This window comes from Vibrio sp. 10N.261.51.F11, from assembly GCF_041471665.1.
GTDB lineage: Bacteria > Pseudomonadota > Gammaproteobacteria > Enterobacterales > Vibrionaceae > Vibrio > Vibrio crassostreae_C.
In genome coordinates this window covers 57,672-115,342 of the sequence record NZ_JBFROW010000017.1, presented here as the reverse complement: position 1 = coordinate 115,342, position 57,671 = coordinate 57,672, and the positions used below count along the sequence as shown (strand labels likewise).

General features: G+C 44.7%; 47 protein-coding genes (1 of these 47 only partly in view). 16 read left to right on the top strand and 31 right to left on the bottom strand.

All coding sequences use genetic code 11. The features are described 5' to 3' along the window. The 5 genes from nhaA to AB4351_RS06245 all read right to left on the bottom strand — a co-directional run. A protein-coding gene (gene nhaA / locus AB4351_RS06265; protein ID WP_372074202.1) for a Na+/H+ antiporter NhaA crosses the window boundary here: on the bottom strand, positions 1-552 show its beginning. It extends 612 nt beyond the left edge of the window; only the first 552 of its 1,164 coding nucleotides appear in the window; it begins with the start codon at positions 550-552; the stop codon falls past the left edge of the window. A gap of 275 nt (positions 553-827) precedes the next feature. After that, positions 828-1,976 carry a lipocalin-like domain-containing protein gene (locus tag AB4351_RS06260; protein ID WP_017070605.1) on the bottom strand — a complete coding sequence of 383 codons (1,149 nt, stop codon included), beginning with the start codon at positions 1,974-1,976 and terminating at the stop codon, positions 828-830. Continuing rightward, entirely contained in the window at positions 1,966-4,419 is a 2,454-nt protein-coding gene (locus AB4351_RS06255) for an ABC transporter permease (RefSeq protein WP_137001714.1), read from the bottom strand. Before AB4351_RS06255 ends, AB4351_RS06260 begins: the two co-directional genes overlap by 11 nt. Further along, the gene (locus tag AB4351_RS06250; RefSeq protein ID WP_017060385.1) at positions 4,400-5,071 is read right to left on the bottom strand and encodes an ABC transporter ATP-binding protein; all 672 of its coding nucleotides are present in this window, start codon (positions 5,069-5,071) and stop codon (positions 4,400-4,402) included. The genes AB4351_RS06255 and AB4351_RS06250 overlap by 20 nt, the downstream gene beginning before the upstream one ends. A gap of 122 nt (positions 5,072-5,193) precedes the next feature. Next, positions 5,194-6,567, bottom strand: a complete 1,374-nt coding sequence (locus AB4351_RS06245) for an MATE family efflux transporter (protein ID WP_017060384.1) — start codon at positions 6,565-6,567, stop codon at positions 5,194-5,196. A gap of 98 nt (positions 6,568-6,665) precedes the next feature. Between AB4351_RS06245 and AB4351_RS06240 the strand changes: the two genes are divergently transcribed. Then, positions 6,666-8,096: a DUF2867 domain-containing protein gene (locus AB4351_RS06240; protein ID WP_017065397.1), complete on the top strand. Its 1,431-nt coding sequence runs from the start codon at positions 6,666-6,668 to the stop codon at positions 8,094-8,096. Between the two features lie 125 nt (positions 8,097-8,221). Here AB4351_RS06240 and AB4351_RS06235 read toward each other — a convergent pair whose 3' ends face one another. The 3 genes from AB4351_RS06235 to rsuA all read right to left on the bottom strand — a co-directional run bounded on the left by AB4351_RS06235 (position 8,222) and on the right by rsuA (position 10,994). Then, entirely contained in the window at positions 8,222-8,881 is a 660-nt protein-coding gene (locus AB4351_RS06235) for a DUF2913 family protein (protein ID WP_017060382.1), read from the bottom strand. Then, on the bottom strand, positions 8,881-10,098 hold the full coding sequence (locus AB4351_RS06230; protein ID WP_372125372.1) for a Bcr/CflA family multidrug efflux MFS transporter: 1,218 nt from the start codon (positions 10,096-10,098) through the stop codon (positions 8,881-8,883). The genes AB4351_RS06235 and AB4351_RS06230 overlap by 1 nt, the downstream gene beginning before the upstream one ends. A gap of 200 nt (positions 10,099-10,298) precedes the next feature. Beyond that, a complete protein-coding gene (rsuA, locus tag AB4351_RS06225; RefSeq protein ID WP_017060380.1) occupies positions 10,299-10,994 on the bottom strand; it encodes a 16S rRNA pseudouridine(516) synthase RsuA in 696 nt (231 codons plus the stop codon). Between the two features lie 97 nt (positions 10,995-11,091). Here rsuA and AB4351_RS06220 point away from each other — a divergent pair, with 97 nt between their 5' ends. The 4 genes from AB4351_RS06220 to AB4351_RS06205 all read left to right on the top strand — a co-directional run bounded on the left by AB4351_RS06220 (position 11,092) and on the right by AB4351_RS06205 (position 15,585). Then, positions 11,092-12,834, top strand: a complete 1,743-nt coding sequence (locus AB4351_RS06220; protein ID WP_017066075.1) for a DEAD/DEAH box helicase — start codon at positions 11,092-11,094, stop codon at positions 12,832-12,834. Positions 12,835-13,014: 180 nt separating this feature from the next. After that, a complete protein-coding gene (locus tag AB4351_RS06215; RefSeq protein WP_017066076.1) occupies positions 13,015-13,413 on the top strand; it encodes a PepSY domain-containing protein in 399 nt (132 codons plus the stop codon). Positions 13,414-13,474: 61 nt separating this feature from the next. Continuing rightward, on the top strand, positions 13,475-14,134 hold the full coding sequence (locus AB4351_RS06210; RefSeq protein WP_017060377.1) for a response regulator transcription factor: 660 nt from the start codon (positions 13,475-13,477) through the stop codon (positions 14,132-14,134). Between the two features lie 104 nt (positions 14,135-14,238). Beyond that, complete coding sequence (locus AB4351_RS06205; protein ID WP_017068035.1) at positions 14,239-15,585, top strand: ATP-binding protein; 1,347 nt, start codon at positions 14,239-14,241, stop codon at positions 15,583-15,585. A 77-nt stretch (positions 15,586-15,662) separates the two neighbouring features. On the opposite strand, the gene AB4351_RS06200 is transcribed toward AB4351_RS06205, so the two are convergent. Both AB4351_RS06200 and AB4351_RS06195 read right to left on the bottom strand, forming a co-directional pair. Continuing rightward, positions 15,663-16,970, bottom strand: coding sequence for an LssY C-terminal domain-containing protein (locus AB4351_RS06200; RefSeq protein ID WP_017070602.1), 1,308 nt, complete (start codon positions 16,968-16,970; stop codon positions 15,663-15,665). Between the two features lie 14 nt (positions 16,971-16,984). Continuing rightward, positions 16,985-17,713, bottom strand: coding sequence for a glycosyltransferase family 2 protein (locus AB4351_RS06195; RefSeq protein WP_372125370.1), 729 nt, complete (start codon positions 17,711-17,713; stop codon positions 16,985-16,987). A 367-nt stretch (positions 17,714-18,080) separates the two neighbouring features. Here AB4351_RS06195 and rplY point away from each other — a divergent pair, with 367 nt between their 5' ends. Further along, complete coding sequence (gene rplY, locus AB4351_RS06190) at positions 18,081-18,359, top strand: 50S ribosomal protein L25 (RefSeq protein ID WP_017060373.1); 279 nt, start codon at positions 18,081-18,083, stop codon at positions 18,357-18,359. 168 nt (positions 18,360-18,527) lie between these two features. Here rplY and AB4351_RS06185 read toward each other — a convergent pair whose 3' ends face one another. The 7 genes from AB4351_RS06185 to AB4351_RS06155 form a co-directional block, all read right to left on the bottom strand. Further along, positions 18,528-18,920 carry an NUDIX hydrolase gene (locus AB4351_RS06185; protein ID WP_372125369.1) on the bottom strand — a complete coding sequence of 131 codons (393 nt, stop codon included), beginning with the start codon at positions 18,918-18,920 and terminating at the stop codon, positions 18,528-18,530. A 61-nt stretch (positions 18,921-18,981) separates the two neighbouring features. After that, a complete protein-coding gene (locus AB4351_RS06180; protein ID WP_372125367.1) occupies positions 18,982-19,743 on the bottom strand; it encodes a nucleotidyltransferase domain-containing protein in 762 nt (253 codons plus the stop codon). A gap of 14 nt (positions 19,744-19,757) precedes the next feature. Then, complete coding sequence (locus AB4351_RS06175; protein WP_102320615.1) at positions 19,758-20,294, bottom strand: GNAT family N-acetyltransferase; 537 nt, start codon at positions 20,292-20,294, stop codon at positions 19,758-19,760. Positions 20,295-20,344: 50 nt separating this feature from the next. Further along, positions 20,345-20,740, bottom strand: a complete 396-nt coding sequence (locus AB4351_RS06170) for a DUF3465 domain-containing protein (protein ID WP_102320616.1) — start codon at positions 20,738-20,740, stop codon at positions 20,345-20,347. Between the two features lie 58 nt (positions 20,741-20,798). Then, positions 20,799-21,050 (bottom strand): TIGR03643 family protein, encoded by a 252-nt coding sequence (locus tag AB4351_RS06165; RefSeq protein WP_017091136.1) that lies wholly within the window; start codon positions 21,048-21,050, stop codon positions 20,799-20,801. A 123-nt stretch (positions 21,051-21,173) separates the two neighbouring features. After that, entirely contained in the window at positions 21,174-21,986 is an 813-nt protein-coding gene (locus AB4351_RS06160; RefSeq protein ID WP_017065382.1) for a hypothetical protein, read from the bottom strand. Between the two features lie 218 nt (positions 21,987-22,204). Continuing rightward, positions 22,205-22,630, bottom strand: a complete 426-nt coding sequence (locus AB4351_RS06155; protein WP_372125363.1) for a hypothetical protein — start codon at positions 22,628-22,630, stop codon at positions 22,205-22,207. Positions 22,631-23,158: 528 nt separating this feature from the next. On the opposite strand from AB4351_RS06155, the gene AB4351_RS06150 reads away from it, so the two are divergent. Both AB4351_RS06150 and AB4351_RS06145 read left to right on the top strand, forming a co-directional pair. Further along, positions 23,159-23,350, top strand: a complete 192-nt coding sequence (locus AB4351_RS06150; RefSeq protein ID WP_017065380.1) for a hypothetical protein — start codon at positions 23,159-23,161, stop codon at positions 23,348-23,350. Positions 23,351-23,556: 206 nt separating this feature from the next. Further along, the gene (locus tag AB4351_RS06145) at positions 23,557-23,976 is read left to right on the top strand and encodes a BLUF domain-containing protein (RefSeq protein ID WP_017067227.1); all 420 of its coding nucleotides are present in this window, start codon (positions 23,557-23,559) and stop codon (positions 23,974-23,976) included. Between the two features lie 106 nt (positions 23,977-24,082). Here AB4351_RS06145 and AB4351_RS06140 read toward each other — a convergent pair whose 3' ends face one another. The 3 genes from AB4351_RS06140 to AB4351_RS06130 form a co-directional block, all read right to left on the bottom strand. Continuing rightward, the gene (locus tag AB4351_RS06140; protein WP_372125361.1) at positions 24,083-25,033 is read right to left on the bottom strand and encodes an OmpA family protein; all 951 of its coding nucleotides are present in this window, start codon (positions 25,031-25,033) and stop codon (positions 24,083-24,085) included. A gap of 62 nt (positions 25,034-25,095) precedes the next feature. Next, a complete protein-coding gene (locus AB4351_RS06135; protein ID WP_372125360.1) occupies positions 25,096-28,611 on the bottom strand; it encodes a hypothetical protein in 3,516 nt (1,171 codons plus the stop codon). Positions 28,612-28,638: 27 nt separating this feature from the next. Further along, positions 28,639-39,033, bottom strand: coding sequence for a hypothetical protein (locus AB4351_RS06130; RefSeq protein WP_372125390.1), 10,395 nt, complete (start codon positions 39,031-39,033; stop codon positions 28,639-28,641). Positions 39,034-39,339: 306 nt separating this feature from the next. On the opposite strand from AB4351_RS06130, the gene AB4351_RS06125 reads away from it, so the two are divergent. Then, on the top strand, positions 39,340-41,199 hold the full coding sequence (locus AB4351_RS06125; protein ID WP_372111051.1) for a helix-turn-helix domain-containing protein: 1,860 nt from the start codon (positions 39,340-39,342) through the stop codon (positions 41,197-41,199). 28 nt (positions 41,200-41,227) lie between these two features. Here AB4351_RS06125 and AB4351_RS06120 read toward each other — a convergent pair whose 3' ends face one another. Next, complete coding sequence (locus tag AB4351_RS06120; protein WP_372125358.1) at positions 41,228-42,094, bottom strand: LysR family transcriptional regulator; 867 nt, start codon at positions 42,092-42,094, stop codon at positions 41,228-41,230. Positions 42,095-42,235: 141 nt separating this feature from the next. Here AB4351_RS06120 and AB4351_RS06115 point away from each other — a divergent pair, with 141 nt between their 5' ends. Then, positions 42,236-42,610 (top strand): nuclear transport factor 2 family protein, encoded by a 375-nt coding sequence (locus AB4351_RS06115; RefSeq protein ID WP_017060338.1) that lies wholly within the window; start codon positions 42,236-42,238, stop codon positions 42,608-42,610. Between the two features lie 204 nt (positions 42,611-42,814). On the opposite strand, the gene proX is transcribed toward AB4351_RS06115, so the two are convergent. From proX to proV, 3 genes are read right to left on the bottom strand one after another with little or no spacing between them, the layout of a single operon-like run. Then, a complete protein-coding gene (gene proX / locus AB4351_RS06110) occupies positions 42,815-43,822 on the bottom strand; it encodes a glycine betaine/L-proline ABC transporter substrate-binding protein ProX (RefSeq protein ID WP_017065955.1) in 1,008 nt (335 codons plus the stop codon). Then, complete coding sequence (gene proW / locus AB4351_RS06105) at positions 43,815-44,909, bottom strand: glycine betaine/L-proline ABC transporter permease ProW (RefSeq protein WP_102321520.1); 1,095 nt, start codon at positions 44,907-44,909, stop codon at positions 43,815-43,817. The genes proX and proW overlap by 8 nt, the downstream gene beginning before the upstream one ends. A 3-nt stretch (positions 44,910-44,912) precedes the next feature. Next, on the bottom strand, positions 44,913-46,100 hold the full coding sequence (proV, locus tag AB4351_RS06100) for a glycine betaine/L-proline ABC transporter ATP-binding protein ProV (protein ID WP_017067805.1): 1,188 nt from the start codon (positions 46,098-46,100) through the stop codon (positions 44,913-44,915). A 640-nt stretch (positions 46,101-46,740) separates the two neighbouring features. On the opposite strand from proV, the gene AB4351_RS06095 reads away from it, so the two are divergent. Further along, positions 46,741-47,478, top strand: a complete 738-nt coding sequence (locus AB4351_RS06095; RefSeq protein WP_372125357.1) for an HAD-IIB family hydrolase — start codon at positions 46,741-46,743, stop codon at positions 47,476-47,478. A gap of 29 nt (positions 47,479-47,507) precedes the next feature. Here the strand turns inward: AB4351_RS06095 and AB4351_RS06090 are convergent, their stop codons facing one another. From AB4351_RS06090 to AB4351_RS06080, 3 genes are all read right to left on the bottom strand, one after another. Then, positions 47,508-47,720, bottom strand: a complete 213-nt coding sequence (locus AB4351_RS06090; RefSeq protein ID WP_017071930.1) for a TIGR02450 family Trp-rich protein — start codon at positions 47,718-47,720, stop codon at positions 47,508-47,510. Between the two features lie 141 nt (positions 47,721-47,861). Next, complete coding sequence (locus AB4351_RS06085) at positions 47,862-50,309, bottom strand: molybdopterin guanine dinucleotide-containing S/N-oxide reductase (RefSeq protein ID WP_372125354.1); 2,448 nt, start codon at positions 50,307-50,309, stop codon at positions 47,862-47,864. A gap of 22 nt (positions 50,310-50,331) precedes the next feature. After that, the gene (locus AB4351_RS06080; protein ID WP_017060332.1) at positions 50,332-51,426 is read right to left on the bottom strand and encodes a NapC/NirT family cytochrome c; all 1,095 of its coding nucleotides are present in this window, start codon (positions 51,424-51,426) and stop codon (positions 50,332-50,334) included. Between the two features lie 307 nt (positions 51,427-51,733). On the opposite strand from AB4351_RS06080, the gene AB4351_RS06075 reads away from it, so the two are divergent. Beyond that, on the top strand, positions 51,734-52,009 hold the full coding sequence (locus tag AB4351_RS06075) for a nitrogenase-stabilizing/protective protein NifW (RefSeq protein WP_017060331.1): 276 nt from the start codon (positions 51,734-51,736) through the stop codon (positions 52,007-52,009). A gap of 135 nt (positions 52,010-52,144) precedes the next feature. Then, positions 52,145-53,269: a M14-type cytosolic carboxypeptidase gene (locus AB4351_RS06070; RefSeq protein ID WP_372103058.1), complete on the top strand. Its 1,125-nt coding sequence runs from the start codon at positions 52,145-52,147 to the stop codon at positions 53,267-53,269. Positions 53,270-53,412: 143 nt separating this feature from the next. On the opposite strand, the gene AB4351_RS06065 is transcribed toward AB4351_RS06070, so the two are convergent. Together AB4351_RS06065 and AB4351_RS06060 are read right to left on the bottom strand one after the other, a co-directional pair. Then, positions 53,413-53,769, bottom strand: a complete 357-nt coding sequence (locus AB4351_RS06065; RefSeq protein ID WP_017060329.1) for a hypothetical protein — start codon at positions 53,767-53,769, stop codon at positions 53,413-53,415. Positions 53,770-54,121: 352 nt separating this feature from the next. Continuing rightward, positions 54,122-54,658 carry a LysE family translocator gene (locus tag AB4351_RS06060; RefSeq protein WP_372125352.1) on the bottom strand — a complete coding sequence of 179 codons (537 nt, stop codon included), beginning with the start codon at positions 54,656-54,658 and terminating at the stop codon, positions 54,122-54,124. A gap of 214 nt (positions 54,659-54,872) precedes the next feature. Between AB4351_RS06060 and AB4351_RS06055 the strand changes: the two genes are divergently transcribed. From AB4351_RS06055 to AB4351_RS06045, 3 genes are all read left to right on the top strand, one after another. Further along, the gene (locus AB4351_RS06055) at positions 54,873-56,111 is read left to right on the top strand and encodes a DEAD/DEAH box helicase (protein ID WP_372125350.1); all 1,239 of its coding nucleotides are present in this window, start codon (positions 54,873-54,875) and stop codon (positions 56,109-56,111) included. Between the two features lie 253 nt (positions 56,112-56,364). Continuing rightward, positions 56,365-56,586 (top strand): hypothetical protein, encoded by a 222-nt coding sequence (locus AB4351_RS06050; RefSeq protein ID WP_017057116.1) that lies wholly within the window; start codon positions 56,365-56,367, stop codon positions 56,584-56,586. Between the two features lie 127 nt (positions 56,587-56,713). Continuing rightward, the gene (locus tag AB4351_RS06045) at positions 56,714-57,016 is read left to right on the top strand and encodes a thiamine-binding protein (protein ID WP_017065764.1); all 303 of its coding nucleotides are present in this window, start codon (positions 56,714-56,716) and stop codon (positions 57,014-57,016) included. 57 nt (positions 57,017-57,073) lie between these two features. Here the strand turns inward: AB4351_RS06045 and AB4351_RS06040 are convergent, their stop codons facing one another. Both AB4351_RS06040 and AB4351_RS06035 read right to left on the bottom strand, forming a co-directional pair. Then, positions 57,074-57,241 (bottom strand): hypothetical protein, encoded by a 168-nt coding sequence (locus AB4351_RS06040; RefSeq protein ID WP_017060325.1) that lies wholly within the window; start codon positions 57,239-57,241, stop codon positions 57,074-57,076. A gap of 109 nt (positions 57,242-57,350) precedes the next feature. Next, on the bottom strand, positions 57,351-57,614 hold the full coding sequence (locus tag AB4351_RS06035) for a DUF1289 domain-containing protein (protein WP_017060324.1): 264 nt from the start codon (positions 57,612-57,614) through the stop codon (positions 57,351-57,353). Positions 57,615-57,671 lie beyond the last annotated feature (57 nt).

Here is a 57,671-nt window from a genome sequence, read left to right as displayed (position 1 = left end):
ACCAGTTGCGATGAAACCAACCGTTAACGCAAGCGTTGATAGGTCGCCTGAGTAGAACAGTGCAATGATAACAACAACGCCAAGGTCATCGATAATTGCTAAAGCCAATAGGAACACCTTCAAGCTAACCGGTACACGGTTACCAAGAAGAGCCATAATACCCAATGCGAATGCGATATCAGTCGCTGCTGGGATAGCCCAACCTTGAAGCGCTTCAGGGTTACTTGAATTAAATAGCACGTAAATAAGTGCAGGAGCTAGCATACCACCCACAGCTGCGATAGCTGGGAAGATTGCTGTCTCTTTAGACTTTAATGCGCCTTCTAAAAGTTCGCGCTTAACTTCTAAGCCGATTAGAAGGAAGAAGACAGCCATTAAGCCATCGTTAATCCAGTGAGACACAGACATACCAAGAACGTAACTGTGAAGTACACCTTGGTACATTTCGTTCAGTGGTGAGTTTGCTACAAACATTGCGATCGCCGCAGCGATGACTAGTATGATGCCGCCAGCAGATTCCATTTTAAAGAAGTCACGGATGACGTCGGTCATGATTTCGCCCTTATATTTATTATTTAAATAAACGAATAACAAAGAATAACCACGAGTTTATATCCAAGTTTAATTGATAGATAATCACTTCTTCGGATGTTTAACTTCGGTTTTTCCTACAAATACTAAACAATACGTCGTATATTCCATAATGTTGTTATGCACCATGAATTAAGTATAGATGAGATCATCGAACCTGTATGCACAATTCATTGGGGGACGCTAAAAGGCGCAGGCATAAAAAAAGGCTATCAAATTATAGCCTTAGGTGTTTTTTAGTAGCCAGTTAACTGCATAAAGCCTGTCGCTTCATGGCTCCCGCTCGCCTTAATCGGCCCTTCCCAATATGGTATGACAAATGGAAGCCACATATCCCTGCGTATAATACGCGTTGTGAGGTTGATATCATGCTTAGGGACGTTAATGATCCACTGTAAAGGCATCCGTCTTCCATTCATCAACGTTGTATTTTGCAATGGTTGAATGGAAATGTCGGATTCCGTTAATTGGTAAACTTTGCCTGAGCGCGTTGCTAATGTCCCGAATATGTAAGGCAACTGTTGGTTATGACGATAGCGGTTAATGCTCAGCGCTGTGCCGTCATCGAGGTTAAATACAAACCAATCCCAACCTTGTTGGCCCACTCCAAGTAAGCCACTGCCCCACTCTTTATGTACCCACGCAGTTCCTTCCACTTCCTTGGTAACGCCGTCTAGGTTCAACACACCGCTCAACGATAAAAATGGAGCGCTGAAGTTATAAGACGCGACAGGTAATAAGTCGTGCTTTTTCTGATAACCGTTATCGCCGTTGAGCACATAGGGCCCTTTTGCAATGGTGTCGAGTTCTAGTCCAAACGTATCAGTTTGCACTTGAAGGCGCCCGGGGAATGGGGTGTTGCCGAGTGCACGCCAGTTCCAGTTATCAATCCAAAGTCTGAATGGACGATTAGTCATTCCCGCTTGGCCAATACCGCCACGAGCCATGCGCTGTTCTTTCCATACTTTGGACTTAGAAGAGACCACCACATTTGAGATATAGACTTGAGGGCTTTGCCACCCCGGTGTTTCACGTTCGTCCGTTGCGATACGAAAAAAACTCCACTGAACCGAATAGTCTTTACCATCATCACCTTTCAAAGACGCGAAGTAATGCCACCACTCGTGCTGAAACTCTGGGTGGAACTTAAAATCTTGTGGTAGCGAAACATTACGGTCTGGCAAAACAGGTTCGAACACATTGAAGTGTTCATTAACCAATATTGAGTTAACTTCATTCACGCCCTTTTCACCAGGATCGATGAAATAGGAGTAATAACCCCAAACACTTAAAAAGATGCCGAAGAAACTGATTAATAGCAGAGAAGACAGGATTCGTTGTCTTAACTTATTTGAGGTATTCCGTAAAAACATACTAAAGCGCATCCCTCAGTGATTTCATCGGAGTGTTCCGAATCATTCTCATCACTGGTAAAGCACCAGCTAGCATCAATGCTGCCATGGCCCATGCAAATGTCTGCAAATAGTCCCAAGGAATCACTTGTAACTCAAGTGACCACCCAAAAGACTGCTTTATCACGATATCAACAATTAGGCTCGCTAGCGCTAATCCGAGCGGAATCGCAATTAAGGAGGAAATAAGCCCAAACACAAACAACTGCAAACTACCTGTCAGGATCAGTTCTTTCGCCGAGACACCCAAACAGCGCTGCAAGGAAATATGCCTTTGGCGAGACACTTCTCCCGCAACCGTCGCAAAGAAAATACCGAAGACGGCGATAACCAAGGTGATGTTACCTAATGTATCTGCAATCGCGAACGTCCTATCGAACACCCGCATCGCTTGACTGTGGATGTTGTTGTTATCGAAAACGCGCTCGGAGCCAAGCCTGAATACGCTTTCTAATCGGCTGCGAAGCCCTAATGAATTCACATCGTCTTTGAGTATTACCCCAAGGCCGACATTACCCCGCCCTGCAAAGCCATACAGCCAGTTTCGATGCGACATCATGACTTGATGGTAAGGATTACCGTAATCGTAATAAACACCGACAACCTGCCAACCAGAGCCGAGACTATCATAGAGGTCAATGTAGTCGCCAGGGCGAATCCCCAGCTTGAGAGACATCGATTCACTGATCAACACACCTTTAGAGTGATGTAAGTGATACCAGTAATTCGGAATACCTAATTTGATCGTCAGCGCTTCTAGCTCACCTTCAGAAGGCCCCGTACTGACCACCTGAATACTACCGACTGGAGACGCCACATCTTTCTCCCAACGCCACCAAACCGAATCCACTTCAGGTTGGTCAGATAACCAATTACTCATACGAGCAGCGGCATTGTTGGTTGGGTAGATATACAGATCGGCAGCCAAACGCTGTGTTAGCCATTTATCAGTGGTATCTCTAAAGCTACCGACCATGGTTTCTACACCAATATTGGCTGTTAAGGCTAACATAAACGCCATCGTCGCCACGCCACGGTAGCTCATACTGGAAGCTGCATCAGCAAAGAACCAGCGAGCACGAACCCAGCGCAACGAATAAGAGAGGCTGTTAAATAACTTCCACATCAAAAACGGGGTAAATAGCGCCACACTGATCAGCATTAGCGCGATAATCGCAAAACCCGTTTCTTGAGTCTGAGGGGCTTGATACACAGCAACAGCAGCAACCAAGAAGCCACAGCCAATCAACGCTTGCCAAGTGAACTCGGTACCCGCAAAACGCATCAAAGACAAACGAGAAGACAGACGAATCGGTTGAGACTTAAGTAAACGAACCAGTGGCCACGCACACGCTAAGAAAGCACCAATCAATGCCATCAGTAAGCTGTAACCACTCCAACGCCAATTCCAGTCGATCGTTAAGCCGACGTTAGCGTCGTATAAATCGCCCAAGCTTGAAGATACGGCAGGTAACAATTGGTTTGCTAGCATCACGCCAAATACATTGCCGCAGATCCAGCTCAGTAAAACCAATAGCAGTAACTCTAAACAGAGCGCTTTAGTCAGTTGCCAACCAGACACACCCGTTTGTCTTAAAATCCCGACTAACGGTTGACGCTGAATAAAAGAAAGCGACATTGCTTGATAGAAAATGAACAAGCCAACCACAAACGACAGCATACCCATCGCTTTTAGGTTTAAGTGGAACGCACTGGTCAGCGACTCAAGCTCTGCCTTAGAGCTACGAGAGATCGTCAAACCATTAGGTAACATATTTTTAAGACGTTCAAACTTCTCAGTGGGCATGTCTGAACAAGCAATCACTGAAAGCCCAGCACTGCGTTTAAGCATTCGGAGCAAGGAGATATCAGCAATCAACCTTGTACCATTAATCATATTATTTTGATCAACAACCACAGGACCAAGTTCAGAACCATCCATCAAAGGGATGTAATCACCGTTGTGCCATTCCATGTGTTCAGCAAGATCATCACTGACAAGGATTGGATATGGTGGCTTCATGAGGTTCAAAGCGGTGAGATCTTTTAACGCTATACCAGGTTGTAGCTGAAGCATAGAAACAGGATCTATACCGACAACCATGAAGTTTGCGCCATTTTCATCAGTGATACGATGGTGATCAAGAGGAGAACACTGTTGAAAACCTTCACGGCGAAGTTGGATATAAAAGCCTTGCGGGATTTTATTGGCGTTGTGTTTTGGTCGAATACGGTAAGGAAGAGGATTCGAAAAGAGTTTTTCGCCATGCGCATAGCTTTGCTTGGCGTGTTGGTTGATAGCAGTAACACCAACCAAAAGTGATACGCCGAGGGTTAAACCAAGCCATACCAAAATAATCTGCAGTGGGTAACGTCGATAGTGACCGAGTAGTGCCTTAACTACGGGCCATAACATGCAGTTGCCCTCCTTGCAGACGGATCCTACCATCCATATGCAGAGCTACTTTTTCACTGTGTGTTACCAACAGCAACGTACATTCTAATTGACGAGCCAAAGAGGTCAGCAAACGCATTACCGCTTCTGCATTACGCTCATCTAAACTACCGGTCGGCTCATCGGCCAGCAATATTTTTGGTTCCATATACAGCGCACGCGCAATGGCCGCACGTTGTTGTTGGCCACCAGACGCTTCTTCAGGGTAACGGCCAAGTAAAGGCATAAGATCTAAAGCAGAGAGAATCTGTCTCCAGAGACCTTTGTCTTCAGGTAAGCCTTTTAACTGGCGGCAAAAACGGATGTTATCGGCAATATTTAACGTTGGCAGTAAGTTGAATTGCTGAAAAATATGGCCAATGTTGTTTCTGCGATAAGCGGTGCGGTCACGCTCGGTTGAGTCGTGCATATTGAAGTGAGGAAAAGCGATTTCACCTGAGTCCGCTAGGTCTAAGCCCGCGATAAGATTCAGTAAAGTACTTTTACCTGAACCGCTTTCTCCCATTAATGCCAGCTGGTCACCTTGGTTTAATGTTAATTCAGCACCTTGCAAAACAGGGTGAAACTCCCCCCCATCGACATAGCCTTTACATAGGTCTGACAGCTTTAACATTAAACAGCTCGCATTAGTTAGAATTTGGAAGGAGAATCTACACTAATTCCCTGTTAGGAGGAAGTATTTTGAAAGATAGATCACACGCCAACGATAAAGTGATGCGATTGGTGCGCCCTACTTCAACTTCCTATCAAGTTTTTAATCCATTTTCTTGTTTTCATGCGATAGAGCGACCCGCCCCACTTGAGGACTTCTTCCGTTAGGAAAAGCAGATATACCCACTCAGGTGGAAACTTAAAATAGATAGCCGCGATGGCTGCCAATGGGATACCGATCACCCACTGAGCAATCAAATCTTGATAGAGGCAGAACTTCACATCACCACCCGCTCTCAACACCCCAACGATCACAGTCAATGGCACCGAGCGAATGACAATACCCACACAGAGGATCAGAATGAACTTCTCTGAGAGGGCTCTGGTTTCTTCCGTCAGTGCGCTAAAGGCATTAAGTATTGGCGTTTGAACGAAATAGAGAAAAACGGCTACAACAATACTAGTTAAGAAACACAAAATTGTTAAGCCAAGCGCTTGATAGTAAACCGCTTCATTGTTTTTCGCACCAAGTTGATTACCCACCAAAACAGCTGCCGCATTCGAAAGGCCAATCAATAAACTCAATGAGATAGATTCAACCGGCGTCATGACCGATAGCGCAGCCAGACCTTGAACGCCCGATTGCCCCATGATCGCGTGGTAAGCAAACAAACCACCCGCCCATGCTAAGAAGTTAAACGTGGTCGGCAGAGACAGCTTCAAGAAGCGAACCACCTTATCAATCGAAGCTGCCGCTTTAATATCGCAAAACTTAAATGCTAATAAATGCTTAGAGAAATAGAGATAACCAAACAAAGTCGCGACTTCAATCGCGCCACTCAGTACCGTCGCAATCGCCGCACCTTTGATTCCAAGCGCAGGAAAGCCTAAGTTACCGAAGATCAGCACCCAGTTTAAGAACACGTTAGACAGGATGCCGATACCGCTGAAAAATGTACTTAGCCCGGGTTTGTGCATCGCTCTCAAACCCACAGCCATACTGCTGACACACGATACCGCTAGCATGCTAAATGACGTAATTACGATGTATTCAACGCCTAAGTTGATGACCTCTTGAGAGTCGGTCGTCACGCCCATGATTTGTGCAGGAAATGAAACGAAAAACGCGATAGTCAGTAAAGCAAACAGTGTCGACACCAGCCACGTCAGCGCAGTGCTTTCTCTCACACCTTGTCTGTTACCCGCGCCCCAATATTGAGCAGTAAGAAGAGCACCGCCCGTGGTAACACCCACCAGCATAATGGTCGTCACGAACATCGCTCGGCTCGCCACACCCACAGCTGCGATGTCTGCTTCGCCAAGTTGGCCCAACATCAATACATCCACCAAGCCTCGGCTTGAAAACATAATGCTCTGCAAGGTGATAGGCAGTGCAATCGCAATAAGCCTGCGAACAAAATCACCTCGTGTGTGATGAATAATTGAAGAGAGCAACATAGAGAGATACCTAAACGGAACGTATTGATGAATAAAGATAAATATCGCGCTATTATATCAATGTTCGGTTTTTAACCACAGATATAAATGGAGTAACAATGAAGAAAGTACTGGTTTTAGGCGCTTCTGGATATGTTGGTTCGCAACTCCTCCCTCTCCTGCTTGAGCAAGGCTATCAAGTCACGGCAGCAGCAAGGCATATCGACTATTTAAAGGCACGGACCGAGCCTCACGAAAGCTTATCGCTTGAGTATCTTGATCTGGCCGATCAAGCTGCGACACAAGCCTTAGTCCCCGACTTTGATCTTATCTTCTTTCTCGTCCATGGCATGGCGGAAGGCCACGACTTTATCGATTATGAGCTGAACTTAGCCCGTAACTTTGTTTCTGCTCTTGGGCCAAAGAATCAACACGTCATCTACCTGAGTTCTTTACAGCCTCAGACTGGTGATTCAGAGCACCTTCAAGCGAGAAAGAAAACCGGCGAATTGCTTCGTAAAGGGCCTGTACCCGTTACCGAACTTCAAGCTGGCGTGATCATTGGCCCAGGATCTGCGGCATTCGAGATCATGCGAGATTTCGTGTACAACTTGCCGATTATGATTGCGCCAAAATGGGTTGACTCTAAAGCCAACCCGATTGCTTTGCAGAACCTGAACCACTATTTACTAAAACTCGCACAAGACACGCCTAGCGAAAGCCAAACCTTTGAGGTTGGCGGGCCGGATATTGTCTCTTACCGAAACCAATTTGCTCATATTGCTAAAACCGCCGATCGTCCACTCAAACTATGGGCGACATCGCTACTGACACCAAAGATTGCTTCATATTGGTTAGGTGTGGTGACTTCTGTACCGTCTAACATAGGTAGAGCACTACTTGCAGGCTTAAAGCACGACTTCATCGCCAGTTCGACCATCATTAGAGAAAAGTACCCTCAGAAGCTTATCTCGTTCGAAAATATGGTTGAGCAAGCGATTCATGCTGAAGGAAACTTTGTCAAAAGCAATGTATGGGGCTTTGATAAAACCGCATTCAAACGCTGGCAAGCTGGGTATGGCTATTACCCGAAGAAAACAGGCGCAAGTATCACCTCAAGCGCTTCATTGGAATCGCTTTGGCATGTTGCTCAGCAAATCGGAAGCCCGAAGCAAGGTTACTTCTTTGCTAACACTTTATGGCGCACACGCGAATGGTTGGATGTTCTTTTCGGTGGCGGTGTACCGGTTCGACAAATGCCAGAAGGGCCCAACCTAAAAGTCGGTGACAAAATCGATTCATGGAAGGTCATTCGCTGTGAAGAGAATCAGTTTTTATCCCTGCTTTTCGGTATGAAAGGCCCCGGTTTAGGGCGACTCGAGATTACCGTCTCTGACCACGGTGACTCTCGCGAGCTGAACATTTCAGCGTGGTGGCACCCTAAAGGCTTTCTAGGGTTACTGTATTGGTTTGCTATGATGCCAGCCCACCTGTTTATTTTTAAAGGCATGGTGAAGGCAATTGAGAAGCAGGCTAAAGAACAGGATTAAAAGCAGATGCGAGATTCGGGTAACGGGATGCGAAAAGACTTAACAGCAAGTTAGCGACACGCGCTATGAGAGACAAAAAAGAGCGGATAATTCCGCTCTTCGTATCTCTCATCTCGAATCCGCTATTAGCCGATAACGCTAATTGGGATCTCAGCCAGTTGGTTGCCTTGGTTAGCAGGGTAAACGATGTATTCACCGTGATACTTCACCGCAGACTTATAGTCCGTTACTTTGTGAAGCATGAAGCCCGCTTCCATCGCCGCTTGGATGAACTCAGCATGGTTGCCACGAACAAACCAGTTCATTGGCTTAACCATCAACTCCCCGTCGAAAGAGTCGTCACACTGTTTACCGCATAAAGCAAAAGAGTGCTCGCCATCGGTGAAGAATTGAATCTTGCCGCCAGTCGTTAGCTCGTCTTCACTCGATACGCTCCAACCCATCTCGTACATTTTGTCCATGAACGCTTCAACATCACTGTCTTTTAGCGTTTTAGGCTCTTCGCCTTCAGGGAAAAAACGTCCGTAAAACGCAGAAATACGTTTAAAGGTAAAAGTTAAATCAGAGTTGTTGCCTTTTGAGCGACCCTGTTTCTGCCAGCGAACTAAGTCAGGCACAATCACGCGATCATAAGCTTGAGATTTAATCGCTTTTGTTACCCAACGAACAAGATAAAGGTTGTTCGCTATAGGCGCGTCGATCGCTTTGCCAGACTTATGCAGAGCATATAGCTCGCCCAGCGCATCGTTCACTAACTTCTGAATTTCAATATAGTATTTTGACATTATGCCTTCTTTCCTAATGTCCAATATAGTAATGCTGACAGTATTGCACATGCTGCCATCACCATAGCCATTGGCCCTGCAGTGTCACTTGGTAGCATTGCAACAATTGCTCCCACCACAGAACCAGTACCAAATCTTAATGTGCCCGCAAGCGAAGATGCTGTGCCTGCCATATTCGGGTATCCGCTTAAAAGTAGCGCCATTGAGTTACTACCAATGGTAGACAGTGTGCCGATAAACAGCATCACGAATGGCACAATACCCCACAAACCGATATCTAACATCCAACCGACTAACAGACCTAAGCCCGCAAACAGTTGAATGGTTAAACCGACTCTGAGCATAGCGTGAGAGCCCACTTTCTTAACGACTCGACCGTTGATGCTCGTCATCAAGATCATAGCAACAATATTCAAGCCGAACAGGTAGCCAAACAGATCAGGGCGAACGCCATAGATATCGATGTAAACGAATGAACCTGCCGTTAAGAACGCAAACATCCCTGAAAATGAGAATGCACCAGAGAAAATCAGGCCCATCGCCGTTGGGTTCTTACACAGTCGAGCATAGTTACGAATCGTTGTTTTAAAGCGCAATGGTTGTCGGTTTTCTGCAGGAAGCGTTTCTGGGATCTTCATCGATACCGCCAGAATCACGATCACCGCAAAAATAGCCAGAACCCAGAAAATTGAACGCCAACCGAACCACAACGCTAAGTAACCGCCAATCATCGGAGCAACCAATGGCGCAACTGTCATCACCAAAGTAACGAAAGACATGGTTCTTGCGAAATCTTCACGATCGAACATATCTCTTACCACCGCTTGGATGATAACGGCCGCCGCAGCACCAGCAAAACCTTGAGCGGTACGGATGTAAGTCAGCGCTTCAATGCCATGAGTTGTCGCACTCACCATAGAAGCGATAGCAAACAAGAACACACCAATAAGCAGTACAGGCTTGCGACCATAGCTATCCGCCAACGGGCCATGCAGCAACTGCCCCAGCGCGAAACCTGCGGTATAGGCTGTTAGCGTGATTTGTACCTCACCCGCCGTCACACCAAGATCTTTAGCAATGGTCGGCATCGCTGGCAGATACATATCAATGGCTAGCGGAGTAAGTGCACCAATCGCACCTAGAATCAAAAACAGCACTAAGCCTAATTGAGGTGTTTCTAGTTGGGAGCTTTGGCTCTGTGAGGTCGATGTTTGCATGGTTCTCCGAATGTTCAACTGATAGAGCTAGGGACTAGCGTGAGTACGCGAGTCAAAGATTGGCTGAGACTTTCCTAGTACCAGTCAACATCATCAGCCGACGCTATCCATGGTCGGCTTTACAACGAAAGGGCTATTTCCAGAAAAAGTGGTCTCTTGTTAAGAACAATTTCTTGTTAAGAGCAACTTCTAGCTAAGGACTACTTCCAGATTGAATCGACTTCTTCTTGCGTTAGGTAACGGTATTCACCTAACTCTAAAGATTCGTCCATCTCAATTTCGCCAATACGTTCACGGTGTAGTGCTTCTACCTTGTTACCAAGAGCAGCAAACATACGTTTAACTTGGTGGTATTTGCCTTCGTGAATCGTTAGCAGCACTTCACGCTCTGCACGAACTTCTAGGTGTGCAGGAAGTGTTAGGCCATCTTCGCTCTTAAGCTGGATGCCCTCTTTGAATTTTTCAACGTAATCGTCTTCAACAGGTTCAACCAACCACACACGGTACGTCTTCTCGCACTTGTGCTTTGGCGAAGTGATACGGTGAGACCACTTACCATCGTCTGTAATCAACACAAGACCTGTTGTATCAATATCTAGACGACCAGCAAAGTGCAGCTTGTCCATTTTGATTTCATCAAGTAATTCAAACGCGATACGATTTGCGCCATCTTCATGCGAACAAACAAAGCCTTCAGGCTTATAAAGCATGATGTAACGTGGGCCGTGAACATTCAGTTCATTGCCTTGCCATTCGACAACGCACTCTTCAGTTACCTTGAGTGAACCGCTTTTTTGAATGACATCATTTACTGTCACTGCCTTGGATTTTAATAAGTGTGTTGCTTCTCTTCGAGTGACGCCTAATGCATCGCACAGAAATTTATCTAAACGCATGAATACCTCAACTAATCTAAGTCGGGTATTATAGTCACCTTTGCTCAATTAGTTGAGCTATTTCACACTATTTGTTTTCCTTCTTACAAGACGCGATATGTATACACTCCGCCCGTACCAAGCTGATTCTGTAAAATCAGTGATTCATTACTTCAGAAAACACCAAACTCCGGCAGTGCTCGTGCTTCCGACAGGTGCAGGAAAAAGCCTTGTGATTGCAGAGTTAGCAAGGCTTGCGAAAGGTCGAGTGTTGGTGCTTGCTCACGTAAAAGAGTTGGTTGAACAGAACCATGAAAAGTATGAAGGTTACGGGCTGAAAGGCTCGATTTTCTCTGCGGGTTTAGGACGCAAAGAGACCGACCAACAAGTCGTGTTTGCTTCGGTGCAATCTGTGGTGCGAAATCTCGATTCATTCTCTAACCAATTTTCGCTGTTGGTTATCGACGAATGCCACCGTGTTCCCGATGAAAAGACCAGTAGTTATCAGAAAGTCATCACTCACTTACGCGAGAATAATTCGGGCATCAAGGTGCTTGGATTAACAGCGACCCCATATCGTCTTGGGATGGGTTGGATTTATCAATACCACACTCGCGGTCAAGTGCGTTCAGATGAGCCACGTTTCTTCCGCGACTGTATCTTTGAGCTGCCGATTCGTTACCTGCTCGATGAAGGTTTCTTAACTCCTGCACGCATGATTGATGCACCCGTGTTGAGCTATGACTTTTCGCAGTTAAAGCCCGCGAGCACTGGTCGCTACAAAGAAGCAGAACTCGACATGGTGATCGAGCAATCGAAACGAGCGACCCCACAGATTGTCGATCAGATTATTCACCTAGCCCAAGATAAACTAGGCATCATGGTATTCGCTGCGACCGTTCGACACGCGCAAGAGATCCTCGGCTTATTGCCAGAAGGTGAAGCTTCAATTGTGATTGGTGATACACCAACTCTCGAACGTGACCAAATTATCAGCGACTTCAAAGAACGTAAAATCAAGTTTTTGGTTAACGTATCGGTATTAACCACAGGTTTTGATGCGCCACACGTCGATTTAATCGCGATTTTGCGCCCGACAGAATCCATCAGTTTGTATCAACAAATCGTTGGCCGTGGCTTACGCCTATCTCCGGGTAAAAAAGAGTGTTTGGTGCTCGACTATGCGGGCAACAGTTACGACCTCTACCAACCTGAGGTTGGCGACCCTAAACCCGATTCAGACAGTGAAATCATCACCATCCCTTGCCCTGCGTGCGGCTTCAATAATAACTTTTGGGGCAAGCTAGACAGCAATGGCTTCTTGCTTGAGCACTTTGGGCGCAAATGCCAAGGCTACTTTACCGATGAAGACACGGGCGAGCGCGAGCACTGTAATTATCGCTTCCGAGCGAAATATTGCGGTGAATGTGGTGCTGATAATGACATTGCTGCGCGCATTTGTCATGAGTGCGATGCAACCTTAGTCGACCCAGACAAAAAGCTAAAAGAAGCACTGAACCTAAAAGATGCCTTGGTATTTGAATGCTTGGAAATGGACCTCAACGTGCTTAAAGACGAGAAAGGTAAATCACAACTTAAGGTCACCTATCGCGGAGAAAACCAAGCGCAAGTGCATGAGTTTTGGTCATTAACCAGCAAAAAGCAGAAGCAGAACTTCAAAGACCAGTTTGTTCGCCCTCACCTTGCAGACAGACATCGCCCTTTCGAAGAAGCCTCACCGACGAAAGTGGTTGCTCACCAACATAGATTCCGCCCACCTCAATTCGTGATTGCCCGTAAAGTCGGACGCTTTTGGAAAATGAGAGACAAGATATTCGAAGACGAACTACAGCAGCGTTAAGGTTAAGAATAAAAGTAAGTCTTACGTTCTTAACACTCGGCAATTAATCTTATGTATTAAAGCCTGCGCCATTTAAGCGTTAAGTTTTTCGGTATCAAATTCTCATTATTAATCAGGTTCACTTTCTGTTCAGAATTACTTTTTTATACTGAACGCTATCAACCTTCTCTAGGATTCGCTATGTTTAGTAAAGCTATGATTTCTTTGTTTTCTATAAGCTTAGGCTTATTTGTTTCTGCTGGCGCATGGGCTGACTCACATCATAATGGTCATGAATTAGTGCAGGACGTTCATAAAGCAGGAACCAGCATCGAATTTGAAGAAGATCAAGACGAAGTCTATGAAGCCGTACGAGAAGGCTACATTCGCCCTTTCTCAGAAATGTATGCGGCGGTTGAAAACGATCTTCATGGCAGAATCATTAAAGTAGAACTAGAAGAAGATGACGACATTTGGGTGTATGAACTAAAAATCAATTACCAAAACAACATCATCAAAGTCGAATACAACGCTGAGACGTTAGAAATGCTTATGATCAAAGGCCGCAACTTTAAAGACGCAATTAAACACGGCGACTAGTTACGTACGACGAAGAGCTAAGCACGACGAACAGTCATTAGAAGAAATTAGAAGAACAATTATGAAAATTTTAGTCGTTGAAGATGAGCCTCGTTTGGGCCAACAAATTATTGAAACACTTGAGGGGGCCGACTGGGTTCCAGAGCTCTCTCAAGATGGCATCGACGCACTCTACCGTGCAACGTCAGAAGAATGGGACGCGATTGTCCTCGATTTAGGTTTACCTAAGCTTGACGGCCTAACGGTATTAAAAGGCATTCGAGACGAAAACATCAACACGCCAGTGATTATCTTAAGTGCTCGTGACACGCTAACTCAACGTGTTGAGGGCTTGAACGCCGGTGCTGATGACTACCTAACTAAGCCATTTGAGATGGTCGAGCTGATTGCCCGTATCCGAGCTCAACTGCGCCGAGCATCAGGCAGTGCTGCTCCGATACTTCAAATCGGTGATCTAAGCCTAGACACACGCAGTTCTAAAGTGTTGTGGCAAGGTCAAGCAGTTAGCCTCACGGCGCTGGAATATAAAGTTGTCGCGTACTTCATGCATAACCAAAACAAGGTTATCTCGCGCACTGAGTTGGTTGAGCATATCTACAAGCAAGACTTCGACCGAGACTCAAACACGGTTGAAGTGTTCATCGGTCGTATTCGTAAGAAAATCGCACCAAAGATCATCAAAACCGTTCGTGGCCTTGGCTACCAACTGAATGCTGAATAGCTCAGTCGTCAATCACGCCAAGAGCAACCATTAATTAAGTGGACAGCCTGTTCTGATCATCGCAATACGATAAGTTACGATGAGCAAAGGCAGGTTGGAAATGCATGAATCTAAAGAAACGAACACTTAAAAACATCAGTTTAAAAAGCCGCTTGCTCCTTGCTGCGGCTTTTTGGCTAGGTGCGATGATATTAGCGGCTGGTGTCGGGATTCCGAAACTGGTTAACGACTACCTCGTCGATGACATGAAGCAGCAGCTTGGCTTAACCATGGATGAGTTAACCGCCAATATCGAAACCAATGACAGTGGTAACCTGATCATGGCAGAGCGTCTGTCTGATCCTAGGTTCAACCAGCCCTACAGTGGTATTTATTGGCGCGCCGCTACCCAAGAGCAGATCATTCGATCTCGCTCGCTATGGGATAAAGACCTCACCATCAAGCGTTCACCGATTCACACATCAGTCAAAGGGCCAGAGAAAGAAAAGCTGATTTACATCGAGCAAGATATCTACCTGCCTGAACTGAGCGACCCTGTCACGATCACCATTGGTATTGATGAAGATCCATTAGAATCCACACTGACAGAGCTTACTGGTCAAGTCTGGTTGATCCTAATGTTGCTGTTTGTTGGCGTGCTGATGTTGATCGGTATTCAAGTCAGTTGGTCGTTATTACCGCTCAGCAAGATGCAACGCGAACTGGTAATGCTAAGAAACGGCGAGCAACAAGGGTTAAGCGATAACTACCCGAAAGAGGTTTCTCCATTAGTCTCTGACCTCAATGCCCTGCTCTTTCACTATCAAGAGTTATTAGAACGAGCTCGTAACCACGCGGGTAACTTATCTCATGCGTTGAAAACACCGCTTTCAGTTCTAAAAAATGAGATAGAGCGACTTCCAGAGGATGACAAGGCACTGCTGCAACAGCCCATTCATCAGATTCAAAGCCAAATTGATTATCACCTTGGCCGCGCTCGTATGGCAGGTGCAATGAACATTCTTTCGGTGAAGTCTTCACCTTGTGAGCGTGTCGAAGCTATCTCAATGGCGTTTGATAAAGTCTACGCTGCCAATGAAGTCACCATGATTAACGAGCTAGACTCTGAGATTGAAGTGGCAGTAGAAAAAACCGACCTTGATGAAATGGTCGGCAACCTACTCGAGAACAGTTACAAGTGGGCGGGCAGCATTATTCGCGTCCATGCAAATGAACTCGACGATGGCAACATAGAGTTGGTGATTGAAGATGATGGCCAAGGCATTCCTGAAGAGAAGCTTGAGCAAGTGACCAAACGTGGCGTCCGACTTGATGAAACCACACCAGGAACAGGCTTAGGGCTTAATATCGTAAATGAAATGGCACACAGTTACCGAGGCAGCCTAACGCTCAGCAAGAGCTCAATGGGCGGCTTAAAAGCTTCTCTGGTGCTTAAAGTAAGTAAAGGCTGAACAAGCTAAGTAAAAGTTAAACACAATAAGCCCTAACGTAATGCTAGGGCTTAATTCTATCGACCTTATATACAACTCTATATATCGTTAACAGCAACATCCAAAGTTTGTGAATTATCACTAAGGGTCGTTGCTCCAATCGTTAATACCCGGCCATCAGTGTAATAGTCATGATCGTCATTGATCACTTCCACCGTTGCTAATGGGTACTTGTCTAACTCGATGTCTGGTAGTAACGTTCGTATCTGATTAGCAAGCCGATCTCGCTCTTCATCAACATTAGGGTCAATGTTATGAAGCACGGTCACAATGCCTGAGTAAGGCGTGACTTTAAGGCCATCATCATAGCTAATTGCGCCTAACCACTGAGGCTGGTTAGTTTTAATATCAACACCTGCACGCCACCAACGAATATGGCTGCGCTTCATCAGGTTACCCGGCAATTGAAAAGCCATATCTTGCGGCTTGTCTCGCCAATATAAATCAGACACTGGCGGCGTTTTTTCTCTAAGCAATGCGAGATAACCAACCCATTCAATCTCATTTCGAGAGAAGGTTTGATTCTCTATCCAGCCTAATTGCTTCATTAAGTCTCTTGGGGTTGCTCCAACATAAATTACGTTGATCGCTTGCGCCGAGTAGAACGAAGATTTACCGGGGAACGCTTTATAGGTAACCGAGTTCCAGTCGACTTTGTTTATTTGAGCCGTCTCTGGTTGATTCTGAAAGTCATCCGCTTTCCAGAAAAAGTGAGCGTAGTTCGCAAACAATACCCACGCCAACAACAGCGCACTAGACTTAAGTACTAAGCATCGCCACTTCATTCGGTAACCGATAATGGTGAAGACTAATACCGCGAACACACCAACGATCAAGCTATTATGCTCCGAGATAAATATCTTAAGGCTATTAAGCCACGGGAAGTTTTCAACGCCGTGCGCCAGTAACATGCCCCAAGCAATGAACTGCCCTCCACCAAGGGCCAAACCGATAAACGCCAACACACTAAAATTACGCCACGGTACACGATGCGAGCCAGCTATAAATGGCACAACCCAAGCGATAGGCCCTAATAAACGAGCAAAAAGAATGATGTATGTGCCTTTGCGAGCAACCAGATAGCGGCAGCGCGCAATTAATCTTTTGGTTTTAGGGCGAAACTTAATGAGCCTTCGTTGCACCTTAACACCGTATTTATAACCAATGAAATAACTGAGTTGATCACCAAGCAAACCACCTAGCATCACCAAAACCAACGCCATCCATGCACCTGAATACAGTTGAAAGCCCGCTGCGATAAAGAACGGCTCTCCCGGTACAAATAGGTTTGGGCCAATGAGAGCATCACCCAATGCTCCCAGAAACAACCCTAGTCCATCAAACATAACAACCTCAACGCTTACTGTTCTTTGTAGTGACCAAACTTGTAGTTCATCTCGTTATTACGCATTTCTCCTTTAAAGAAGCGTCTTACATTGGCTTTAAGATAAGTAGAGCCTGTCTTCACAACGCCATCTTGGTCTAAGCGACGTGGGTCAAAACCAAAAGTCATATTTAGGAATCTAAATCGCCATGTTTTGCTCGCACGTTTTACGTAGTCACAATCTTCACACAGGACGATCTCTTCATCAAAACCGCCGATCTCATCATGCGCCCGTTTAGTCGAGAAAATACATGCGCCAATCGCCGTCGGGAAAAAGAACTGAGTAGTAAACAAGCCTGCGTTAAATAGCCCGTAACCAAACTTGTGTACAAGCGGCAAACCTTTCGAGCTCATGTACACACCCGCCACTTCAAGCTTCTTCTCTTCTAGTTCATAAAGCGCTTTCGCAAGGAAGTTTCGAGGCAAGCTCACGTCAGCATCTAAGAAAAGGATTCGGTTGTATTGCGCCAATGAAGCACCCGTGTTTCGGCCAAGGCTCACACCACGGTTTTCCATGTGATGCACCGTTAATTTTGGCAACGCGTTTTCATAAGCTTGCGCCACTTCTCTGGTGTTATCTTCACTGTTCGAGTCGACAACAATCACTTCAAACTCTTGGTGGGTTTGCACGCTCAACTCTTCCATTAAGCGGCTAATGCGTTTCTCTTCGTTTAGCGTAATTACGACAAGGCTTACCGGTTTCATATTTTCACCTATTCATTCTGCTGTTTAATTAACACTAAGATTAACGAACTAAGACTTAACCAAGTCTTAGGCAAACATTCATTTTCCGTTCATTAACTTGATGATTTAGCAGTGATATAAATAGATAAGGATTGCGATGTAAAAGGGAGTAAAATGCGCTAAACAAGCGTTAGCGAACGTTTTATCTCCAAACGAACCCATTATCGAAGGAAATTCACTTTGAGATGGGCTTCTGACTTGCTCATATTGGAATGTGATGTTAGTATCCGCGCTCGCTTAAGCATGAACTTTTATGTTTAAGCATTACCACACACTCAAGGTCGCATTGAGGTGTGAAGTTAATTTTTACTAATTTGAGAGTAAAACTATGAAATTTGAAGCAGTAGTACGTACTGAACTAGGTAAAGGTGCGAGCCGCCGCCTACGTCACGCTGGTAAATTCCCAGCTGTAATCTACGGTGGCGAAGCTGAAGCTGTAGCTATCGAACTTGTTCACGCTGACGTGATCAACCAAATGGACAAGCCTGAATTCTACGAAGCAATCACTCTACTGATTGACGGCGCAGAAGTTAAGGTTAAGCCACAAGACGTTCAACGTCACGCGTTCAAGCCAAAAGTTGAGCACATGGACTTCATCCGCATCTAATTCCCTACCAAGGAATAAGATTGGATTAATCCAGCCTTCTGCATAGAAAAGATAATCGATCTTACCAGTCGAGAAATCTAGAAATTCGAAACCCCGATGCTACCAACATCGGGGTTTCACCGTTTTTGAGCCCTCAAAAAACGTCCAAAACATCTTATCGAATCCAAACTAAAGATACCTACCCACGCGCTCTACTTCTTTCAAAGCAATACCATCGGCTGCTATACCAACAGGAGCTGAACCTTGTGAATACCACTTAACATCATCAGTCTCTTGAGCGGTGATATCTCCTTTCCAGTCACTCACGATAAAATAATGAATCAACTGAAGTTCCTTCGTAGGATGGTAAAGCGAACACAAGTATTGGTAATCAATCGGAACAACATTAAGCTCTTCATCAAGTTCACGAAACAGCGCCTGAACCTGGTTTTCACCGTGTTCAATATGGCCGCCAGGTATAGTGATTAAACCGGGATCGGTCTCCCTAGACTCACTACGCTTTTCTAGTAATACCTGCGATTCCTTCAGCATGATAAAAGAAACACACTCGTGGACATCCATCTAATTTTCCTAAAGCCGTTACAAAGGTAGTTAAGTTTGTTGTTCTAGCTTGTGTTAATGCTTAATTTACAACAAGCTTTTTACTCAGCCTTTCATACAATTCAAAAGCTTCTGTTTTAGATATCAAATTTCCGAGAGCGTATTGATGAGCTAGCTCAATATCGTCGCTTTGATTGGAGTAATAGCGCTTGGCGACTGCAGCGCACTGGCTCAGATTGGTGTACCAACTGCCGTCTTGCTCAGCCACAAAATAATACGCCGCTCGCACTAACTTTTTACCAATTACCTTAACGATATCCGCATCAGTCATTGTTTTGAAACTCGAGGGCATTTGCTCAAGAAAAGTAGACAAGTCACCATTGAGAGCTTGAGCGATTTCAATGCTTGGTTTGTATAGTGGGAACTCATTAGATAAATCATTCCCCCAAACACAACAGCAGCAATGCTTGATCCAAAAGTGCCAGTGATACTTTTCCGTGGGTTGCAGAACATCCCGCAGGAAGCCAGGATCGATATCAAGCTTGGTCACTTGCGGATAGGTTTGGGGTATGGTGCCGGAAAGTAGGTTAAATACTTCCTTTTCTCTCTGACCAACAGGCGTAGCGAGTACGATAGAAACATCCAAATCAGAGCGACCAACAATGGCCGTTCCTCTAGGCACGCTTCCATACAAGTAGATACCATCAACTTGACTTGGAAGTTCTCTTAGCAACGAATCAACGACTGCTGACACCACTTCTTGAAATTCAGGCGCAATGTTCTTTGGCGAATAAAGATTTTGAATGAACCCTTCTCGATCGAGCCCTCTATCTAGCTTCTGCATACCACTTTCCATCACTAAGCCTTTTTCCAATCAGAACGTAGAACCGCCAACACAACTGTATCCCACCATTGACCTTTGAAGAATCGATGATCTTTAAAACACGCTTCTTGTTTCATTCCTAGTGACTTACATAATTTAATCGCAGCCAAGTTCTTGCTGATGGTTTCAGCGTAGATACGGTGTATGCCTAACTCTGAGAAACCAAAATCAGCGAGGGCTTCAGAAGCTTCTATAGAAAGCCCTTTTCCCTGAATTTCCCTTGAGAAAGCACAGCCCATTGAAGCTTGTTTATCGCGTTCAAGACGTAAACAAACGGTTCCAATAAACTTCCCCGAATCTTTGCTTTCAACCGCTAGCTGATAGGACTGGCGTGGTACTTCCAAAGCCTGTGCAACAAACAACTGGGTTAGCTCTCGATATTTGTTAGGTTCACAATCACTTTCATCATAGAAACGCTGATACTTAGCGTCTTGAGACATCGCAACAAAGGCACACTCGTCTTCGAGACTCATATCTCGAAGAATCAACCTGTCAGTTTCCAGCTTAAACATCAAAATTCCTTTTTATCTTATAGCCTTGAAAGGAAAAGTCTCGGAGGTGTTTACTCGTATACTTTCCCGTTATGCTTCAACCAACCATGAGTGTGATGATTACGAGGGTCTTTGTGCGTCCAGTGCATTACGCCACCTTTCTTGTTCCATTCATATTCACCATAAAATTCAACTCGATCGCCCTTTGCCAGTCCCTGAACACGAGGCGCTAAGTCAATATTATGTGCGACTAACAAGGTTTGTCCGCTATCGAGTCGCAAAATGAATTTCTGATGTCGAGAGCCTTTATTATCATCAGGAAGTACTCGATACACCGTACCCGATCCGCGCACCTGAACGTCGCTTTGGTGATTTTCGTAAGCTTGCTTAAGTCGCGTATCATTCGCTTGAACATGACTGATGCCGAAGCTAAGCAGCACTATAAGTAGAGCGAAAAATTGTTTCATTCCTTTCATTTCCCATATCTGTGTGTTGATTTGGGATACTGGTTGGGCATCCCCTCTTTTAACAATGCTTGTACTGAGTTGGACAATAACCTCTCGAAACGTCCGAACTGCGTAGTTTTACATGCTTGGTCGAGCGCCCAGAAACACGTGAGCGCCACAGCTTAAAACTGCCAAGCTTGAGATGGCTACGCATAAAACGAATCACTTGCGATTCATTTAAACCAAATTGGTGCTCTATTGCCTCAAATGGCGTTCGGTCTTCCCACGCCATTTCAATAATTCTTGATTCATTCTCTTTGGATAACATCATACATATTCTTCCTTAATAAACTGGGAGAAATACGCTCGTTCCAAATTTAAAGATCACAGGACAAACACTTTGAATTGAACGCGTTATAACGTTCGATAAAACAACAGGCTACCAACTAGGCAATCATGGGGTTAAATAAGCTTGTGCGAACTCTCTAAGCACTCTCGCATTATTGTGGTATTTGCTATCCCCGCACTTTGTGCCATCTACTCTGATGTCCGGGCTGGAATAAGCAGGTATAACATCTCGCTCATAAGACATCACTGTTCCTCTATCAGCACAAATTGTACCGAAGGAATATTGAGGAGCTCTTGGATACGTTCCAGAAATGTAACTTTCTATACTATCAAAATCTTTCAATAACGTTTTATAGTCATGATTAGCACCACTTAAATGGCCAATTTCATGCTCCATTAAGTAATCAGGGCAGTTTATCGCTAAAGAAAAAAAGTAGGATACCGAAGAAGACATACCACAATAATCAGACTCAAAGCTAAAATTATAATTAGAAAATACTATCCCAGTAAAAATGGGGACGCCGTCTTCTGTTGTTTCTGGAATCGGTTCTTCCATCGAGAGTTTTAATAACCTCTCTGCTGCGCCCAAATCTTGAAACCAAAGGCTGTCGATTTCAGACGTATAAGTCACCTTAGTGACTTTTCTCGTCATAGGGACGCAGGAGTTTTTTAACACCAGATTCGAATAGCTTTCCCATGTCGCTATTTTAGAGGCTATAAATGCTTTGGAATATTCATCTAACACCGATTCATCAACATAAAGGTGGATTTCTGTATTCAAAACCTCGCTCTGTACACAAGTAGGAAACTCGATGCTTTGAGCATTGGAGAGTCGACTATTGCTCAACACTATAATCAAAACACAACCAACTAACTGGATGAGCCTTTTAAAAGAACTCTCACTGACTCGTGTATTCATTTCCACCCTCTCCCTATATTCAAAACCACAAAGAGCATCAAAAACGCCGTGACTTAAGATTCATATCAACCCCCATTACACATATAAGCATTGGCCTCTCAAAGTAACCTGCACTACCTGTGTTTTTCAGAAAATAAAAAGCTCGCCATACAATGACGAGCCTTGTTGATTATGGGAGCTTAACGCTTATAAGACCTTAACCTTAACAGATCTAGCCACTAAGACAGCTGATCGCGTAAAGCCAATTCAACGTTTTTCAATACTTTGAACTCTTCTCGAGTACAACCGCGCGCCACGGAAACCCAATGGTCGCCAGTTTCATCGACCCCTTTAAACTCTGCACGCAACTCATATCGTCGCCATGTAACAAACGCCAAAATAAAGGTCAGTGCAAGCATTGGTAAACCGAACTGAGGAACAAATGCCCAAGTCGCCGCCGAGAGGACTAAAGCCAACGAAACGATATTGATTGCGTTTTCTTTAAGACCCAATTGACGAATTTCTAACTGTTTGATTTTACGTAAGCTATACACATCTTTTTTAACTCGGAGTTCATCAGAACCCACCAGAAAGTCTGATGCTTTGTATGACCTACGAAGTCGCACTAAATTCGCTAACCTGTTGCGTGTTTGGTTCTTATTCATCGCCTTTCTCCATGTTATTTAAAGGTTAGTAAAAACTAATATAATCATGAAGTTAATGAACGAATGCTTGTTTTATAAATCAAGCCAATATTAAAATCAAGCCTATGCAATTAATAACAATTATAACAACACCACTTAGCATATAAAATTCAAATAAAAAGAAGGCTTATTGAGGAGTCTACTCATCGTAAATCGATGTACTTTAGTTAAGTGAGATATAGGCCGATAATATTTCCAATAACCGACCAAACATACCAAACGGCGGGCATAATTCCTCCTGCTTTGTAACCACTTATTTCAACGCGATTTTTGCGACAAACTTCGTGTTCAAGGAATGCTGAACAGTGGTCACATAACGCTCCACTTGTCATAGGTCGCATAACTCCCTTGCCCACTATCCATCCGGCTTTTAAATACCTGAATCACTCAATTGAACATATCAATATAGCTTATCGATTAAGCAATTGATCTCATAATGTAGAGTCTGTACGCTTACACTATGCACACGGTTACCTAATGAAGATCACGATGAACGAACTACTGACATGCGGTATGGAACAGAAACAACGAACAACGGTGACGAGTTTATTCGCAAGAAATGGATTTAAGATCGCAACGACTGACTTTGATGATGTGACTTTCGAACGTGAAAATGTGTTGGTCAACGTTCGATTTGATTCCTCTTCTAACGTTGAATCGATTTCAACTCTAAACAACTAACGAGCTCACAAGCAGGTCGCTAAAATAATTGAATGGCCAACATTCGAGTCATTTTAGCGTATCTTGCAACCTGCCCTTTTCTACTTCATCCCCACCCTCTTCTCTTCCAAAAGCCACCGAGTGACAATTAAATCAATAACTCGCAATTCCATGATCTTGGCTTATATTTATTAATACCCTTTGAAAAAAAATTCGAAATGATGCCTATGTTCCTAACTCGGTTAATTTATGTCAGTACGCTCTGTGAAAGTTGCGATTCTCAGGCTTTGAACGACATTCTTCAGATTTCACACGACCGCAATAAGCAAAGCCATTTAACAGGCCTTCTAAGCCACAATGATAAGTATTTCCTGCAATGTATTGAAGGTTCGAGAACCGCAGTGAACCATACTTACAATCATATCTTGAATGACACGCGACACAAAAACGTCATGATTTTATATTTCAAAGAGATCGATTGTAGGCAGTTTGGTGATTGGTCTATGGGTGATATTCCACAATCTAGCCTAACTGAACTGGTTAATTTACAGTTTTCAACATCAGACCAGTTCAACCCGTATGAGATGTCAGGAGAAAGTGCCTACCGAATGCTTCTGGAATTGAAACAGAATTTGCCATCAGAATAGCTCTTCGACCCAACTTAATCCGTAGAGCAAGCAACAAAAAGCCCCAACGTATGGGGCTTTTTGCGTTTTATTGTAAAGGCAACTATTCGTTATTCTTCGGTGAACTCTAATCGCTCTCGCTGCTCACCGCTTCTTGTTCACTGCCAGCAAGAGCTTGCTGTTCGGCGGTAATATCAGATTCTTTGAACACAATGAACGCGCGGCGGTTTAATGCATCGGCTTTTTCAGAGCGTTCATTAATCGCAGGCTGCAACTTACCAAATGACTTCACTTCCCAGATAAACTGCTTAGGATCGAGTTTGGTTTTGAGGTATTCAACCACCGTTTCTGCGCGGCGCTCTGCCAGCTTTTCATTGTAAGAAAGTGAACCCGATTGGTCGGTGTGCCCTGCCACCATTATGCTGCCTTGCAGGCCGCTCAACTTCGTTGTGAAGTCATCTAACTGAGTTAGATCTTCTTGCTTGAGTACTGACTTATCGAAATCGAAGTGTGGCGTCATTGCCATATAAACTTTACGTTCTGGTTTTGGTGGCTCACAGAAAGGCATCTCTTCGTACTTCTGAGCTTCTTCAAACACAATAAATGCACGGCGGTTCTCCGCTCGGTCTTTATCTGTCTTACCAAACAGAAGAGGTTGAGTCTCACCAAGATGTTTCACTTCCCAGTCATATTGCGTTGGGTCTAGTTGCCCTTTCAAATAATCTGCGACCGATTTGGCACGGCGCTGTGAAAGACGTTCGTTGTATTCCAGAGAACCTTTGTAATCAGTATGGCCGACAATCGTGATACGCCCTTTGAGGCCTCTGATCTCTTTAACAAAGGTATCCAAGTTGATCTTATCGAGGTCGCGTAATTGGTATTTATCAAACGCAAAATGCTCTGCGATGGCGATGTGCACCTCACGCTCTGGCGCCAAACACTCGCTGATTAAAAACTTAGACACATCGATGCCTGCGAACTTGTCTCGGTTCTCCTGGCTCACATAGGTGTCGGTTGCACAGCCGGACAGCAGCAAAGTACTCATCACTGCGCTTATTAGGAAAATAATTGTTTTCATCTTACTCTTTACTGTCACTTTGAATTCTCAACTCTTAACTTTCAACCCACTTTGGGGCATGCTTAGATCTTACCGACTAAGTTAATAAACACGCCGGATGCGTCGTAGTCGTCATCATTGGTTAAGTCACTATCAAACGCAGAGAAGTTATAACCAATCCCCATTTTGAAGTTCTCGCCGATGTGCTTGTTCACCGAAACTAACGCACCGTGTTCTAGCTCATCGTTGAGTGTGTCTGTTTTCCAGTGGTATTCACCCGTCACATCCCACTCTTTCATCACACGGTAAGAAGCGCTTAATCCGTATAGGTCGATATCGCTTTTAACCAGCTCATTCGAACCAGATGCTCGTTCAAAAGCTTGCTGTTTGTCTTTATGGGCGTACTTAGTACCGATATCCCAGTGTTGGTCAATCGAATAGATCGCCTCAACTTCAATGATCTGACTGGTTTCGTCTTGATAATCCACATCGCGATCCAGTTGATCGAAATCTGCAATATACGTGTAGCGGCTCAGTAAGTTGAGTCGATCGTTGTAGATCGGACGATACGCAAGGCCGCCAGTGGCTTCAGTAAATTGCGCCATGGTTTCGCCCGTGGTTTCGCTCTCCGTGATGGAGTAGTTGTACTTGCCGAACAATGTGTACTCTTCCGTTAAGTGATGCGTGTAACGGTTGGTCGTCACGATTTGTTGCAGCTCTCGCTGAGCGATGTCAGGGTCGTCTTCACTCTTATCCACTCGATATTCAAATTTGTGGCTTAGGGTGATGTCATCTAGGTCAATTGAAGCATTGAAGCTAATAGATTCACGCTCTGTGGTGATGTTCTCGTCATCTTTAATTTCCCCAAGCTGATAACCGATCCCCATCTCGACATCTTCCGTCACGTCGTAACCAAAGCCGTACGAGTCGATACGGCCATGACCGTCGTTTTCATCAACAAACTGGTTCTCTTGGTAAAAATCGACACTGCTGGTGAGATCTGCACGCTGACCAACAATCACGTTGTTTTGACCTTCGTAGTTATCATCTACATAAGTTACGTAGGTTGAGTGGTCATCGGATACATCGTAAGTCACAGTCGCTTCTGCTACTTGGCCTCGGTCGCCATCGGTGTATTCGCCACCAAGAGACAAGTCTTCCAACACTTGGAATTCAGCGCCAATCGACGCGCTGTCGTTTTCATCATAGTCATCCGACTGGTCGACGGTCTTTTGCCCTTTGACGTAAACGCTGTTCTCACTGTCCCACATGTATTCCAAACGCACACCCGCTAAGGTGGCATCACTGTGCTCGTCGTTTTGGTTAAGCTCTTCAGTTTGTTGCCCTGCCGCCGAAACCTTAATGTGCTCGGTGATTTTGACTTGAGTCTCGATCTCAATCGTTTCAGTATCTGTTTCTAGATTACCATCGACATCGCGCTCTTCATTGGTCGAGAAACGAGATAGCACCGCCAAGCGATCAGTTGCTTGTAAACGAAGTTCAGCACCGTATGCCTCTTGCTCTAAATCATCGCTGCTGCTTGCGTAGCTGTATCCCGCGTCTTTGTCTCGGTACCAAAGCTTAAGGTCATTGCCAACGGCACCAAAGATGGTTGGAGCAAGATCGTAAAGGCTAGTCACAGCCGTTATTTGGATACTGTCACCCTCGCGATCTTCTAACGTATCGCCAATGGGCGTAAAGGTTAAACCACCATCGGTAGAGACGAAATTCGACTCGGTTTGCCTGCCTTCACTGTGTGCAAACTCAGCCTTAATGTAGGTACCTTCTGTTGCACGCAACGTTAAGTCCGTACCGTAAGACTCGTAGTCTTGGTTGTCCTTTTCTTGAGTCGCATACGTCACGCCAACACCAACGTAATCGTTGATCCAACCTTTAGCACGACCACCGTAAGACATCGCATCTAATGAATCTGAACCTTGTGGGACGTACTCATAGTCGACAACCAGAAAGTTTTCGTAGTCGTCTCCGTTTTCAATCACGCTGCCAAAGCTGTCGGATAGGATGTTGTCGAGTGGCTTGGTCAAAATAATTCGACCTTGGTACGGGTCAAAGTCATAGTCGACGCCCGGCTCAAGTGGGATTTCATTCTGCACTAGGCCAGATTCATCTTTTACTTTGACGTAAACTTTGTCACTTCCCGGTACCGCTTCACCATGACGAAGGAAGTACAGAGAGCCGCCTGTACCCAAGAACTCATCGTGTGCATACAACGAATCTGCTTCTGCGGTAAAACCGACCATGTTCAGACGATCTTCACCGTATTGTGTAGTATCGCGAGTGCGATAATCAGCTTTGAAACCATAGAGGCTACGGTTGTAATCGTTGTTCTCAGTGCCTGTTAAACCCGTGTTGTAGTTACCCCACAAGTATTGAGACTTATCGTATTCCACATTGAGGTAAACCTTGCCCTTGGTGTTGACCACTTTTTCGATGTTTGAGCTGTCACCATAGTTACCGTAATAAAGCTCATCGTCGTCTTCGAGGATATCGAACACATCCGAATCGTCTGAGGCGAACGGATGTTTGAACATGTCTTTGATTTCACTTTCTCGCGTATCAAAGTGAGTTGTTACACGAAGTTTGTCGCCAAATTTACCCTGACCAAAGTACGCTAAACGACCTTGGTTATAGATGTCATTTTGATACTGGTCATCGACACTTAATGCATCGCTATTACCAGACACATTATTCTTACCAACATAAAGATCAGCCAAACCGGTTTGTGCGTAGTACGTATCTGGAATACGAACGTACAGCTTGTAACGACGTTCATCACCGTTATCAAACACAACCTTGGTAGGGAAAATGTAGGAGTCTGTAGGTAAGTACTGCTCTGCGTATAAGTTGCCGTCTTCGACATCAAATTCATCTTCACCGATGATAACTTTATCAACGCCTTTCAAACCGGTACCAATGAACTTGGCTAAACCCGCATTGGTCGGGATGTTATGACGCATCAACTTAGCTTGGCCGTAGCTTTTATCTTTACTCTCTTCATCGTCGTTATCGTTTCGATCGATCTCGACTTTAGAGTCCGGCTTGACTAAGTCAGTCACACCAACGGTGGTCACATCCATGTTGCCATCTTTGTCCCACGCTTTTAGGCGGAACATCAGCTGCTCACCGACCTCAAACTGATAATCAACATCAATTTGACCATCCCAATTGATGTCAGAGTCGTTCGCCAGTTTGTCGCCTTCAAGCACAGCGATTGGCTCAGACAAGCCAAAGTCACCCACTCGGTACACTTCCAACTGGTACCTTTTGATGTAGTAACCATAGTTAGTCGTGATGGTGAAACCGACACTGTCTCGCAGTGCGCCCTGCTCGACTTCCAACTCATCGCTGACACTGACATCTAATACTGGGTCAAAGCGAGTGATGTCACGGCTTGCCCAAATAGCGCCTTGTTCTAGGTAAATACGCGAACTATCTTGATCTTGGTTCGGCTTAGTGATTTCAATGCCAGTCGTCTCAGAACCGAGTTTTTCAAGCTTACCTGTGTCTTTCGCTACCGCCATCACAGGAATGGCCGTTAACACACACGTCGCTAAACGAGACTTACTAAATACTTTCATACAATTTCCAGATACGGTTCCAATGGCTTACTTCTGTTCACTTTGTTGGTCTTTACGATGAACGCTAAAGTTGAACTTGGTGAGCTTGTTCGGGGTAATTCGCAACACTTTCGGGTTTTCGCTTACTACTTCCATGGAGGTGGAGAGCGAATCAGTGTCCAACTTCACTAGGAAGTTCTTACCTTTCTTATTGAGTACCCATTGGTCGGGCACGTGGTAACGACCGTACTGGTCTGTGTAAATAACGATTCCCTCAACCGTCATCAACTTAACGCCCGGAATACCATCTTCGTAGATACCTTTGTTCTCGATAACGATTTCCCACAGGTAATCCTCGCCATCGCGATATAGGTTTCTGGTTACATTGAGGTTTTCCGCACTCAGTCCCTTTTTCTTGTCCGATTCATGCTTAAACTGAATCTGACCTTGTGCGTCGAACTCGATGCGAGAGCCCGCATCGGTCGTGACGTAGAAATCAAAGCTCTGCTGTGTGCGAGTTTTAAATTGAATAACCACTTTGCTGGTTTCTGGCAGCGTTCGGTTCACTGAATGTCCCCAAAGATCACCAAGATCCAAGCCTTGCTCAAGTGCAGTGGTTATCGCACCATCTTGAATAGCAACGTCTTGACCATCACGAATGATGTGCGTCGAATCAGCGATGTAGCCTTGCGTTGCTAAGTTCGCAGTTAGCTCAACATCAAACGCGGTTGCATCGGCTTGGAATCCATCTTTGTTGTGATCTTCAAAAACTTTACCGATGATCGATGAGGTATCGAACACCTTGTCCGGCTCTACGGTTACTTTGGCGGTGTCTTCATTAGAAACAGCCGTGCCATCAACCTTTGCTACTGCGGTGTTGATGTAATCACCAAACGTTGCTCCTACCGAGACACGCAATAAGTAACGAATACGCAGCTTCTCGCCCGGATCAAAGTTCAACGATGTGAACATTAACTTGCCCGTGTCTGATGGCTCTTGAGAGATAACCTGATCGTCTTCTGTACCAAACTCACCATCAATGCCGCTTAGCACAACTTCTGATGTATCCACGATGTATTTCAGACCACCTGGGTAACGGTCTTCCACCGTCACGTTCTTAAAGTAAGATTCATTGTTGTTCTCAACGATGATCTCGTACTCAACCGCATCGCCAACTTGCGCGGTATCTTGCAGCGCAGACTTGGTCAGCTCCAACTCCCCAGAGTTATCAGGAATCTTCTTGATGTGAGTAGTTACACTGTCGCTGGTTTCAGTACCGTCAGATTCAGTCGCCGTGAAGGTATTGGTAATGTCATCATCCAAGCCCTTACCTAGCGTGCCCACCACTTCAAACGCGTAAGCATTTCGTTTGTTGGATTTCAGGTTAACGGTGGTGTCTAAGTCTTTATTCGACGGGAAAGAATTACGCTGAATAACCGCGCCCGAGTCGTCGACTTCCACACCTTCAATTGTCCAATCGATAAAGACTTTATTACCTGTGCTGTTTTGTAGCTCACTGATCTCATCGGTTAGACGAACATTGGCCGCGTTACCTTGACCATTGTTAGTCACGGCTAAGTAATAAGTGACACTGTCGTCATCTTCGGTGTATTCAGGTTTATCTGAACGTTTTTCAACAACCAGATCAGCACCCACTGGCGGTAAATCCAAAGCCGATACTTGGTCTGCCACTGCCTGCATCGAGGTTTCAGACGCCAACATGCCCTTAGAACGAGCGCGCATCGCTGGGCTGCCAGTTAAGTCGAGGTAGTAACCAAGCACATCGATGTTAGTCAGCATGTCTTCATTGACCGTCAATGTGAACGTGTAATCAATCTTGCCGCCCGGCGCGATGTCGACCAAGGTGAACAGGTCTTTGTCGTCATCAAAGGTGCCAGGTTGAGTTTCAGCCCCTTCTGATGTTGCCGTTAGTGTCCATTCATCAAACGCATTACTAAAATTACCATCAATATGATCACCCATGGATTCAGAGAACTGGGTGTAAAGCGCGACATCTTTGGCTATACCTCGGCCTATGTTTTGCACCACTAAGTGATACTCAACCTGCTCTCCCGGCACGTAATACGGGGCATCGGTAAACAGCTCAGCTTGAACCACAGCCGCAACTGTTTGAACTGGAGGACTGATAACATCGCCGCCATCTACTTGCGCAGTATTAATGATGTGTCCGGTCGCGGTATCGACTACGGTGCCTTTTGAGCGGAACACAACTGTGCCGTGCGGTGCAATATCCACACTGTACTCAATCGGGCTAATTTGCTCCGTCGTCGTTCCTACCGTGGTTGACTCAACAACCAAAGAAGTGGTTCCAGCAACAAAAGCAGGCCCAGTGGTACCATCGTAATAGCCCACCTCTATCGTGCTCATGTCATCAACAACACTTAAGTCACTGATGTAGTTGTTCGAGGTGTTTTCTATGGTGATCAAGAACTCCAGCTCACCACCCGGTTCATACTCTGTTTGGACATTGGTTTTGGTCGCAACAAACTCAGAGTCTTTCGGTGTAATCGTAACGGTAGAGTCTTGTGGGGCACCGTTGTAAGTGATGGTTGCCGTATTGCTGATATCACCAATCGCTGTCGTGCGAATTAACGCCTTAACATGGAAAGTCACAGTGCTCTGTGGCGCAACATCCATACTCACATCGATGTCTTCACTCAAGTCGAACGTCTTGGGAGTGACAACAGAGCGATCATCCGAGGCGTCAAAGCTCACTTCCCATAGTAGGAATGCCGACTCTTGTTTATCCGCGGTCGTGTCGACTTGAATGTCACTGATGATGTCTTGAAGTTGAACACCAGATGCAAACGCATCAGAGCTGTTGGTTACGGTGATGTCGTAGTTAATCAGCTTGGTTACTTCATACGATGGCGTATCAACCGTCTTCTTGACCGAAACCGTCGCCAACACTGGTGTACTGGTAGCACTGTCATCAAATGTTGTGCCGTCAAAGGTCGCTGATGCGATGTTAGTAATATCGCCTGTCGCCAACGGATTAGTCGCAACTTGAATAGTGAAAACAATACTGTCTTGAGGCGCAATATCGAGCGTCTCATGAAGGTCTTCACCACGGGTTGCATCCGGTACTGGGGTTTCACCGGTTGTCGATACCGCCGATATTTGGATTGAAGCAGGGTCAAAAGCTTGTTCAGTCGTACCACCTGCAATCGTGGTTTCAACCGACTTCAGCGCATCTTCAATAGCAACATCTTCAGCCCAACCTAAGCCGTTATTCTTAACGGTCACGGTGTACTGAAGTGTTTCTCCCGGAAGGTACTCTGCTTTATCGACATCTTTAGTGATCTCAACTTGCGCATCTTCTGGAATGTAGGTCGCGTCTGCAGAGTGCTCACCGTCGTCGCTATCAACTTTAACGACGTTAGTGATCTCGCCTTTGGCCTTATCATTAACAGTGTTGGTCACGACAAATGAATAACTGTCACCCGGGTGAATGCTGTAAGTCGCACTATAACCCTGTGCGTTATTAACCACATCTTTGCGAGCGTTCAGGGCTGGATCGCCACTGCCATCAAGCTGTTCGTCGCTAATGATCCAATTACCTGTCAACGCTTGCTCTTGATCTGGGCTGTTAGCCACCTCTGTCATGATGGTATCGATGCGATCCGTCAGGACTTGATCGACAAGGTAACCTTCACCTGTGTTAGCCACGGTGATCTTGTATGAGATAGGTTGACCCGGTTGATACTTAGCATCAGGTTCTGCAATTGGCGTCGTTTCTTTGGTTAGAACCAATTGACCCGACTTCGGAGTGATAAAGCCTTCTCGTAAGCGAGCGATCTTCGAATCGTCCAAACCATGTCGTAGATAAGCCGTATTGGTAAAGCGCCCAATCGCATCATCACGAACCTTGCCTTGAACGTGAATACGGACAGCTGTGTACTTATCACCACCACCCGTCCCGGCATCGTCTCGCCCAGCCATCTTGATCGATTCAACAGGTAAATCGATGTCTGGACTGTTTTGACCAACTAGCTTATCAAGCTCAGAGAAGTCATTAGCGTCAGGGTTTGACGGCGCCGAGTTATAAAGCACATCGTAATCAACCGTCCATTCTGTCAGTGCCGTTTTCATTGAGCCATCGACAGTCTCGACTTCAAAGCCGCTGATGATGTCTCGAATAGAAAACAGGCCAGAATCCACATCGTCATTGGTGATGTCGATGTAGTAATTCACTGTTCCTCCCGGCACGTACTCAGGCGTATCCGTCCATTTATCAATTAGGATATTCGAGCGACCCGGATCAAGTACGATGTCGTTGGTGTTATCACCGTTCACTTGCGCCGTGTTGGTAATAGTGCCTGTCGCTGAAGTCGACACGGTGCCTTTCACATCAAACACAATACGCTCGCCAGGACGAAGATCGACAGTTGCATTCAATGGGACGCTACCGTTGTAGTTACCTTGCACGTCATAAGTGCCTGCAGGTTCAACCGCAATAGCCGTTGTCCAGCTAGAGAACGCATCATCACCATCTTCGGTTTTGATGGTGTGAATCGCATCAATAACGCTCACATCATTTGCGATGCTATCGCCTGTGTTATCTAACGTAACTTGATACTCAACATCACCACGTGGTGCGTAAGTACAACCGCTGCCATCGTTTGAAGGAACAGAACACCCTGCCGATTCACCATCGGTATACACCAAGGTTTTGAAGTAATCGAGCTCGGCATCTTTAGGGGGGATCACTTGCGACGTTGCAGAGCCACTTCCTGCGGTCACTTGGTTCGCATCAATCGTGCCCAAAGCGTCGTCACGAACGACACCGGTTAAGTTAAAGGTCAGCCCTTCTCCCGCGGCAATATCGGTTTCAATGTCAAGGTTGCCACTGGTGTTGTAGCTTGGTACATAAGTATCAATATTGGCATCAATACCATTGCTGACTTCATGGGTCATATCGCCAGAAACAAAAGCGGATTCCGTTTTACCGCCAATCACTTCGACTTGAATGTCTGTGATTGTGTCTTTGACCTGAATATCATTCGCCCAACCGTTCTCAGGGTTTGTGACTACAAATTCATACTCAACTTCGTCACCCGGAAGATAGGTATCACCATCACTGAACGGGTTGCCGTTGATCGACACCACACGTTTTTCAACACTGGTATTATTTTCAAGCGGCATTAGAGTCGCAGTACGAACCTTACCGTCATAATTCGCTTTATTTTGAATGTCACCCAATGCATCTTCACGAATTTGAGCATGAATAGTGAACGTTAGGCTTTCTTGAGGCGCGATAACAATGTCGTTATCAATATCGATGTTATTGCCCGGTACAAAGTCAATCGCGTCGGTAATAGAGCCTGTCGCAGCCGTTTTATCTAGGCTAACTTCCCAGCCAGCCAAGAACGGTTGTCCAACAGGATCACCACCTGTGGTGGTGCTGTCTTCTGCAATACGAGTTTGAATTTCCGAAATCGCATCTTCTAGGCGAGAACCATATTCAATACCATCACCCGCATTCTTAATCTCAACGCGGTAATAAACCTCACTCTCACCAGAAGCTTGAGAATATTCAGTTTTTTGCGAAGAGAAGCCTGCATCATAAAACGCTTTTTTAGAGAACGTGACTTCAGGATCCGCCATCGTTGATGGTGGCGATACCGCGATCAACTCATTGCCATTGTCTTCGTCGATGAAAGCTTTGTTGGTAAAAGAACCAACCGTTTTCGGACTGATCTTGGCTTTTATGACATAGCGGACAAACGCTGACGATGCAGCTCGGCCAAAGTTGTCTGCCGAGATATCGAAGTGAGTATCAATCGGCTTATTGTCTTGGATTGAGTTATCAACATCTGGGTTGGAAATACCTGAGCTATCAGTGAATGTTTCAATCGTCCAGCTATCAAAGGCAGGGCCACGCGTTCCATCAAAGTATTGAGTGTTAATTTGGTCGATGTCATCACGCAAGCTCATATCATCAACGTGGGCGCTCGCAATGTTCTCAATTAAAATTTCATACTCAACATAACCACCTGGCATGTAGTTAGTTGCGCCAACCAGTTCGTTTTCATCCGTGTCGTAATACGCCAGAATGTTCTTTTCAAAATCAACTTTTCGAGCTTCTTGACGAATATCATGAGATATCGTGTCACCATCAACGGTTAGAACGTTAACAACATCACCATTGGCTTTGTCATTGATGGTCGCGACAACTTGGTACTCAAGCTTAGCGCCCATCGGAATATCGGCTTCAACATTTAGGTTACTGTTGGTTGATGTGTAAACATTGCCAGCACCTGCGCCCGCATCCACATACTCAGAATCAGTTCCAGTTGCGATCGATGTGATGGTCCAATCTGAATACGCTGGTCCTGTATTACCATCCACTAAGCTGACCGTAATATCTTCGAGGTTATCGACGATTGGAATATCGTGAGCGTTACCTTTGCCGTCATTCTCAATCACTAAGTGATAGGTCACGGTTTGAGCGGGCTCGTACACCGCTTCATCAGTCGTTTTATCAAAATCTAAATGGTAGCCATCGGGAATCACGACGGTATCTCGATAATGAATATCACCGACCGCATCCGGTCTTACGGTACCTGTTACTGTGTAAGTCACGTCTTCGCCAGCATCGATATCAATCGAGGTTACGATGTCAGTGTCGTTCGCAACATCACCGTCTTTGGTACCATCTGTTGTACCCGCGTTCGCAGGATCGCTCTTAGCAACCGCCACCGTAAACTTGTTTGAACCTACCGAATCATCGAAAAATGGATTACCTGAATTGCCATCTTGTAGCTCCACTGATATGTCATTAATCAGTTCGTTAACGTCTACGTTGTTTCGATAACCATGTCCATCTTGAGAGTTGTACCTAATGGTATAAGTCAACTCATCTCCCGGAGAGTAGCGGTTAATGTTAGTAGTGCGAACAACGCCGCCGTTATTATGTACCTGATGGTTTTCAGCCACGGCACGTTTGGCATACTCACAATCGTCAGTACAACCGGCATTATCATCATGAATCAGCACGGCTTCGTTGCGGATTATGCCGCCGTCTCTGTCCGCTACACCGTTAGATACCGCATTGTCTTTGACATGCGCCTTAATACGCACCGTGACAAAGTCTTTGGCCGGAATTGAAACTGGGAACTCCACATCTTCAGTCGTTTGAGGGCCGAAACCAGAGCCAGTATCAACAGACCAATAGTCAAACGGGTTTTGATTAAGAACATCTTCTACTTCACCATCTTTATCATTCGCTAGCGTAGTAGTGATCTCACTCAGGCGATCCATGAAGATAAGATCGGTCTCATCAGTGTCGCTGTTATTGCCAATAACGATGGTGTAGGTGAGATCTTCACCCGGCGTGTAGCGGACAACATCGGTCGTTTTGGCTAATGAAACATTGATGTCATAGGTACTGTGTGAGTTATCTATTTGAGCGGAAGAGCTGTGGTCACGGTCTGTAATAGGATCGTAAACATCAACACGGTTCGATACTTGTTCTTCTTCATAGTCAGACTTAACAATGCCGCTCACCTCATAGTGAACCCACCCTCCGGGAGTGATATCAACGTCGGTATCGATGTCAGTGTCGTTAGCAATGTCACCGTAACGAGAACCCGGTTTATCTGTGTTGGTCGAACCTACAATTGTCCAACTATTAAAGAAGTTAAGCGCTGAAATACTATCTTGTACCGTTGCGTCATTTGCATAGCCAACACCGCGGTTATAGATATAAATATCGAACGTAGCGCGCTCACCTACAACAAAGTCGGTATTTTGAGCGGTCTTAGCGACTACAAGATTCGGCTCGCTAGGATAGGTACGTACCGTATCCGATAGATTAGTATCTGGTCCTGTCACTGTTGCGGTATTGGTGAATGCTCCCCAAAGAATCTCACTGTCGACACTGCGATCGAGTGTCCCAACAATGGTATAAGTAATCGTCGCACCTGGCGGGATCTGAGCGGTGGCATCCAGATCATTGTTATCCGAGAACGATCCAGGGTCAGTCACAGCTTTCACCCACGGAGAGTCTGCCTCTCTTTCTGCACTGATCGTCCACGATGAGAACACGGGCTTGGTTTCACCCGGCTCGTGAAGGAGCTCAGCTTCTATGGTGCTGATTTCATCTTTGACATTGATGTTAGAGGCGAAACCGTTCCCTGCTGGGTTGGTAATGCTGATCGTATAAGTGACAGTATTGGTGGTGTCGGTATACGCGTTTTGTTCGTTATGACCATCAACACGCTTATCCAATACTAAGTAGTAATCTCGTGGGTATGAGCCTCTGTCGGAATAAAGCACGCTGTCGACCGTCACTTCATTACGGATTTCATCATCGGCAATGGGGTTTACGATCGCTGCAATGCTATAAACGATCTTATCGTGTGGGGCCAGCTTAGCCTTCTCGTCCAGGATAAGTTTATTGCTTTGATTACCTTCAATTTGACCAGTAAAGCCGGGATCACTGTTTGTCGAAATTGAGCCGTCAGAGGCATAAGATTTCGCAGTAATAATCCAGCTCAAATACGCTTTAGTCGGTGTATCATTAATAGACTGAGTCATGACAGAGACTAAATCATCATAAACCGGTATATCAATCGCGTAGCCGTCACCGTTATTCTCTACCGTGATGTCGTAGTTCAGGGTGCCGCCAGCTGAGTAGTAACGAGAATCAACTCCCTTTTGGACTTTTAGTTTCGAGTTTGGCATTTGAACGCCAGAGCCCGACTCGCCTAAGTTATCCCCTAAGCACAAGCCGGCATCGGTACCATCATCAACAATCTGACCCACACTGGTGTCTGCCACTTTTGCGGTCAGCTTATAATGAACGTAGCCCTCAGGTGCGAGGTCGACTTTCAAATTGATGTCGTTTGTTGTCCAAGTATTGTAATTAAATGAGCCATAGTTCGATCCGTCACCACTTCTATCGGCGACTTCAAGCTTCCACTCGGAAAATGCTGAAGCGTTAGAGCCATCCGCTTGCTCTGTCACGATACAAGCAAATTTATCGACAACTTCAATATCGTTGGCAAAAAACTCTGTGTCCTTGTTAGAAATAACAATGTCATAGACCACTTCGTTATCACCGGCTATCCCCGGAACATAAGTAGTATCTGTGGTGTTCTTATTACGTGTAATTTGACTTGATGACGTCGTCAGAACGCCTTTCGAATCAAGAATATTAGCCAAAGCATCGCCAGAATCTGCGAGGCCATCAGCATCAACTACTCGGGCAACAACTTGGGGGATTTGACCAATAGACACAGGGCTAACGTCCACCACAACGGAATAAACAATCTGCTCACCGGGATAGATAGACACTTTGTCTTCTAGTGACTTGTTGGACTCCTTTCCAGATGCATTGAGTTCTGAAAGGCTATTAGAACCGATTGAGCTCACTTCATTAGTCCAAAAATCGTAAGGGTTACCAACCGTGTCAGTTGCGTTCTTTTCGTTGCTGACATCGTTACCTAGATCGGTTTCAAGATCTGCAAGAAACTGCTGAACCGAATAATGGTAAGCAATACCGGAGTTTGCTTGGTTGGCAACCGTGACCGTATAGGAAAACTCATCGTCGACTAGGTAGTTATCCGATTGGTTCAAGGTATGTGTCAGGGTGATACTAGGCTCAGTGGGTGGAGTGATAACCTCATCAACTGTAACCAAGTCATCGCGTGTTTCAGCAGTTATGTCGTCATTAACAATGTCGCCGACTAAATTGTCGGCAACAGTTGCTTGAATTTCGTAAGTCACAGACCCGCCAATATCAATCGACGCAGCACTTACTGATAAGTCCCCTGATTCGGCGAAGGTGCCTGGATCGCTTTTGCTGCCTTCAACCTTGCTAACTGAATTAACGTTGTCAGTAAAGGCTTGTTGCAAAGCCCCTTCAATATTGAGTGCCTTTATATCTGAAAGGACATCTTGAACGTCGAGCGCCTGAATAAACGTATCGCCAGTGTTCGAAACCTTAATCTTATAGGTGAGCTTGTTATTGAGTTGATAGTTCGTCTTATCGACCGAAACAACAACATCATGTTGGTACACACCACGCTGAATGGATTCTGTATTTGATTCAACAGCATCCAACAGTCCAGTGCTCGCACTTGCGACGTTATCAATCGTACCGGCTGCGTCACCAGAAACGGTGGCGACCATGGTGTAGGTCACCGACCCACCAGCCGCAATACGCACACCTGATGCATCTAAGTTTCCGAAGCGACTGTAATCACCTGGAGATGAAAGGAAGGAGGATTGCGCTTGAGTCGAGACTTGCGAGAACGCGCTGACATTATTCCCTTGGTCATCTGTCGTTAAGATATTTAACAGCTCATCCTTAACGTCCAACTCAGCAATAGCTTTATCCGACTCATTCGTTAAAACAAGCGTATAAGCCACCTCTTGGTCGTTGTCGTAAGACGCGCTGTCAACAGACAGATCCATAACAAGACCCGTTGTGTCCGCATAGGAGGCAAATGGAATCAATAAAATAGATAAGAAAAAGGCAAGGTTGTATCTGAACATTAACGCGCACTTCACAGTAGATTGACAAGTGTCTAGGCAAAAAGCCATAGATTTGACGTCACTAATTTGGCACTTAGCCTATTAGGGACATGCGCAACATACAGTTCAAATAATCCGAACAATTAACATCTGTAAAAAACAAATTACTGAAGATGTTAAATAGAGAATCTGATGTCTAAATTAGAATCAAGACATTGAGTTAATTATCAGAAGGTTAATGTTTTAATGAGTGAGTTTTCACAGTTGTTACGTAACTTCAGAAAGGAACTTCAATTTACACAAACAGAGTTTGCAACCTACTTAAATCAGCTGGACGACGAGTTTAATGCGGTTGACGTCGTAACGATAAATCGTTGGGAAAACAGTAAGGTAAAGCCTAGTACATACAAAGCACTCAAGATATTACAGTACCTTGGCGGAGATTTGTTTGAGACAATAAGGAGCTTTAATTCCGAACAAAAAGACACGTTAATCGAACTGTTTTTAAACGAATCCTATGGCTCATTTCAAAGTAGAATTTCAGCTCTATCAGGCCTGAATCAACAACAAGGCAAACGCAACTTTAAGTCACTGCCTTTAATGTCAGAGCCGTGTGACACTGGCGTTATCGACAGAATCAAACTACTTTCTAAATTCACAAAAGTCGATATTTCGCCATTGGACCAAATTGATTTATATCTCTACTACTGTGAGAAAAAAGCACATGGTCACAAACTGATCAATGTAGATGGTGACATTGTGAGTCACAACGTAGGCTTTTTCTTTGAAGACCATCAATTTGAAACATTAAAAACTCAAGAGCTAGATCTAAGAATGGCCTGCTCTTTAAATTCAAGCAAAAGCATAAATTATTTTAATATAAGCTCACACTCAGAGACAAGAGATCATGTTATTGAGCATATAGTTTCAGATATACAGTTACTTTCTCAGAACAAAAACATTAAAAAATATTCTGTTTTAGTAAAAGACCCCAATATGATGAGACTCTTGAAGAGTGTGGGGTTTGAAGTATTTAAATTTTCAGAACCTTCTGCTAAAAAATGTAATATTACATTCAAAAATAAATATTATAGCTACTGTATATTAACGATTGATAAAATAGACTATCTGACTAATCGGAACGTAATGTCACTAATCAAAAATGAATATTCTACCATGATGAAATTTCCGCAATTACTGCGCGAAGCGCGCAAAAAATTGAAGTTAACGCAAAAGGATTTTGCGGCATACATTAATCACTTAGATGATGAATTCAGCTCTGTAGATGTCGTAACGATAAATCGATGGGAAAATAGCAAAGTAAAACCAAGTAATTACAAAGCCCTAAAGCTATTGGACTGCCTTGGTCTGGACTTGTATACAACGTTGAAATCCTTTGATTCAGAAGATAACGAAGACAGTGCATTACTTGAAGACTTCCTTCGTGAGAGGTTCTTTTCGTTTCAAAGCCGAATATCGTCTATCTCTAAAGGGGAAATAGAAGAAGGCTGCGACTGTCAGATCATGCCACTAATGACAGATCAGAATGACAAAGCAGTAATAGATAGAATAAAGCTGATTTCACAATATACAAAGATGGATCCTTCAGCCCTTGATACCATAGATCTGTTTCTCTATTGCAGTGAAAAAAAGGCGCATGGCAGAAAAATGGTCGATGTTAATGGCGATATTGTTAGTCATAGCCTAGGTTTTTTCTTCAACGAAGAGGTGTTCGAGCAATACCAAAATAAGCATCTACATATTAAGCAAGCTTGCTCTTTAGATTCTAACCAGAACTTAAATTACATTGTGGTTAGCGGTCACTCTGAGAAGCGCGAACAATCTATTGCGAACCTGATTTCCGATATGAAGCTTCTTGCAAGCAATACTAAGATCAAGAAATTCTCTATGATGATCAAAAACCCAAATGCATTGGAGCTGATGAAAAACCTTGGATTTGAAATATGGAAGTTTTCAGAACCAACAGAACAAAAGTCGAACATCACCTTCAAAAACAAAAACTACCGCTATTGCGTACTGACTATCGACAAGATCGAATTACTGAGTAATAAACATGTTATTTCTTTTATTAGTAAATATGGTTAAGCACCGGATTTTACCAACGATAGAAAGCTTATACTAAATTCTGCTTAAGCTTTTCTTCCAACGCTTGGATACACAGCTTAATGGCGATAGGCGTATTTGAAGCGAATGGATTTAGCGCATAAACCGTGTTGGTGGGTAATTCAAAGCTTGGCAGCACGTCGACAACATCACCAAATAACTGAGGAATGCAGAAATCTGGAATCACACCGATACCAACACCTGATTTAATCAGAGCAAGGCAACTGTGGAACGAATTGGTGACGCAACTAGCTTGCTGTTGGTAGACAAAGTCCTGCTCAGTTTGAGAACTAAAATGATGAGTCACCTGCTTTCCCTGCCATGAGTTAGCAATATAAGGAATTGATTCAAGTTCACGCTCTCGCATGCTTTCTACGCCGCACAACACGTCTTTAAACTCGCCTAACCGTTTCTGCTTAAGATTACTGTCGCGCGAGCTACCCACTCGTACCGCGAGATCAATATCGTGATCCATGAAATCCAAGTGTTGATCATCACTGATCAGCTCAGGCTTTAGTTTCGGGTATTGCTTCATTAAATCCGCAATAACAGGCGCAACCAACAAGTCCATCAGTGCATTTGGAGCAGTAATACGAATCCGACCTTGGGGTTCTTCCAACTCAGCTTTCGCCATATCCCATGCCGATTCGGCGATTACATTAATATCCTTACAGCTTAGATAGAAACGTTCCCCCATACTGGTCAAGGTTTGTCTTCGCGTTGTTCGTTTAAGAAGCGAAGCACCGAGCTCTTGCTCTAAAATTTTTAGATGTTGACTGACGACGGATTTAGACAACTCTAACTTTTCAGCCGCAGCCGAGACTGAACCCTGATCTACGATATGAGCGAAAATCGACATCTGCTTTAGCTTACTCATCTTATTGTTCTCTTTTTACAAACAGTATTTTCCATTATCTCTGTTTTTAAAATCAATTTCCAAGACTAAACTCAATTCAACTTATCGAAATACCAAATAAAAAAGACAGTGCTCGAAACAAGACTGTTATGGAGAAAGACAATGTTAGACAACCAAATTTTAGAAGCATGTAAGCAAGGCATTAACGCGTGGCAAAAGGCTTTCAACAACCAAGATGCGAAAGGTTGTGCCGATCAATATACTAAAAGCTGTGTAATGGAAGCGCGTCCATTTGGTACTTTTGAAGGTCATGAAGCGATTCAAGCATTTTGGCAAAACATCATCGACCAAGGTTTCAAAGACGTTGATTACACCGATGTAAAATGGGAAGAGCACCCAGACGGCGGTTACATTCTTACCGCGAGTTGGACAATGAACAAAGCGTTTGGCGTTGTACATCATGAACACTGGGCACTTGAAGCCGATGGCTGCGCTCGCTTAGTCAGCGACAACTTCGAAGTTCAAGGCGAACGCTAGAGCTGTAATTAACAGCTAGAAGCTCAAAAATAGAAACAGAAAACAAAAAGCCAGCAATCCAAATGGACTGCTGGCTTTATAATGTTCACTCTTGTCGCCCTTTCACTTGGTTTGAAGGTGATTGAGTGACTCTACACAATCACTCAACACGCTCATCATTTCAAATCAAAGTATCTGGTAAGACAGAACAAATACAAGTCAAAGTTACAGTGCTGCTTTCTTCGCTTCTGTAATCCAACCATCGAACGTGCTTTGGTTCGCTTTGATCCAACCGTTTACGTGCGCTTCGATATCCGCAGAGCTGTTCTTACCTTTACTCATCATCATGTTCTGAGCGCTTACATCATTGATGTTAAGTTTGATGATTTCAAAAAGCTTCGCTGCTGATGGGTTGTTCTTAGCAAACTCTTTATTCGCAATAATGCGCATTGAGTTCATTTCGAAGCCGTAGTTTTTGCCGTTAGATAGCGTCGTATCCACGTTCGAACGCTCGCCAGGAAGTGCTGAGAAAGGAACTTCTAACCAAACTACATCTTCGTTAGGCACCAATACGCCACTTACCCAGTAAGGTGTCCACGTGTAGTAAAGGATTGATTCACCCTTTTGGTAACGAGAAATTGTATCTGCAATGATTGCAGCGTAGTTACCTTGGTTGTGAGTTACCGTATCGTCCAGTTTGAACGCTGAAAGTTGGTGTTCAATCACCATCTCACAACCCCAACCTGGGTTACAGCCTGTTAGGTCTGCTTTGCCATCACCGTCCGCATCAAACAGCTTCGCGATTTTTGGATCAGTTAATTGACCAATGTTGGTGATGTTGTACTTTTCAGCCGTTTTCTTATCAATTAGGTAACCTTGAGCAGCGCCGCTTACATATTGGCCTTCACGGTAGAATTTCTCATCACCACCTGCCATTGTGTATTTATCAGCATGAAGCGGGAACCAACCTACCGTTAGGAACGTTGCGTCACCCTTTGCAATCGAGGTGTAGCCTACGTTGTAGTCCACTTCTTGAGTTGATTTCACGTCATAACCCAGTTCTTCTAGAGCACGGTTAACGATCAATGTTTGGAATGTCTCTTCCGCTACAGACGATTGAACAGGCTGAACTGATACGCCATCACCCGGTAGGCTTGCTGCCCACACGTTAGTCGATACCGCTAATGTAGAAACGATGCTTACTGCGAGTTTACTCTTCCATGAATTATTCATTGGTGTTTTTCCTTAATTGAAGTTCTGATTTGTTACCGCGATTAAGTACATTCAGTACAAGGGAAACAGGTCCCATGCGATACCAGCGTAATTTTGTATTACCAGCATTGACACCCAGTACTTGGGTGATTCTGTCTAATAAGATGGCTAAGATAACGATGCCTAAACCACCAACAGCGGCCAGTCCCATATCCAAACGGCCAATACCTCTCAGTACCATTTGACCTAAACCACCTACCGCAATCATTGATGCGATAACCACCATCGATAACGACAACATCAGTGTTTGGTTCACGCCCGCCATGATAGTTGGCAATGCAAGTGGCAGTTGAATTCGGTAAAGCATCTGCTTTTTGCTTGCACCGAATGAGTGACCCGCTTCGATCAATTCTTCCGGAACTTGCTGAATACCCAAAATGGTCAAACGAACAACAGGAGGAAGTGCGAATATGATGGTCACCACGACACCCGGAACGTTACCGATACCAAACAACATGACGATCGGTACTAAATAAACGAAGGCTGGTGTGGTTTGCATAGCATCCAAAATTGGGCGCACGAATTTAGCCGCCGTGTTACTTCGAGCGAGCCATATCCCCATGGGTAAGCCAATCAATAGGCAGAAGAATACGGATGTCATGACCAGTGACAATGTGGTCATTGCTTCAGACCAAGCGCCAATCAAGCCAATGAAAGTCAAAGATACGGCCGTTGCAACGCCAAGCTTCAAGTTTGAAAACTGCCATGCCACTAGAAACAAGATGATCAACATGAATGGTGCTGGCGTAGACACCAACGCCGTTTCAAATGAACTTAGGATAAAATCGATAGGCACACGGATTGCCTGGAATAATGGGCGTCCGTGCTCAACTAACCAATTCAGTCCAGACTCAACCCAAGTGTCAACAGGCAGCACAGCCTCTGCAAAAGGGTTAAGTGGATCAAAAGGTGTCGTTTCAACGGTTTCGCTGCTTAACCAATCCGTTGACGGTGAGGTATCAGCGGATTGACCCCAAGGATCACTTGCAGGTTGAGCTGGAGGAGCCGATTGAGACCATGGGTCATTATTTGTTTGTTCAGACGACATGATCTACCCCTTATCCAATGTTTGTAACAGTCGTGACTTAGTCACCACGCCAAAGTAATTACCTTGCTCATCCACAACAGGCACTGAGTAAGGCACACCACCAACTAGGCCAAGCACATCATTGATTGGTAAATCAGGGTTCAGCGTTAGTCCATCATCGAGCTGTGCGCTGATGAGTGATTTGTTCTCTTTGTGGGCTTTACGAAGCGAGTCGATAGAGACAATGCCGGAGTAACGGCTGCTCTTCTCAACTACGATGCCGTACTCGCGGTCGTTATCCATCAAAATTTGTAGAGCGGACGCTGGGCCATCGTGTTCTGATTTTTTAAATACCGCAGCTGGCTTCTTACGCGCAATGTCTTTCACAGTAAGTACGCTTGCTACGTTCACACCACGGAAGAAAGCTTCGACATAATCATTCGCTGGGTTACTAAGAATATCGTCTGGAGTACCTACTTGAACCACTTCGCCATTTTGCATAATCGCAATTCGGTCACCGATACGCATCGCTTCATCCAAATCATGCGAGATAAAAACAATGGTTCGTTTATCGTCATTTTGAAGGCGAATAAGCTCATCTTGCATTTCTGTACGAATCAAAGGATCGAGCGCCGAGAACGCTTCATCCATCAACAAGATATCTGGGTCACATGCTAGTGCACGAGCCAAACCAACACGCTGCTTCATACCACCAGATAGTTCATCTGGGTAAGATTCTGAATATGCGCCAAGGCCAACACGTTCAAGTGCTTCAAGTGCTGACTGCTTTCGTTGCTCAACTTCAACACCCGCAAGCTCTAGACCAAATGCGGCATTCTCGATGACCGTCATATGCGGCATCAAAGCGAAATTTTGGAAAACCATCGAGATGTTGTTGCGGCGAACTTCGCGGAGTTCATCTTCTGAGATGTGGGCAATGTCTTTGCCTCGAAGAAGCACATTGCCTTTGGTTGGTTCGATCAAGCGGTTAAGAAGGCGTACTAGGGTTGATTTGCCAGATCCTGACAGTCCCATTATGACGAAAATCTCGCCTTCTTGGATACTAAGAGAAACATCGTTAACGCCGATCGTTAGCCCTGTTTCTTCGAAAACTTTATCTTTATTTGCGCCTTCATTAATCATTGTAAAAGCACGGTCGGTGTCTTCACCAAACACCTTGTACAGTCCCTTAACTTCCAGTATGGGATCCATGTAATCTAATCCTTTCTCAGTTATTTAAACTTAAATTGGTTATTTAAACCCGAAAAACAATTAGCACTCTAAGTAATTGACACGTGTAAATCAAGGTTCTTCGCTCGGTAAAACAAGGCAACAGACTGAAACCAGACCAGCAACAACAAGACCAAAAAATAAGCAAAAACAAAGCAAGTTACTGATAATAAAAGGGATAAATTAGATAAGCGTACGGCCAATATTATGTATTACGTAGTCGTAGATTATTGAATATTAATTTTACATTAGAGTAATTAATAGGCTGAATGAACCAACAAAAGCCATAATTAGTTCGTGCACAAACAATTCGAATACGAACTATTTATTAAGCTTTCATGATGTTTCCGAGGCGAAAGTTCGCTCGATAAAAAATATAAGATCAACTCTCAATCTCTACCTAAAAACCAAAGGTCAACCGGCTAAAGTCAGCGAGTTGAAATCAACCTTTTCAACCAAGAATTTTAATACGTCACACCAACTGTGATACTTGCTGCAAACTGTCAATTGGTGATTATCTAAGCTGAACTTCAACTTGTAGAGTGCTCATTGCTGAGCCATTCTTTATAAAATAAATAAGCATTTTCCCGTGACGAAATAGAGAAAAAGACAAGGAATTCGAATGATAAAAATGTTGGTGTGTGACTTTGACGGTACGCTTGATGGAGGCTCATCTCACGGTGTTAACCAGCTATTTGATTACCTCACAGAACAACCTGATATTCGCTTTATCATCGCGACAGGAAGAACATTACCTTCGATTCGAATGGGTTTAGAATCGGATAACTACCCGAAGCCACACAGTATTATTAGCGATGTGGGCACCAAAATTCATCATGTTCATTCCCAAAAACCAGACCATGTTTGGCATAACCAACTGGAAGCTTCTTGGAACAAATCAAGGGTAGAGACGGCTCTCGCCCCCCTTGATTTTATGGGTGAGCGGATAGAGAACCATCAAGGCGATTACAAGATCACTTTTGAAGGAAAGCTTTCAGAGCCTCAACACGAACTGATTGAATCTAGTTTGGAGATCCACGGATTAGATGTTCACCTGACTTACTCTCATGATTGGTACTTAGATATCACACCAAAAGGCGTTAACAAGGCGACTGCGATTCACCACCTACTCGAACAACACGATTTGAGCGTTGCAGAAGTGTGCGTCGCAGGTGACTCAGCTAACGACACCTCAATGCTCACCATTGAAGGCGTAAAGTCGATACTGGTTGCTAACCATTACCCAGAGGTTGCTCACCTATCGGATAGAGACAACGTATACACGAGTAGAGCAACACATGCTGAGGGTGTCTTAGAAGGCCTTAAATACTGGCAAGGACGTGCAGCAGCGGGTAATTAGAAATAAGGACTGCTCCCTACTTGCTATCCTTATTTCCAACCGGGAAGCCAATGATCCTTGTCGGTGAGATCCCGCCAGTTGATGTCTTCCTCACGTTTGGTCATCACCGCTTCTATTAAACAACGAATGACCTCCCCTTCTTCAAACTCTACCTCTGTGACCATGAAGTGTTTTTCTTTCTTTATTGGGCTAACGGCCGTCCATTTACTGCGAAGTAGTTTCTTTGGATTGATTCGATTCATGAGTTTATTTCTCGCTTAGATGTCATTGATTATTATGGATTGTCTAGCCGACACTGAGTAATAGTCTTCGTCGCAAGAAAAGGATCAAAAAAAGCCAGCGATTAGGCTGGCTTCATTCAGTTAGCTATTACTTGTTAAAGATTAGCCGTTTTTAGGTGGATCAAATGCCGTGAGTTCTAATACTGGACCTGTGTATTTTTCAATCTTCACAAGCGCAGAGTTTGCAGCACAGCCATTCGCCAAACGAGAAGTCGGGATATCTAACGTAAGCACGTTACAGCCACCGTTTTTACATAGGCCTGTCTCTTTATCTAAATCAGGCCAACCGCCTTCATGGATACATACAGAGCCTTGTTTGATGCCATCCGTCACTAATGCACCCACCAATACTTGTCCACGACCATTATGTGCACGAACCAAGTCACCCGTTTTAATGCCTCGAGCTTTCGCATCTTCAGGGTGAATTGAAATCGGCTCACGGTCTGCAATCGCATACTCTTCGCGGATCTTCGCGTAGTTGAACTGGCTATGCAGACGGTGCGCGGCGTGCGCTGTCATCAGTTGCAGTTCGCCATCTTTAGCGTTGCCTGTGTACTCTGTTGGTTCTAACCAAGTTGGGTGTGCAGGGCAATCATCTAGTTGGTAACCTTCAATGGTTCTTGAGAATATCTCGAACTTGCCACTTGGTGTACCTAGTGGGTTCATGATTGGGTTCTCACGGAAATCAGCGTAACGAACGAACTGTGCGTTCTTCTCATTCCACTTCATCTCAATGAGTTGGTTATCATCCCAGAACTTGCTGAAGTTAGGCATTACGATGCGCTGGCCACGACCGCCTTGCTGCGCTGTTTTGTAGAAACCGTACAGCCATTCCATTTCGGTCTTGCCTTCGGTGTACACATCACGGCCACCTGGAGCAAGCAACTCAGACATGTCCGCAAACACATCGAAGTCATTACGCGCTTCACCTTGAGGCTCAACGACTTTCTTCATTGGCACTAGGTGTTGGTTACTGTAGTCACCTGTCATCGTCATATCATTACGTTCAAACGATGTCGTAATTGGTAACACAATATCCGCGTGTTTAGCTGCTGCTGTCCAGTAAGGCTCTGAGATAACAATCAGCTCTGGCTTTTGCCACGCTTTGATCAAACGGTTGGTATCTTGGTGGTGAGTAAAGTTCGCACCGCCTGCCCACCAAATCATTTTGATCTCTGGGAACGTTAGGTTGTGGCCATTGTGATGGTAGCTTGAACCCGGATTTTCTAGCGCTTCAACAATACGCGCGACAGGGAATGCATTCACAGATCCTGAAACTGCCCAATCGTTACCCGCCGAAGAACCACCGCCAAGCGACGCTGAAATCGCAGGAAGTACGCCTGCATCACGAGCAGGGTTACCACCGTTTGAGTAGTGGTAAGAAAGACCGAAACCACCACCAGGTAAGCCAACTTGACCTAGCATTGTCGCTAGCGTAACCAACATCCAGTGACGTTGTTCACCGTATTGTTGACGCTGCATACCCCAGCCAGACATCAGCATCGTACGGTTCTTACTGAAGATATCCGCAAGTAGTTCCAGTTGCTTCACTGGCACACCACAGATCTCAGACGCCCACTCAGCAGATTTTTCAACGCCGTCTTCTTTACCCATTAGGTAAGCTTCGAATACGTCATAACCGGTTGTGTATTTGCCCAAGAATTCTTTGTCGTGTTTACCCTGCTTCACTAATGTGTGCGCAATACCCATCATCATGGCTACGTCAGTCATTGGGTGCGGAGCAATCCACTCAGCGTTGTCGCCAAAGAACTCGATAGTTTCAGAGCGCATTGGGTCAATCGCGATCACTGTCTTGCCCGATTTCTTCAACTGGTGGAAGAATTCAAGACCTGCACAGTCCGTTGAGCTCCAAGCGATCTTCAAGGTGTTAATTGGGTTTAGGCCCCAAAGTACCACCACATCACTGTGCTCAAGGATAACTGGGTAAGTCGTCTGCTGTTCATACACCTCAATCGAACCCACAACGTGCGGCATGATAACTTGCGCAGCACCTGTTGAGTAATCACCTAAGTGACCAGAGTAACCACCAGCCATGCTCATGTAACGTTGTAGAAGCGTTTGCGCTTTGTGCAGAACACCACTTGAACGCCAGCCATAAGAGCCTGCGAATACAGATTCCGCACCGTGCTCTTGACGAATACGTGAGTGTTGTTGGTGAATCAATTTGTACACTTCATCCCAAGAGATACGAACAAATTCATCACTACCACGTACACCTTCAGGTGCAGATGGGTTAGCCAAGTAGCCTTTACGAACCATAGGGTACTTAACACGCGCTTTGGTGTGTACTTGATCAGGGCCTGTGGTCTGCAGGCTATTTGGAACCGTTTGTGCCAGTGCATTCGTCGTCGACACTAACTTGCCATCTTTCACTTCACACAGCATTGGTCCCATACGACCTGATGTTAGAACACCAGAACCACGTTTGTCCGAAGCAATTGCGCTCATCGGCGTCAAAGATGTGAATGCCAACGCACCAGCTGTAATACCTGTGCCTTTCATAAATCCACGACGTGTCATATTAGTCATAATTTTATCCTTCTAATTCTCTTTAGTGACCAACAACGTCTTTCGCGTGGTTTTGGAAGTACTTAGTCAGCAGCTCAAGGTTTTGCTCAGAAATGTCTGTACGGTCGCCCATACTTTTCGCAACAGGTCCCCAAGCATTCACAGTGAAGTGGTTTGAAGGAATTTTCGCGTGACACGTTGCACAGTAAACGTTGTCCAACTCTTCTGCGTAAGACCAGATTGGGTCTAGTTTATCGACAACTGGAGAAGTGATATCACCCGTTAGCGCAACTGAACGCCACTCGTTACCGTAAGCATCGGCTTTATAGTCACCAGTAGTCAGTGCTTCTTGACCTTTGTCTGTCAATGTCGCAACGATTGCACGTTGGCCTTCACCGAAGTAAAGCACTTGCTCTGCACCTTTCATTTGGAATGCATTCAAAGTCACAGTACGGTTGTCGCCTTCAGCCTTAACCACTTGCAGTTCTGCTGTTGGGTTTACACTGCCGAAGTCACCCATTGCGATATCGGTTACTGGGTAAACCACTTTCGCATCTGCTGGCGTGTTTTTCGTAAATGCGATCAGGGTATCGAACGCTTTGCTATCTAGCTGAGCTTCAGGAGCAAAATGTGCAACGCCTTTGTGACAATCGATACACGTTTGGTTATTTTCACGACCATAAGCATGCATTTTTGCTGCATCACGAGATTGCTCGAACTCTTCCATTGCATCGAATTCGTGACAAGAGCGACAAGTCGCTGAGTCATTCTCGCGGAATTGAGCCCAAACTGTCTCAGCCATCTCTTCACGGTGTGCTTCATATTTCTCAGGCGTGTCTATCTTACCTGAAATAAATTCGTGGTAGATGTCTTTGGACGCTCTTACTTTGGTGATCACGTAGTCAATCGGATCAGTTGGAATGTGGCAATCGGCACATTCAGCTCGAATGCCTTTTGCGTTACTGAAGTGTACAGAACCTTGGTATTCTTTGTGGGGTGCTTCCATTGTGTGGCAAGAAACACAAAACTCAGTGCTCGATGTATAGTGCATAACGGCTGCAGTTCCCCCTAAGGTTAACCAACCAATACCTATACCAACCGCCGCTATTAGTGCGATATAACGTTTTTTTATTGTCATAATTCTTAATCATCTTCAACAATTGGTTACAATTAAGATCAGAATAGTACTTTAGGGGTAGATCAGTTTGATTTGGATCATAAATCGCATTCTGAGGAACAAAAATTGAACCTTTATGAGAACCCAAGGTCACTTCACGAAATTATTCCCCACCAGATACAATCACCCAGCAAATAAGAAGCAGCGGTTAAATATTCATTATTGATTAATCCAACATCAACGAGACAAAACGGCTTTCTAAGTCAAAGAAGTAAATTGTAAATCTATTACAATATTGGCTATCTATTTTTCATAAACTCCTCACTCAATGAACCAAACAGAATTCCAACAAAAAATGGCGAGTTTCACCTCGATTGAACAAGCGCTTGATTACTTCGAAATTGGGTTTGATAGCAAGTTCATCAACCAAAATAGAGTCGAGCTTATGAAACGCTTTAATGGTTATCTGATCCTGTCAAAACCCGATGATTGGTTCTCAGGAAGAAGAGCGCTGAAAAACGCTTATTGTAAGGTTCAACGCAGCAAGTTAGATCGCCACACACGTTCAGCCTGTCGTGGGTGTACAACTTGTCAGCGTCGATAGATAGGAAGTACTGCTCAAAGTAGAGAACTAAAAAGTAGATAGTTGAAATAACATCTCATTACGATTTAGTTAGTGGTTTGCTCGAAAAAAAGTGTGCTAGTCTTACGGCAACTCAACTACGAGATAAAAACTACAATGAAAATTTTCAGCAATTTCGAAAGCGGCAACATTCACGTCGTTTCTGCAGATTCACCACAAAACATTCAACTGACGATCCCAGCAGACTACCAAACTGAAATCTCTCAGTGGTTTCACTTCCGCTTAGAAAGTGAAGCTCAACAATCTCACCACTTTGAAATCGGTCAATTGGCAACATCTGCCTACCCTGAAGGCTGGAAAGATTACGATGTAGTTGCATCGTATGACCGTGAAGAGTGGTTCCGTATCCCATCTCAGTTCGATGGCGATACATTAAGCTTCGATATCATCCCTGAACACGATTCAATGTACTTCGCGTACTTCGCGCCGTACTCATACGATCGTCACCAAGATCTTCTGCACAATGCTCAAACGCACCCTGCTTGTAAGCTTGAAACTCTAGGTCAGACGCTAGACAACAACGACATCACTTTGCTAACCATCGGCGAGCCAAGTGAAGAGAAGAAAAATATCTGGGTTATCGGTCGCCAACATCCAGGCGAGACGATGGCTGAATGGCTGATCGAAGGCCTGCTACAACGCCTACTTGATGAAACAGATACGGTTGGTCGCTCTCTTCTAGACAGCGTTGTGTTCAGAGTTGTACCAAACATGAACCCAGATGGCAGCATCCGCGGTCACCTGCGTACTAACGCGATTGGCGTAAACCTGAACCGCGAATGGCAATCACCTTCTATGGAACGCAGCCCAGAGGTATTCCTTGTTCGCGAGCGTATGCTGGAAACGGGCGTTGACCTGTGCCTAGATATTCATGGCGATGAAGCGATTCCATATAACTTTGTAGCAGGTAGCGAAGGCACACCTTCTTACAACGAGCGCATCGCGAAGCTAGAGAACCACTTTAAGCAAGCACTGCTCACTATCACGCCAGAGTTCCAAGATGAATTTGGTTACGATAAAGACGAACCGGGCAAAGCAAACATGACAGTTGGCACAAACTGGATTGGTGAGCAATTCAAGTGTTTGGCTTACACCGTCGAGATGCCATTTAAAGATCACATCAGTCACGCTGACGAACTTTACGGCTGGTCTCCAGAACGAAGTGTCGCGTTTGGTCACGATATGCTAGCCGCAGTTTGGGCTACAGTAGACGAGCTATAAGGCGAACTAAGCTCATTAGCTTTACCTGTATCGCCTTTGGTTTATAAGAATCTGGGCTATAGATAGAACAAAGCCCAGCACTTGTGAAAGTGCTGGGCTTTTTAATATCGGCTTGGATGAGTGAATCTAACTTTAAAAGCTTTCTATGCCACTCTGAGGCTAGCAAAAAACACTGGGTATCTTTGCCTAATGTGGCGTTGTTCAGACACCATATCTTTGAAGCTCGGACCTTGTGATAACTGAACGATCACTTCGTCACCTTCTTGTCGCAATACAGCACCGCTAATATCGATACTGTTGTTGTCATGCAACCTCAAGGTGCCGGCCATTGAAAAGCCACGATAAACCGGAATGATGTTACGCATCATCAGGCGTACACCCTTTTCAGAAACTTCGCTGACATGAAAAAGCTCATCCTTAATTCGCATCACCGGACGAGCCTTTTGAGGGTACTTTAAGCGGTAATATTTGCGTTTCTGGGTGAATGAATCTTCACGCATTAGTGACTCCCTGTCTCTGTTATTTCGGTCAAGCAATAGGCTGTAGCTTCAATTGGTCTCAAATAAACACATTCACCAAATTGATAGCTAATAATTATATCGACTTCCCGAGCTAATGCTTTAGAGATTTATACAGAGAAACACGGATTGCTTAGCATTCAGTAAAAAATGAGAACTGAATCGGAAATGAAAACTAAGATGGAAACGAGAACTAAGCCGGAAATGAACTGAACCAATAGCTAAAAACCCAATTCTTCGCATCGCACCCTAAAGCTGAAACAATGCCAACTGAATGCTGAAGCCCACGAATAGAATCCCACACACAATGTTCACCATTTGCGAGGAGCGCTTATTATCCATACAAGCGCTTAAAGGTATCCGCCATTAAGATCACAACTAAGAACCACATCGACACCACTGACGCTTGAATTGCACCAAGTATCAAACTGTCTGTCACAATCGCATCTGTTGAAACAAATTGAGGGAATATAGAAAGATAAAACAGGACGATTTTAGGATTCAGTAGATTAGTGAGGAGCCCTTTGAAAAATTGGCTGTAAAGCTTACTTCCCGATGCACTGACCACAGGGAGCACACCCTCTTGAGCGCGCAGCGCCGCACGAAAATGGTTATACCCAAGCCAGACAAGATACAAAACCCCAGCCCACTTTAGCCCTTCAAAGGCCATGGGAGTGTTCGACAGTAATAGGCTTATGCCGTTGGCCGAGATAAAGGCGTGAAAAAAAAACCACATGACACGCCCAACACGTTCACAAATGCGAACAGCTTTCTTTGAGTTAAGGCTGTGCTTAATACCAACAGCGCATTTGGGCCCGGGATAATAGCAATAAAAAACACGATAACAATAAACAGCCAGATACTTTCCCAACTCATTTCGATCTCATTTCATGAACATTTTTAGGGCGGACATTGTACGTCCATTCAGTGCCATTACAATATGATAAACGCTTAATTATCGCGTATGGCTAACATACATAATTCGCGCGTATAATGAATGTGTTTATCGTCTAACATACAAAACTGATTCTCTAACATTTGTAGCCCTGTTAGACTCCACCTCCCTTTTGATACTTGGTTCATTTATGTCATTTGCTAGCCTAACCCTTAACGCAAAAACCGTCTCCGCGCTCCCATCTCAATTCAATAAGCCAACAGAGATACAGCAAGCGGTAATTCCTACCATTATTGCGGGGAAAGACGTACTTGCATTGGCTCAAACGGGCAGCGGTAAAACATTGGCGTTTGGCTTACCTTTACTGAATAACATCAACCAAGATGTGAATGAACTGCAAGCACTGATCATTGTTCCAACCCGTGAACTTGCATCTCAAGTGACCAAATCTTTAGAGCCGATCGCAACAGCGCTTGACATCAAATTGGTAACGCTAACGGGCGGCGTAAATACTGATGATCAACAGCAACAATTATCGACTAAACCACAATTAGCCATCGCCACACCGGGCCGCTTACTTGCTTTAATCAAAAGTGATGAACTGGATGTCGCTCAGTGTTCATCATTGGTTCTTGATGAAGCCGACCGCCTGATCGACATGGGCTTTTGGCCAGATATTCAAGCGATTACTTCAGCACTACCGAGCAAACGTCAGTCACTGTTGTTCTCTGCGACACTTCCGCCCGAATTAGTAGGGCAAGCTGAAGAGCTTCTTTTAAATCCAGTTAAAGTCACGACACATCAAGAAAACAGCGTGGTCGCGACTATTGAAGAAACCCTGTATTTAGTGAACAAAGGCAGTAAAGCTCAAGCGCTCATCGCACTACTCAATCAACACACATGGCCGCAAGTATTGGTATTTATTGGCGCAAAAGACAATGCCGATGCATTAACCAAACGATTGAATAAAGCCAAAATCAGTGTGAGTGCGTTACATGGAAATAAGAGCCAAGAAGAACGAGAGCAAGCATTAGAAAGTTTCAAAAATGGCGAGACTCGTGTGCTTATCGCGACAGACGTGATGGCTAGAGGCATTCATATTGATCAGTTACCTGTCGTAATTAACTTCGAATTACCTTCTCACTCAGCAACTTACGTACACCGCGTTGGTCGTACAGCAAGAGCAGGAAGTACTGGCTGCGCGGTCTCTCTGGTTAGCCACAGCGAAACTGACTACCTCAATGCGATTCGCACCTTGACCAATAAGCCGTTAGTGCTGCAACCATTAGAGGGTTTCCCGGTTACCGACAAACCTGCATCTGAAACGACCGCTCGCAAGCGTCCACCTAAAGATAAAATGGCCAATCGAAGAACAGCTAAAAAGAAAAGCATTAAGCAATTTAAAAGCAAACCAAATAGCTCTAAGTAACCAGAAATAACTCTAAGTAACCAGAAATAGAATGGTCAGCTCAGTTTGTACTGGGCTTTTTTATATGCAACAAAATACAAATTCACACCCAAAAACTTCCCTAAAGTTGCCAACTTAAATGACACTTTTGTGAATTATGATGCCAACGTATTGATTCTTGGTTGCTCAAAAAAAATACTCTTAAATCACGTTGACGCCCCTATATCTAGCAACTAGATTTTTCTATTAGTGTCTACAACAGGAGGTCATTGAAATGAAACGTGCTAGCTCTACATATCGATTACAACTGATTAAGGAAGTGGCAACTCGCCGAGATCGTCAACGTTCCAATGACCCGATGGCAAACTACATACAAACCCTAATAGATAATAAAGATGATTGTGATACTTCGGTTGAACGCAACCAGAGGTTCAGTGGCAGTCATTTTGATGAGCACATAGGTGGTTGGGTAAGTGACCACTGGGGTAACAAGTAGGACAAAGAGAGTAATCCAACCAGCATAATCGCTGTAGAATTCGTCTCCGAATTAACCTATCATCTGCAACAATTCCCTATCCTAGAGTAAGCAGAAAGTGTCTGAGTTAAAAAGAGAAAAAGAAGTGATGGTTGCCTTCCAAGTGATACCTCGCGTTAAAGAAGGCAACAACTTCGAAGTGGTTGATAAAGCCATTGAAGTTGTGAAAGCTGCCGATGTGCCTTTCCAAGTCGGTGCGATGGAAACTACGATGAAAGGTGAACTCAACCAATTACTCGATATCGTTAAAAAAGCAGAACAAGCTTGCTACGATGCAGGGGCGGTAGAAGTGATCACAAACATTAAGATTCACAGTAAAACCACCGAGGCCGATGATACATTTTGCACGTACCATCGTGGTGTAACGAAAGCGAATCACATGTTTGTTTAATCACATTTTTGTTTCTGAAAACTGAGCTTTAAGAAAGGCTCTGAAGAACCAGTGGTGTTATTGGAAAGGCATGTCTGAGAGGTGAGAAAGGATTTCCATTCGTTCTTCTTCTGACATCGAATGCCAATCACGCGGAGTCTCTTCAGGGTCATCTTTTGCCCCGATCGGTTTTCGGTCAAGTGCTTTGACTGGCTCTTTTTTGATTTTTACGTTCTTTTTATTCATACCGACACCACTCCTTCAGGTACAAAGGTACCTACTTTAATATTACACCCCAACCATTATGTAAAGTAATAGTTACTTCGGAGTTAAATAAAATCTAAATACTTCCTCTTTAGCCAAAAAGATCTCTTTGGGGACTGGTATTTCCCTCTTCATCGACCTGCTTACCAATCAAGTTTTTTTGATTCATTATTTTTCTTCTATAGCGCTGACGACACAGCTTTATCACGTGCAATTGTTCTGACGGTGTCATCGACATCCAATTAAAGCGCTCTTCTCTCTTGCGCATACAACCGTTGCAATAGCCTTTGTCATCGCTTGAACAAACCCCAACGCAAGGGCTTGGAACTTGGAAAAACTCTAACTGCTCCACCATGCCTCCTTACACATTCAAAATTACGCTTACTCTCTCAAAAATAAGCGATTAATTTGT

Excerpts from the sequence above, each read along its gene's own strand:
- AB4351_RS06260 (WP_017070605.1), bottom strand. The coding sequence starts at position 1,976 with ATGCGCTTTAGTATGTTTTTACGGAATACCTCAAATAAGTTAAGACAA.
- AB4351_RS06255 (WP_137001714.1), bottom strand. The coding sequence starts at position 4,419 with ATGTTATGGCCCGTAGTTAAGGCACTACTCGGTCACTATCGACGTTAC.
- AB4351_RS06250 (WP_017060385.1), bottom strand. The coding sequence starts at position 5,071 with ATGTTAAAGCTGTCAGACCTATGTAAAGGCTATGTCGATGGGGGGGAG.
- AB4351_RS06245 (WP_017060384.1), bottom strand. The coding sequence starts at position 6,567 with ATGTTGCTCTCTTCAATTATTCATCACACACGAGGTGATTTTGTTCGC.
- AB4351_RS06240 (WP_017065397.1), top strand. The coding sequence starts at position 6,666 with ATGAAGAAAGTACTGGTTTTAGGCGCTTCTGGATATGTTGGTTCGCAA.
- AB4351_RS06235 (WP_017060382.1), bottom strand. The coding sequence starts at position 8,881 with ATGTCAAAATACTATATTGAAATTCAGAAGTTAGTGAACGATGCGCTG.
- AB4351_RS06230 (WP_372125372.1), bottom strand. The coding sequence starts at position 10,098 with ATGCAAACATCGACCTCACAGAGCCAAAGCTCCCAACTAGAAACACCT.
- rsuA (WP_017060380.1), bottom strand. The coding sequence starts at position 10,994 with ATGCGTTTAGATAAATTTCTGTGCGATGCATTAGGCGTCACTCGAAGA.
- AB4351_RS06220 (WP_017066075.1), top strand. The coding sequence starts at position 11,092 with ATGTATACACTCCGCCCGTACCAAGCTGATTCTGTAAAATCAGTGATT.
- AB4351_RS06215 (WP_017066076.1), top strand. The coding sequence starts at position 13,015 with ATGTTTAGTAAAGCTATGATTTCTTTGTTTTCTATAAGCTTAGGCTTA.
- AB4351_RS06210 (WP_017060377.1), top strand. The coding sequence starts at position 13,475 with ATGAAAATTTTAGTCGTTGAAGATGAGCCTCGTTTGGGCCAACAAATT.
- AB4351_RS06205 (WP_017068035.1), top strand. The coding sequence starts at position 14,239 with ATGAATCTAAAGAAACGAACACTTAAAAACATCAGTTTAAAAAGCCGC.
- AB4351_RS06200 (WP_017070602.1), bottom strand. The coding sequence starts at position 16,970 with ATGTTTGATGGACTAGGGTTGTTTCTGGGAGCATTGGGTGATGCTCTC.
- AB4351_RS06195 (WP_372125370.1), bottom strand. The coding sequence starts at position 17,713 with ATGAAACCGGTAAGCCTTGTCGTAATTACGCTAAACGAAGAGAAACGC.
- rplY (WP_017060373.1), top strand. The coding sequence starts at position 18,081 with ATGAAATTTGAAGCAGTAGTACGTACTGAACTAGGTAAAGGTGCGAGC.
- AB4351_RS06185 (WP_372125369.1), bottom strand. The coding sequence starts at position 18,920 with ATGGATGTCCACGAGTGTGTTTCTTTTATCATGCTGAAGGAATCGCAG.
- AB4351_RS06180 (WP_372125367.1), bottom strand. The coding sequence starts at position 19,743 with ATGCAGAAGCTAGATAGAGGGCTCGATCGAGAAGGGTTCATTCAAAAT.
- AB4351_RS06175 (WP_102320615.1), bottom strand. The coding sequence starts at position 20,294 with ATGTTTAAGCTGGAAACTGACAGGTTGATTCTTCGAGATATGAGTCTC.
- AB4351_RS06170 (WP_102320616.1), bottom strand. The coding sequence starts at position 20,740 with ATGAAACAATTTTTCGCTCTACTTATAGTGCTGCTTAGCTTCGGCATC.
- AB4351_RS06165 (WP_017091136.1), bottom strand. The coding sequence starts at position 21,050 with ATGATGTTATCCAAAGAGAATGAATCAAGAATTATTGAAATGGCGTGG.
- AB4351_RS06160 (WP_017065382.1), bottom strand. The coding sequence starts at position 21,986 with ATGAATACACGAGTCAGTGAGAGTTCTTTTAAAAGGCTCATCCAGTTA.
- AB4351_RS06155 (WP_372125363.1), bottom strand. The coding sequence starts at position 22,630 with ATGAATAAGAACCAAACACGCAACAGGTTAGCGAATTTAGTGCGACTT.
- AB4351_RS06150 (WP_017065380.1), top strand. The coding sequence starts at position 23,159 with ATGAACGAACTACTGACATGCGGTATGGAACAGAAACAACGAACAACG.
- AB4351_RS06145 (WP_017067227.1), top strand. The coding sequence starts at position 23,557 with ATGTTCCTAACTCGGTTAATTTATGTCAGTACGCTCTGTGAAAGTTGC.
- AB4351_RS06140 (WP_372125361.1), bottom strand. The coding sequence starts at position 25,033 with ATGAAAACAATTATTTTCCTAATAAGCGCAGTGATGAGTACTTTGCTG.
- AB4351_RS06135 (WP_372125360.1), bottom strand. The coding sequence starts at position 28,611 with ATGAAAGTATTTAGTAAGTCTCGTTTAGCGACGTGTGTGTTAACGGCC.
- AB4351_RS06130 (WP_372125390.1), bottom strand. The coding sequence starts at position 39,033 with ATGGATCTGTCTGTTGACAGCGCGTCTTACGACAACGACCAAGAGGTG.
- AB4351_RS06125 (WP_372111051.1), top strand. The coding sequence starts at position 39,340 with ATGAGTGAGTTTTCACAGTTGTTACGTAACTTCAGAAAGGAACTTCAA.
- AB4351_RS06120 (WP_372125358.1), bottom strand. The coding sequence starts at position 42,094 with ATGAGTAAGCTAAAGCAGATGTCGATTTTCGCTCATATCGTAGATCAG.
- AB4351_RS06115 (WP_017060338.1), top strand. The coding sequence starts at position 42,236 with ATGTTAGACAACCAAATTTTAGAAGCATGTAAGCAAGGCATTAACGCG.
- proX (WP_017065955.1), bottom strand. The coding sequence starts at position 43,822 with ATGAATAATTCATGGAAGAGTAAACTCGCAGTAAGCATCGTTTCTACA.
- proW (WP_102321520.1), bottom strand. The coding sequence starts at position 44,909 with ATGTCGTCTGAACAAACAAATAATGACCCATGGTCTCAATCGGCTCCT.
- proV (WP_017067805.1), bottom strand. The coding sequence starts at position 46,100 with ATGGATCCCATACTGGAAGTTAAGGGACTGTACAAGGTGTTTGGTGAA.
- AB4351_RS06095 (WP_372125357.1), top strand. The coding sequence starts at position 46,741 with ATGATAAAAATGTTGGTGTGTGACTTTGACGGTACGCTTGATGGAGGC.
- AB4351_RS06090 (WP_017071930.1), bottom strand. The coding sequence starts at position 47,720 with ATGAATCGAATCAATCCAAAGAAACTACTTCGCAGTAAATGGACGGCC.
- AB4351_RS06085 (WP_372125354.1), bottom strand. The coding sequence starts at position 50,309 with ATGACTAATATGACACGTCGTGGATTTATGAAAGGCACAGGTATTACA.
- AB4351_RS06080 (WP_017060332.1), bottom strand. The coding sequence starts at position 51,426 with ATGACAATAAAAAAACGTTATATCGCACTAATAGCGGCGGTTGGTATA.
- AB4351_RS06075 (WP_017060331.1), top strand. The coding sequence starts at position 51,734 with ATGAACCAAACAGAATTCCAACAAAAAATGGCGAGTTTCACCTCGATT.
- AB4351_RS06070 (WP_372103058.1), top strand. The coding sequence starts at position 52,145 with ATGAAAATTTTCAGCAATTTCGAAAGCGGCAACATTCACGTCGTTTCT.
- AB4351_RS06065 (WP_017060329.1), bottom strand. The coding sequence starts at position 53,769 with ATGCGTGAAGATTCATTCACCCAGAAACGCAAATATTACCGCTTAAAG.
- AB4351_RS06055 (WP_372125350.1), top strand. The coding sequence starts at position 54,873 with ATGTCATTTGCTAGCCTAACCCTTAACGCAAAAACCGTCTCCGCGCTC.
- AB4351_RS06050 (WP_017057116.1), top strand. The coding sequence starts at position 56,365 with ATGAAACGTGCTAGCTCTACATATCGATTACAACTGATTAAGGAAGTG.
- AB4351_RS06045 (WP_017065764.1), top strand. The coding sequence starts at position 56,714 with ATGGTTGCCTTCCAAGTGATACCTCGCGTTAAAGAAGGCAACAACTTC.
- AB4351_RS06040 (WP_017060325.1), bottom strand. The coding sequence starts at position 57,241 with ATGAATAAAAAGAACGTAAAAATCAAAAAAGAGCCAGTCAAAGCACTT.
- AB4351_RS06035 (WP_017060324.1), bottom strand. The coding sequence starts at position 57,614 with ATGGTGGAGCAGTTAGAGTTTTTCCAAGTTCCAAGCCCTTGCGTTGGG.